Annotated in this window: 50 protein-coding genes and 1 tRNA gene (2 of these 51 cut by a window edge); 28 read left to right on the top strand and 23 right to left on the bottom strand. The window is 66.3% G+C overall.

Annotated features, from left to right (window positions below; genetic code table 11):
- Positions 1 to 389 carry the end of a PAS domain-containing protein gene (locus AC1ME3_RS07580; RefSeq protein WP_480955486.1) on the top strand. Its footprint begins 778 nt before the window's first position, so only the last 389 of its 1,167 coding nucleotides appear in the window; its start codon lies beyond the left edge, outside the window; the stop codon is at positions 387 to 389.
- A gap of 76 nt (positions 390 to 465) precedes the next feature.
- Positions 466 to 5,082 carry an NAD-glutamate dehydrogenase gene (locus AC1ME3_RS07575; RefSeq protein WP_480955485.1) on the top strand — a complete coding sequence of 1,539 codons (4,617 nt, stop codon included), beginning with the start codon at positions 466 to 468 and terminating at the stop codon, positions 5,080 to 5,082.
- A gap of 162 nt (positions 5,083 to 5,244) precedes the next feature.
- Here AC1ME3_RS07575 and AC1ME3_RS07570 read toward each other — a convergent pair whose 3' ends face one another.
- From AC1ME3_RS07570 to AC1ME3_RS07540, 7 genes are all read right to left on the bottom strand, one after another.
- Positions 5,245 to 6,360 carry a PepSY-associated TM helix domain-containing protein gene (locus AC1ME3_RS07570; protein ID WP_480955484.1) on the bottom strand — a complete coding sequence of 372 codons (1,116 nt, stop codon included), beginning with the start codon at positions 6,358 to 6,360 and terminating at the stop codon, positions 5,245 to 5,247.
- Positions 6,361 to 6,512: 152 nt separating this feature from the next.
- A complete protein-coding gene (locus AC1ME3_RS07565) occupies positions 6,513 to 7,196 on the bottom strand; it encodes a Fe2+-dependent dioxygenase (RefSeq protein ID WP_480955483.1) in 684 nt (227 codons plus the stop codon).
- Between the two features lie 58 nt (positions 7,197 to 7,254).
- Positions 7,255 to 9,741 carry a TonB-dependent receptor gene (locus AC1ME3_RS07560; RefSeq protein ID WP_480955482.1) on the bottom strand — a complete coding sequence of 829 codons (2,487 nt, stop codon included), beginning with the start codon at positions 9,739 to 9,741 and terminating at the stop codon, positions 7,255 to 7,257.
- A gap of 71 nt (positions 9,742 to 9,812) precedes the next feature.
- Positions 9,813 to 10,070 carry a ribbon-helix-helix domain-containing protein gene (locus tag AC1ME3_RS07555; RefSeq protein WP_480955481.1) on the bottom strand — a complete coding sequence of 86 codons (258 nt, stop codon included), beginning with the start codon at positions 10,068 to 10,070 and terminating at the stop codon, positions 9,813 to 9,815.
- A gap of 7 nt (positions 10,071 to 10,077) precedes the next feature.
- Entirely contained in the window at positions 10,078 to 11,901 is a 1,824-nt protein-coding gene (gene cobT, locus AC1ME3_RS07550) for a cobaltochelatase subunit CobT (RefSeq protein ID WP_480955480.1), read from the bottom strand.
- A gap of 4 nt (positions 11,902 to 11,905) precedes the next feature.
- Complete coding sequence (gene cobS / locus AC1ME3_RS07545; RefSeq protein ID WP_353443936.1) at positions 11,906 to 12,910, bottom strand: cobaltochelatase subunit CobS; 1,005 nt, start codon at positions 12,908 to 12,910, stop codon at positions 11,906 to 11,908.
- A gap of 43 nt (positions 12,911 to 12,953) precedes the next feature.
- Complete coding sequence (locus AC1ME3_RS07540) at positions 12,954 to 13,577, bottom strand: winged helix-turn-helix transcriptional regulator (protein ID WP_480955479.1); 624 nt, start codon at positions 13,575 to 13,577, stop codon at positions 12,954 to 12,956.
- Positions 13,578 to 13,717: 140 nt separating this feature from the next.
- Here AC1ME3_RS07540 and AC1ME3_RS07535 point away from each other — a divergent pair, with 140 nt between their 5' ends.
- Genes AC1ME3_RS07535 through AC1ME3_RS07525 form a run of 3 tightly spaced genes read left to right on the top strand, consistent with a single transcriptional unit; the run spans position 13,718 to position 15,021 of the window.
- The gene (locus AC1ME3_RS07535) at positions 13,718 to 14,146 is read left to right on the top strand and encodes a VOC family protein (protein ID WP_480955478.1); all 429 of its coding nucleotides are present in this window, start codon (positions 13,718 to 13,720) and stop codon (positions 14,144 to 14,146) included.
- Positions 14,147 to 14,188: 42 nt separating this feature from the next.
- Entirely contained in the window at positions 14,189 to 14,548 is a 360-nt protein-coding gene (locus AC1ME3_RS07530) for a thioredoxin domain-containing protein (protein WP_480955477.1), read from the top strand.
- A 23-nt stretch (positions 14,549 to 14,571) separates the two neighbouring features.
- Positions 14,572 to 15,021, top strand: coding sequence for an SRPBCC family protein (locus AC1ME3_RS07525; protein WP_480955476.1), 450 nt, complete (start codon positions 14,572 to 14,574; stop codon positions 15,019 to 15,021).
- Positions 15,022 to 15,085: 64 nt separating this feature from the next.
- Here the strand turns inward: AC1ME3_RS07525 and AC1ME3_RS07520 are convergent, their stop codons facing one another.
- Positions 15,086 to 15,610 carry a J domain-containing protein gene (locus AC1ME3_RS07520; protein ID WP_480955475.1) on the bottom strand — a complete coding sequence of 175 codons (525 nt, stop codon included), beginning with the start codon at positions 15,608 to 15,610 and terminating at the stop codon, positions 15,086 to 15,088.
- 137 nt (positions 15,611 to 15,747) lie between these two features.
- Between AC1ME3_RS07520 and AC1ME3_RS07515 the strand changes: the two genes are divergently transcribed.
- The 6 genes from AC1ME3_RS07515 to AC1ME3_RS07490 all read left to right on the top strand — a co-directional run bounded on the left by AC1ME3_RS07515 (position 15,748) and on the right by AC1ME3_RS07490 (position 20,093).
- Complete coding sequence (locus tag AC1ME3_RS07515) at positions 15,748 to 16,035, top strand: BolA family protein (protein WP_480955474.1); 288 nt, start codon at positions 15,748 to 15,750, stop codon at positions 16,033 to 16,035.
- The gene (locus tag AC1ME3_RS07510) at positions 16,035 to 16,742 is read left to right on the top strand and encodes a glutathione S-transferase (protein ID WP_480955473.1); all 708 of its coding nucleotides are present in this window, start codon (positions 16,035 to 16,037) and stop codon (positions 16,740 to 16,742) included. Before AC1ME3_RS07515 ends, AC1ME3_RS07510 begins: the two co-directional genes overlap by 1 nt.
- 133 nt (positions 16,743 to 16,875) lie before the next feature.
- Entirely contained in the window at positions 16,876 to 17,322 is a 447-nt protein-coding gene (locus AC1ME3_RS07505) for an NUDIX hydrolase (protein ID WP_480955472.1), read from the top strand.
- 4 nt (positions 17,323 to 17,326) lie between these two features.
- Positions 17,327 to 18,226, top strand: coding sequence for a pirin family protein (locus AC1ME3_RS07500; protein WP_480955471.1), 900 nt, complete (start codon positions 17,327 to 17,329; stop codon positions 18,224 to 18,226).
- Positions 18,227 to 18,462: 236 nt separating this feature from the next.
- On the top strand, positions 18,463 to 19,335 hold the full coding sequence (locus AC1ME3_RS07495; protein WP_480955470.1) for an alpha/beta fold hydrolase: 873 nt from the start codon (positions 18,463 to 18,465) through the stop codon (positions 19,333 to 19,335).
- Positions 19,336 to 19,613: 278 nt separating this feature from the next.
- Positions 19,614 to 20,093: an RcnB family protein gene (locus tag AC1ME3_RS07490; protein ID WP_107955433.1), complete on the top strand. Its 480-nt coding sequence runs from the start codon at positions 19,614 to 19,616 to the stop codon at positions 20,091 to 20,093.
- A 61-nt stretch (positions 20,094 to 20,154) separates the two neighbouring features.
- On the opposite strand, the gene AC1ME3_RS07485 is transcribed toward AC1ME3_RS07490, so the two are convergent.
- Positions 20,155 to 21,255 (bottom strand): DUF2332 domain-containing protein, encoded by a 1,101-nt coding sequence (locus AC1ME3_RS07485; RefSeq protein ID WP_480955469.1) that lies wholly within the window; start codon positions 21,253 to 21,255, stop codon positions 20,155 to 20,157.
- Between the two features lie 46 nt (positions 21,256 to 21,301).
- On the opposite strand from AC1ME3_RS07485, the gene hisG reads away from it, so the two are divergent.
- The 12 genes from hisG (at position 21,302) to AC1ME3_RS07425 (ending at position 33,371) form a co-directional block, all read left to right on the top strand.
- Positions 21,302 to 21,970, top strand: a complete 669-nt coding sequence (hisG, locus tag AC1ME3_RS07480; protein WP_480955468.1) for an ATP phosphoribosyltransferase — start codon at positions 21,302 to 21,304, stop codon at positions 21,968 to 21,970.
- A 130-nt stretch (positions 21,971 to 22,100) separates the two neighbouring features.
- On the top strand, positions 22,101 to 23,396 hold the full coding sequence (gene hisD, locus AC1ME3_RS07475) for a histidinol dehydrogenase (RefSeq protein WP_480955467.1): 1,296 nt from the start codon (positions 22,101 to 22,103) through the stop codon (positions 23,394 to 23,396).
- A gap of 211 nt (positions 23,397 to 23,607) precedes the next feature.
- Positions 23,608 to 24,063: a transcription antitermination factor NusB gene (gene nusB / locus AC1ME3_RS07470; protein ID WP_056488135.1), complete on the top strand. Its 456-nt coding sequence runs from the start codon at positions 23,608 to 23,610 to the stop codon at positions 24,061 to 24,063.
- A 114-nt stretch (positions 24,064 to 24,177) separates the two neighbouring features.
- Entirely contained in the window at positions 24,178 to 25,071 is an 894-nt protein-coding gene (gene thiL / locus AC1ME3_RS07465) for a thiamine-phosphate kinase (RefSeq protein ID WP_480955466.1), read from the top strand.
- 91 nt (positions 25,072 to 25,162) lie between these two features.
- On the top strand, positions 25,163 to 27,319 hold the full coding sequence (locus tag AC1ME3_RS07460) for a sodium-translocating pyrophosphatase (RefSeq protein ID WP_480955465.1): 2,157 nt from the start codon (positions 25,163 to 25,165) through the stop codon (positions 27,317 to 27,319).
- A 243-nt stretch (positions 27,320 to 27,562) separates the two neighbouring features.
- The gene (locus tag AC1ME3_RS07455; protein WP_480955464.1) at positions 27,563 to 29,518 is read left to right on the top strand and encodes an alpha/beta hydrolase family protein; all 1,956 of its coding nucleotides are present in this window, start codon (positions 27,563 to 27,565) and stop codon (positions 29,516 to 29,518) included.
- Between the two features lie 102 nt (positions 29,519 to 29,620).
- A complete protein-coding gene (locus AC1ME3_RS07450; protein ID WP_480955463.1) occupies positions 29,621 to 31,105 on the top strand; it encodes a DNA methyltransferase in 1,485 nt (494 codons plus the stop codon).
- A 169-nt stretch (positions 31,106 to 31,274) separates the two neighbouring features.
- A complete protein-coding gene (gene infA / locus AC1ME3_RS07445) occupies positions 31,275 to 31,493 on the top strand; it encodes a translation initiation factor IF-1 (protein ID WP_031441079.1) in 219 nt (72 codons plus the stop codon).
- Positions 31,494 to 31,541: 48 nt separating this feature from the next.
- On the top strand, positions 31,542 to 32,108 hold the full coding sequence (locus tag AC1ME3_RS07440; protein WP_480955462.1) for a Maf family protein: 567 nt from the start codon (positions 31,542 to 31,544) through the stop codon (positions 32,106 to 32,108).
- Entirely contained in the window at positions 32,101 to 33,060 is a 960-nt protein-coding gene (locus AC1ME3_RS07435) for a ribonuclease (protein WP_480955461.1), read from the top strand. Before AC1ME3_RS07440 ends, AC1ME3_RS07435 begins: the two co-directional genes overlap by 8 nt.
- Positions 33,057 to 33,242: a DNA gyrase inhibitor YacG gene (locus tag AC1ME3_RS07430; protein ID WP_480955460.1), complete on the top strand. Its 186-nt coding sequence runs from the start codon at positions 33,057 to 33,059 to the stop codon at positions 33,240 to 33,242. The genes AC1ME3_RS07435 and AC1ME3_RS07430 overlap by 4 nt, the downstream gene beginning before the upstream one ends.
- Before the next feature lie 53 nt (positions 33,243 to 33,295).
- Positions 33,296 to 33,371, top strand: a tRNA-Phe gene (locus tag AC1ME3_RS07425).
- A gap of 180 nt (positions 33,372 to 33,551) precedes the next feature.
- Here AC1ME3_RS07425 and AC1ME3_RS07420 read toward each other — a convergent pair.
- The 5 genes from AC1ME3_RS07420 to AC1ME3_RS07400 all read right to left on the bottom strand — a co-directional run bounded on the left by AC1ME3_RS07420 (position 33,552) and on the right by AC1ME3_RS07400 (position 37,852).
- Complete coding sequence (locus AC1ME3_RS07420) at positions 33,552 to 34,619, bottom strand: 5-(carboxyamino)imidazole ribonucleotide synthase (protein WP_480955459.1); 1,068 nt, start codon at positions 34,617 to 34,619, stop codon at positions 33,552 to 33,554.
- A 25-nt stretch (positions 34,620 to 34,644) separates the two neighbouring features.
- Positions 34,645 to 35,100, bottom strand: coding sequence for a 5-(carboxyamino)imidazole ribonucleotide mutase (gene purE, locus AC1ME3_RS07415; protein WP_120300935.1), 456 nt, complete (start codon positions 35,098 to 35,100; stop codon positions 34,645 to 34,647).
- A 185-nt stretch (positions 35,101 to 35,285) separates the two neighbouring features.
- Positions 35,286 to 35,972, bottom strand: coding sequence for a 2,3-diphosphoglycerate-dependent phosphoglycerate mutase (gene gpmA, locus AC1ME3_RS07410; RefSeq protein ID WP_480955458.1), 687 nt, complete (start codon positions 35,970 to 35,972; stop codon positions 35,286 to 35,288).
- A 123-nt stretch (positions 35,973 to 36,095) separates the two neighbouring features.
- Positions 36,096 to 37,214 (bottom strand): M14 family metallopeptidase, encoded by a 1,119-nt coding sequence (locus tag AC1ME3_RS07405; protein ID WP_480955457.1) that lies wholly within the window; start codon positions 37,212 to 37,214, stop codon positions 36,096 to 36,098.
- Positions 37,215 to 37,225: 11 nt separating this feature from the next.
- A complete protein-coding gene (locus AC1ME3_RS07400) occupies positions 37,226 to 37,852 on the bottom strand; it encodes a DUF4136 domain-containing protein (protein ID WP_480955456.1) in 627 nt (208 codons plus the stop codon).
- Between the two features lie 158 nt (positions 37,853 to 38,010).
- Between AC1ME3_RS07400 and ykgO the strand changes: the two genes are divergently transcribed.
- Positions 38,011 to 38,136 (top strand): type B 50S ribosomal protein L36, encoded by a 126-nt coding sequence (gene ykgO / locus AC1ME3_RS07395; protein ID WP_003046794.1) that lies wholly within the window; start codon positions 38,011 to 38,013, stop codon positions 38,134 to 38,136.
- A gap of 4 nt (positions 38,137 to 38,140) precedes the next feature.
- On the top strand, positions 38,141 to 38,767 hold the full coding sequence (locus AC1ME3_RS07390) for an HAD family hydrolase (RefSeq protein ID WP_480955788.1): 627 nt from the start codon (positions 38,141 to 38,143) through the stop codon (positions 38,765 to 38,767).
- Positions 38,768 to 38,850: 83 nt separating this feature from the next.
- On the opposite strand, the gene AC1ME3_RS07385 is transcribed toward AC1ME3_RS07390, so the two are convergent.
- A complete protein-coding gene (locus AC1ME3_RS07385; RefSeq protein WP_480955455.1) occupies positions 38,851 to 39,465 on the bottom strand; it encodes a L,D-transpeptidase family protein in 615 nt (204 codons plus the stop codon).
- Positions 39,466 to 39,669: 204 nt separating this feature from the next.
- Between AC1ME3_RS07385 and AC1ME3_RS07380 the strand changes: the two genes are divergently transcribed.
- Complete coding sequence (locus AC1ME3_RS07380) at positions 39,670 to 40,374, top strand: murein L,D-transpeptidase catalytic domain family protein (RefSeq protein ID WP_056063892.1); 705 nt, start codon at positions 39,670 to 39,672, stop codon at positions 40,372 to 40,374.
- Positions 40,375 to 40,393: 19 nt separating this feature from the next.
- Here the strand turns inward: AC1ME3_RS07380 and AC1ME3_RS07375 are convergent, their stop codons facing one another.
- From AC1ME3_RS07375 to AC1ME3_RS07350, 6 genes are all read right to left on the bottom strand, one after another.
- Positions 40,394 to 41,482 (bottom strand): glycosyltransferase family 2 protein, encoded by a 1,089-nt coding sequence (locus AC1ME3_RS07375; RefSeq protein WP_480955454.1) that lies wholly within the window; start codon positions 41,480 to 41,482, stop codon positions 40,394 to 40,396.
- Positions 41,483 to 41,511: 29 nt separating this feature from the next.
- Positions 41,512 to 44,022: a DegT/DnrJ/EryC1/StrS family aminotransferase gene (locus AC1ME3_RS07370; RefSeq protein ID WP_480955453.1), complete on the bottom strand. Its 2,511-nt coding sequence runs from the start codon at positions 44,020 to 44,022 to the stop codon at positions 41,512 to 41,514.
- A 138-nt stretch (positions 44,023 to 44,160) separates the two neighbouring features.
- Positions 44,161 to 46,074 carry a CocE/NonD family hydrolase gene (locus AC1ME3_RS07365; RefSeq protein WP_480955452.1) on the bottom strand — a complete coding sequence of 638 codons (1,914 nt, stop codon included), beginning with the start codon at positions 46,072 to 46,074 and terminating at the stop codon, positions 44,161 to 44,163.
- Positions 46,075 to 46,163: 89 nt separating this feature from the next.
- Positions 46,164 to 46,463 carry a hypothetical protein gene (locus tag AC1ME3_RS07360; protein WP_056063904.1) on the bottom strand — a complete coding sequence of 100 codons (300 nt, stop codon included), beginning with the start codon at positions 46,461 to 46,463 and terminating at the stop codon, positions 46,164 to 46,166.
- A gap of 17 nt (positions 46,464 to 46,480) precedes the next feature.
- Complete coding sequence (locus AC1ME3_RS07355; RefSeq protein ID WP_480955451.1) at positions 46,481 to 49,312, bottom strand: M16 family metallopeptidase; 2,832 nt, start codon at positions 49,310 to 49,312, stop codon at positions 46,481 to 46,483.
- Positions 49,313 to 49,430: 118 nt separating this feature from the next.
- Positions 49,431 to 50,672 carry an acetyltransferase domain-containing protein gene (locus tag AC1ME3_RS07350; protein ID WP_480955450.1) on the bottom strand — a complete coding sequence of 414 codons (1,242 nt, stop codon included), beginning with the start codon at positions 50,670 to 50,672 and terminating at the stop codon, positions 49,431 to 49,433.
- Positions 50,673 to 50,729: 57 nt separating this feature from the next.
- Here AC1ME3_RS07350 and AC1ME3_RS07345 point away from each other — a divergent pair, with 57 nt between their 5' ends.
- Positions 50,730 to 52,829, top strand: a complete 2,100-nt coding sequence (locus tag AC1ME3_RS07345; RefSeq protein WP_480955449.1) for a TonB-dependent siderophore receptor — start codon at positions 50,730 to 50,732, stop codon at positions 52,827 to 52,829.
- A gap of 21 nt (positions 52,830 to 52,850) precedes the next feature.
- On the opposite strand, the gene AC1ME3_RS07340 is transcribed toward AC1ME3_RS07345, so the two are convergent.
- Positions 52,851 to 55,439 carry a TonB-dependent receptor gene (locus tag AC1ME3_RS07340; protein ID WP_480955787.1) on the bottom strand — a complete coding sequence of 863 codons (2,589 nt, stop codon included), beginning with the start codon at positions 55,437 to 55,439 and terminating at the stop codon, positions 52,851 to 52,853.
- Between the two features lie 125 nt (positions 55,440 to 55,564).
- Complete coding sequence (locus tag AC1ME3_RS07335; protein WP_480955448.1) at positions 55,565 to 56,872, bottom strand: sugar porter family MFS transporter; 1,308 nt, start codon at positions 56,870 to 56,872, stop codon at positions 55,565 to 55,567.
- A 175-nt stretch (positions 56,873 to 57,047) separates the two neighbouring features.
- Here AC1ME3_RS07335 and AC1ME3_RS07330 point away from each other — a divergent pair, with 175 nt between their 5' ends.
- Positions 57,048 to 57,671 carry the 5' portion of a spore coat protein U domain-containing protein gene (locus AC1ME3_RS07330; RefSeq protein WP_480955447.1) on the top strand. 414 nt of this gene lie beyond the right edge of the window, so the window shows 624 of its 1,038 coding nt (coding positions 1–624); it begins with the start codon at positions 57,048 to 57,050; its stop codon lies off the right edge, out of view.

Genomic DNA, 57,671 nt, shown 5'->3' with positions numbered 1-57,671 from the left:
ACTATGTGCTTGTCGGGCGGTTTGGCGAGCAATTGGCAATCGCGCGGGAGAGCGCGGCGCAGGTCCGCGCGGCCGAAGCGCGCAGTCGTGCGGCGCTACACCGGACGCTGGGTCGGGCGCATGATCTTGCAGTGTCATCCGTACAGGACGGCGATGATTTCAGCGCGATACTGTCTGCTACCTGCATGCCGGGTGGGACGGACGCGATAACGCAGATCGTCGCGCTCGTGTTTGGCGCGAATTTCGAGGCAGCGCGGTTGGAGACATTCGCGACGGTGCTGCGACACGCCCATCGGCATCAGGTGCCGGCAGGCGGTTTCGCGAGCTTTCTCGGCGGGTTCGACGGCGATCTTGCCGCGATCGCTGCGGCCGAACGGGCTGAATTCTAGGTGCGCCGCAGCATATTTCTTCGCACCTGCCACAAGGGTTGAGATAGGCGAATAGCGGGCGCATAGGCCCTGACCTATGGCGAACCAATCGTTGAACACGCTCACCGAGACCCTTGCGGGCCGGTTGACCGAAAGGGCCCTTCCGGGCGAACTGAGGGACTTCGGGGCGAGCGAGGTCGCGCAGGCCGCGGCGTTCGTCGCCGCGACTGCCGCGCACCGCGACGACGGTGCGCCGGCGATCGCGATCGAACCGATCAGCGGCGACGATACGCGGCGGCGGATGCGGCTCGCGATCGTCAACGACGACATGCCGTTCCTGGTCGATTCGATCGCGGCCGCGATCGGCGCGCAGGACATCGCGGTCGATCGGATCATCCACCCCGTCGTCCGCACGACGCGCGCGCCCGATGGCACGCTGCACGCGATCGACGCGGACGGCCAAGGCGCGGGTCGGCCCGAATCGATGATCTATCTGGAGATGGAGCGGGCCGATGCGCGTGACCGTCGCGGGCTGATCGAGGACCTCACGGCTGTTTTGGCCGATGTCCGGGCGGCGGTGACCGACTGGCGCGCGATGCAGGCGGCGCTCGACGACGATATCGCGAAGTTGCCCGAAGGCGAAGGCGCCGCTCTGTTGCAGTGGTTCCTGGGCGGCCATCTGACGCTGCTCGGGCATCAGATCTGGCATCGTGACGGGAGCGGTCACGCCGCGCTCGGTATTGCGCGCAACGAACACCGCGTGCCGATCCTTGCCGAAGCCTCGCGCGGGCTGGCGATCAAGTGGTTCGAGGCGGGCAACGACGCGCCGTTGTTGCTGAAGTCGAACCTGATCTCGACCGTGCACCGTGCGGTGCCGCTCGACCTGGTCGTGGTGCCGGTGATGGAGGGTGCGACGGTCGCCGGGCTCTCGATCTACAGCGGCCTGTGGACCAGCGCTGCGCTCGCGGCGATGCCGCGCGACGTACCGGTATTGCGCACGCGGCTTGCAGCGATGAAGGCGAAGTTCGGGTTCGATCCGCGCGGTCATGCCGGCAAGGCGTTGACCCACGCCTTCACCGCACTCCCGCACGATCTGGTGATCGCGTTCGCACCCGATGCGCTGGAGGATCTGGCGCTGACCGCGATGAGCATCGCGGATCGGCCGCGGCCTGCGCTCGTGCTCGTCGAATCGGCGCTCGGGCGTCACCTGTTCGGGTTCGTCTGGCTGCCGCGTGACGACGTCACCACCAGCCGCCGGGTCGCGATTGGCGACATGCTGGCGGAGGCGGCGAATGCGAGCGTGCTCAACTGGTCGATCGCGCTGGAGGACGGCGAGGTCGCGATGATTCGCTACACGCTCGACCTGCGCGGCGATGGCCGGATGCCCGACGTCGCGCCGCTCGCGCTGCGGTTGCAGCGGATGGTGCGCGGCTGGGTTTCGGACGTCGAGGCCGCCTTGGTCGAGACGTTGCCGCCGCCGCGTGCCGCACGGCTTGCGCTGAAATGGGCGGCCGCGTTCCCGCAGAATTACCGCAACCTCAGCACGCCTGCCGAGGCCGCAGAGGATATCCAGCGCATCGCCGCGCTTGCTGACGCGGATGCACGTGGCGTGCGCCTCGTTCCGGGCGAAGCCGGCACCGATCCACAGCTGAAGATCTACAAGCTGGGTGGTGCCCTCCCCCTGTCGGACGCAGTCCCGGTGCTAGAGAATTTCGGCTTCCGCGTGATCGGCGAATTGCCGACGCGGTTGCGCGACGACAGCGTGCCGTTCGTGCATGATTTCGTGCTGGAGGCAAATGACGCGGCGCAGCAGAGCGACGCGCCCGTGCTCGAAGGCGCGATCGCGGCGGTACTGGAAGGCGCAGCCGAGAACGATGCGTTCAACCGGTTGATCGTCGAACTCGGGATGCGTCCCGAGGCGATCGTGCTGTTCCGTGCGTGGTTCCGGTATCTGCGTCAGGCGGGGCTTCCTTATGGCCTGACCACCGTGGTTGATGCGTTGCGGCGTGCGCCGAAGGTCGCGGCCGCCCTGATCGCGCGGTTCACCGCGGTCCACCATCCGGATCATCCCGGCAATGCGATCGAGGCGGACCAGGCGATCGAAGCCGGGCTCGACGCGGTCACCGCGATCGACGACGACCGCATCCTGCGCGCCTATCGCAACCTGATCGCGGCGACGCTGCGGACCAACGCGTTCACGCCTGCATCGTCCGAGGCGCTCGCGTTCAAGCTCGACAGCCATCTGATTCCCGGCCTGCCCGCCCCCGTGCCGTGGCGCGAGGTGTGGGTCTATTCGCCTCGCGTCGAAGGCATCCATCTGCGTGCCGGCCCGGTGGCGCGTGGCGGCCTGCGCTGGTCCGATCGTCGCGACGATTTCCGCACCGAGATCCTCGGGCTGATGAAGGCGCAGCGCGTCAAGAATGCGGTGATCGTGCCGACCGGCGCGAAGGGCGGCTTCTATCCGAAGCAACTCCCTGCCCCGTCGAATCGCGACGCGTGGCTGGCCGAGGGGACGGAGAGCTACCGGATCTTCATCCGCACCTTGTTGTCGATCACCGACAACATCGTCGAGGGCAAGGTCGTGCATCCGGACGGCGTGACGATCCTCGACGGCGAGGACCCGTATTTTGTCGTCGCCGCCGACAAGGGCACCGCGACGTTCAGCGACGTCGCGAACGCGCTCGCGCTCGAACGCGGCTACTGGCTGGGCGACGCGTTCGCCTCCGGTGGCTCGGTCGGGTACGACCACAAGGCGATGGGGATCACCGCCAAGGGCGCTTGGCTCAGCGTCCAGCGGCACTTCGCCGAACGTGGCCTCGACGTGCAGAGCGAGAGCATCACCGTCGTCGGCTGCGGCGATATGTCGGGCGACGTGTTCGGCAACGGCATGTTGTTGTCGAAGACGCTGAAGGTCATCGCGGCGTTCGATCATCGCCACATCTTCCTCGATCCCGATCCCGATCCGGCGACCAGCTGGGACGAGCGCAACCGGATGTTCGCGCTGCCGCGGTCGAGCTGGGCGGATTACGACACCGCGCTCATCTCGAAGGGCGGCGGCGTATTCGCGCGCACCGCTAAGGTCGTGAAGCTGTCGCCGCAGGTGCAGGCCGCGCTCGGCATAACGGCAAGCGAGATGGAGCCGGGCGCGCTGATCTCGGCGATCCTCAAGGCGCCGGCCGACCTGCTCTGGTTCGGCGGCATCGGCACCTATGTGAAGGCCGCGTCCGAAGCGAACGTCGCGGTCGGCGATCCGGCCAACGACCGGTTGCGCGTCAACGCCGAGGATCTCCGCGTGATCGCAATCGGCGAAGGCGCGAACCTGGGCGTCACGCAGGCGGCGCGCATCGCGTTCTCGGCGCGGGGCGGGCGGATCAATACCGACTTCATCGACAATTCGGCGGGCGTCGACTGCTCGGATAACGAGGTCAACATCAAGATCGCGCTCAACCGCGAGATGATCGAGGGGCGGCTCGACTATGACGACCGCAACACGTTGCTCGCCAGCATGACCGACGACGTCGCGCACCTGGTGCTGGAGGACAACCGGCTCCAGACGCTGGCGCTGTCGATCGCCGAGGCGGATGGCGCGGTCGCGGTGCCGAGCTATGTGCGCGTGATCGAGATCTTCGAGGGTGGCGGACGGCTTGATCGCGCCGTCGAGGGGCTGGCGTCGAACGATATCCTGCTGCGTCGCGGCCAGGATGGCCTGGGGCTCACGCGGCCTGAGCTGGCCGTGCTACTGGCGACCGCCAAGCTCGGGTTGCAGGATGCGATCGAGCATAGTGATGTCGCCAAGGACGACGCTTTGAAGCCGGATTTGCATGCCGCGTTCCCGGCGGCGATGCGCGAGCGCTTCGCGACGGCGATCGACGAACATCGGCTGCGGCCCGAAATCGTCGCAACCAAGCTCGCCAACCGGATCGTCAACCGACTGGGCATCCTCTACCCGTTCGAGCTGGCGGAAGAGGAAGGCGCGGCGATGGGCGACATCGCGGCGATGTTCGTCGTCGCCGAGCGCCTGTTCGACCTGCCCGCATTGTGGGCGGAGATCGAAACGGCGGTGATGCCCGAGGCGGCGCGGATCGCGCTGTTCGACGAGGTGGCGGTCGCGACCCGCTCGCAGATCGCAGACCTGTTGCGCGTGTCTGCGCCGGGCGCCGTGCCGGGCGACGTACTCGCACGGTTGGCGAAGGGCATCACGCAGCTCGACAGCCAGACCGCGGCGTTGCTGCTTGAGGAAGCAAGTGCGCAGAGCAGCCGCATCGCGGGGCAGCTCGAAGCGGTCGGTGCGCCGGGCGATCTGGTGCGCAAGGTCGTTCGCCTGTTCGAAATGGACGGCGCGGTCGGGCTGGCGGATCTCGGCGAGCGGATGGCGCTCGACGAGGCGGTGGTGACGCGGGCCTTCACGCATCTCGGGCAGGCGCTGGGGCTCGACTGGGCGCAGGCGAATGCGGCGCGAATCAGCCCAACCGATCCCTGGGAGCGGTTGCTGGTCGCCGGGCTGGCACGCGATTTCCAGCAGTTGCGGCTGGAGTTCCTGGCGCGGTGCGGTGCGCAGGATCCGCAGGGTGCGGTCGAGAAGTGGCTGCTGACGAATTCGGCACGGGTGGCGCAGTTCAAGGCGGTGATCGACCGCGCGCGCCATGCGGCGGTGCCGAACGCGGCGATGCTGGCGCAGATCGCCGGGCAGGCGCGGGTGCTGCTGGGGCGGTAACTTCGAAACCCCTCTCCCCTACGGGGAGAGGGAGGGGCCCGCGTGCTCTTGCGCGTGGGAGGGTGAGGGGAATGAGGCTCGGGACGCGAGTCCCAACCGCCCCTCACCCTCCCGTCGCCAAGAGGCTCCTCCTTCCCTCTCCCCGGAGGGGCGAGGGACAGGTTAGGCCCGCCGCGCTGCCAACTCAGCCTTCCACTTCCGCGCGCGCCACCACATGATCACGCCGGTCACCGCCAGCACGGCCGGCAATATCCCGCCCAGGAAGATGATCACCTGCCACAGCGCACCCATGTCGGTGCCGTCGTGGATCCGTCGCATCCACCGCGCCATGCCGCCCTGAGTCCGCGCGGGGGCCGCGGTCGCGCCGCCGGTGTCGTCCGCCACCTTCACCCCGATCGGCGCGCCGCCGTTCTGGCCCCTGCCCTGAAACGTCACCGTCCAGTCCGCGCTGAGGTCGGTCGGCCACGTGACGCTCCGTAACGGTGCATTATCGACGATACCGCGCGCCTTGCCGATCGCCACCGCGAGTGGCTGCGCGGGCGACGCCAGCGGTCTTGCGCGCATCATCGCGCCGCGATCGGGACCACCTCTCGGCCGCGACGTCTCGCCGGTGAGCTTTCCGAAGATCTGCGGGAACGAGATCCAGGCACCCGTCAGCGACAGCACGAACAGCGGCAACGCGATCCAGAACCCGAACAGGTGATGCAGGTTCGTCTCGACGTCGCGGTTCCGTCGGAACCGCAATCCGCGCGTCCACTTCCCGACTGTCGGCCACCACAGCCACAGCCCGGTAAAGCACGACACCATCATCGCTACGCCGATCCAGCCGACGATCGTGCGCCCGACGCCGGGCAGTTGCAGACTTCCATGCAGCACGTGCAGGAACCGTACGAGCCCGCCGTTTGACGGCGACACCTCCAGCACGCGCGCGGTCGGCGGATCGAGATACACCATCGTCCGCTGGGGTGGCCCTGGCCGGGTCGGCGCGCTGGCTGAACTGGCCGCGACGACCACCGGGCCGCCGTCGTCGGGCATCGTCAACGTCGCGATCCGCTCGCCATGCTTCAACGCGGCGCGCGCCGAGGCGACATAGCCGTCCGGCTCAACCACGGTCTTGCCCGAGACCGCATAGCGCGCCGGATCGACGATCCGGTCGAGCGCATCATGCCACACCAGCGCCGCGCCGCTCAGCGACAGCGGGATGATGAGGATCGCCAGTGCCAGCCCGATCCACTTGTGGACCTGGAACCACGCGCGTCGCATCGCCAGCTTGTTCATTATCTACTCCCTGTGTGGGGAGCGTGGCATGGCGAGTGCGCGCAAGTCCATCCACACACACCCGTCAGCCTGACGAAAGTCAGGACCCAGGGTCACGCGCGGTGCGCTGCTTTGCTCTGGGTCCTGACTTTCGTCAGAATGACGGAGCGGGATTACGCGTCGGCCCAGCGGCGTAGGAGATTATGGTACACACCCGTCAGCCGCACGGTCGCCGGATCGCCCTGCCCTTGCGCCGCCGCGACCGCCTGCACGCCCTGGTCGAGATCGAACAGGATCCGGCGCGCGCCGTCGTCGCGCACCATCGACTGGAGCCAGAAGAACGACGCGGTGCGTACCCCGCGCGTGACCGGCGTCACCCGGTGCAGGCTCGATGCCGGGTAGAGGACCATGTGCCCGGCGGGCAGCTTGACCGACTGTGGGCCGAACTGGTCCTCGATCACCAGCTCGCCGCCATCGTACGTCGCCGGGTCGTCTAGGAAGAGCGTTGCCGACAGGTCGCTGCGGATGCGGAAGTCGGTGCCGCGCTTCATCCGGATCGCGTTGTCGACGTGCAGCCCGAAATCCTGTCCGCCGGCGTAGCGGTTGAACAGCGGCGGGAACACTTTCAGCGGCAGCGCCGCCGCCACGAACAAGGCCGATCGCCCGAGCGCGTCGAGCACGATCCCGCCCGCCTCGCGCGCGGCGGCCGAGTCCTCCGGCAGTTGCTCGTTGCGCTTGGCGAGCGCGCTCTGTGGCCCCGACGTGGCATTGCCGTCGATCCACTCGGCGTGGTCGATCAGCGCGCGGACACGGGCGACGCCGGCAGCATCGAGGACATCGGGGATCGCGATCAACATGGCATCACCCTAGAATGCGGCGGCGATACCGGCAAACTGCCCGCGTCGCCGCCGAGCCTCACAGGCTGTAGAACAGCGTCAGCCGCACCGAGCGCGCCTCGCCCGGCGTCGCCCAGCCATTGTTACGGATGCCGGTGTAGTATTTCTCGTTGGTGAAGTTCTGTACGTTCAGCTGCGCGGTCAGCCCGTTGCCGACGGTGTACGACAGGAACGCGCGGTGCGTCAGGTAATCAGCCGAGTGGAATACCGGCGTTACCACGGTCGTCGGTGCAAGCGGGGTGGCCAGCGCGCTGTTGTTGAGCGCGAACGCCCCCTGATAGGTTAGGCCGTAGCCGAGCTGGAGGCCGAACGGCAGCGTGTAGGTAGTGAACAGGCTGCCCGAATGCTTCGGCGTGTTGGTGAGCTCCTGCCCCGCCTGCGTATCTAGGATCGCAGCCGAGTTGCCGCACGGATTGGTCGTCGTCGTGGTCGTGCCGACGGTCGTACGGACCGGGCCCGGATTGGCGAGACAGAAGTTCGAGACGCTCTGGATGACCTTCGCCTTCAGGTACGTGTAGTTGGCGAAGATCGAGAAGGCGTGCGAGATGCTGCCGCTGGCGCCCAGCGCGATGCCGTCGACGCGCGAACGGCCGTCGTTGACGCCGAGCGTGGTGACGATCGGGTCGTTCGTGGCGACACGGTAGTTGGTACGCTCGTTGCGGAACACCGCCGCCGTCAGCTGCAGCTTGCGCGAGAACAGGTCCGCCTTCGCGCCGAGTTCGTAGTTCACCGCTTTTTCCGGCTTCACGTCGCATGGGTCGAGCTGGCCCGCGGGTGCGTTGATCAACGTACCACAGCCGAGCCGGACGGTCGCAGAGGTCGGCGTGGTCGCGTTGCCATACGACGCGTACAGGCTGACGGTCTCGATCGGCTTGAAGTTAATGCCGCCGCGGTACGAGAACAGCGTTTCGTCGCTCGTCTGGTTCAGGCCGCGCGTATAGGTGCCGAGCGTCGCGTCGGGCACGACCGAAAAGGTATCGGCGCGGAAACGGCCCTTGGCATGCTCGTAGCGCAGGCCGAAATTCACCTCGATCTGCGGGATCACCTTGATCGTATCGAAGGCGTAGACTGCCGCATTGCTGGTGGTGCCCTGCGACCGGCCGGCCTGGATGAAGTTGAACGGGCCGGTGTAGTCGGTGTTAGGGTTGGCGAGGTTGATCGGTGGCTGGGCGACCGTCGCACCGGTCGCGGTACGCAGCGTGTTACCCGTGACGATGGTATAATCCTCCTGCGCGAAGGACGCGCCGAGGACCAGCGTATGCTCCAGCCCGGCAGTATCGAAGACCGAGCGGAGATCGGTCTGGTTATAGAGGATCTGGTTTTCCTGGTTTCGGACGAAACCGCGCGGGCCGCTGGGATAATAGGAACCGGGTATGTTCTGACCCGGAGCGGTTGCCGTCGGAGCGATACAAACCGCTGGCGTCGTCGCGACATTGGTCAGCGGCTGCGGCTGGAACCCGGTCGACAGGCAGAACACGCCCTGCGGCGCGCTGGTCAGCGAATCCTGCTGGACGCGCTGCCACCGGCTCAGGTTGCGGATCGAGACCTTGTCGGAGAAGCTGTGGCTGACCGTGGCGGTGGCCTGGTCGACGGTGATGTCCTGCTTGTCGAGATTCCGGATGCCGTAATAGGCCGAGTTGTCGGCACCCGGCAGCGGCCCGTTGTTTACCGCATTGCGGAAGTACGGCACGCCATAGACGGGGACGTTCTCGTCCTCCTGATGCAGATATTGCAGCGTCAGGCTGGTCGGGCCCTCGACGCCGACGATCAGCGACGGCGCAACCGCCCAACGCTTGTTGTTCTCGACGTCGCGGCCGGGAATGTCGTTCTTGTGTGCGACTGCATTCAGGCGGACCGCGACGAGGTCACTGACCCGGATGTTCGAATCGAGCGTGGTGCGGTAGTAATCGTCGGTGCCGACGCCGCCGGACACAACCGTCAGCGTCTCCGCCTGCGGGCGCTTGGTGACGAGGTTGATCGTGCCACCGACCGATCCGCCACCGCCGAACACGCTGTTCGCGCCGTTATAGACCTCGACCTGTTGCAGGTTGAACGTCTCGCTGCGGCTATACTGCGCGCTGTCGCGGACGCCGTCGATCGTGATGTCGTTGTTGGCGGAATAGCCGCGCAGGTTGATGCTGTCGCCGTAGCCGCCGCCGCCTTCGCCCGCGCCGAAGGTGATGCCGGGGATCGTCTGCAACACGTCGCGCAGGGTGAGCAGGTTCTGCTTGCGGATCGTCTGGTCGCCGATGATCGTGACCGTCTGCGTCGTGTCGAGCAGGCTGCGCGTCGCCTTCGGGCTCTCCAGCGTGGTCGCGGGGACGGTCTTGCCGTTGACGACGATTTCGTCGCGGTTGAGCTGTTTTTCCTGGTCGTCGGCCGCGTGGACCTTTGCCGATTCAGCTGGGCGATCGGCGGCGTAGGCTGGTGCGCTGGCAATGAACCCTACGCACGAAAGCGCAAGAAATGCAGGCGCGGCGGACGAACGCGACGTGAGACCAGACATGCGAAACCCCTTATTGTTGCGGGTTCGCTATTGAGAGTCGTTCTCACTGTCAACGCTATTGCGACTAATTCTCATGCGGCGGTTAAGAACAGCCATGATCTCAAGGCGCTAGCGAGATTGGGGGGATCGTCGGCCAAGATGCGTATCGCGTCGATCTCTGCGACCAGCGCAGACAAGGGCAACGCAAGACGCGCCGCAGCGGCCTCCAGCGCCTGCCAGAAGATGGGTTCGAGGCTGATCGAGGTCTGGTGGCCGGCGATCGTGATCGAGCGTTTGACGGGTCCGTGGAACCCGCCTGCGGGCGCCGCAATGCCGCCGCCCGCGGTCACCCGCGGATCATTCGGTATCGAACAGCGAGGCCAGCTGTTCGATGATCGTCCCGCCGAGCTGCTCGACGTCCATGATCGTCACGGCGCGCGCGTAATAGCGGGTGACGTCGTGGCCGATGCCGATCGCGACCAGCTCGACCGGCGACTTGCTCTCGATCCAGCCGATCACTTGGCGCAGATGCCGCTCCAGATACGAGCCGGAGTTCACGCTGAGCGTGGAATCGTCGACCGGCGCGCCGTCGCTGATCACCATAAGGATGCGGCGTTCCTCGGGCCGTGCGACCAGCCGGGCATGCGCCCACATCAGCGCCTCGCCGTCGATATTCTCTTTCAGCAAGCCCTCGCGCATCATCAGGCCGAGCGAGTTGCGCGCGCGGCGCCACGGCTCGTCGGCGCGCTTGTAGACGATGTGGCGGATGTCGTTGAGCCGACCCGGCTGCGGCGGACGTCCCGCAGCCAGCCACGTCTCACGGCTCTGCCCGCCCTTCCAGGCGCGCGTCGTGAAGCCGAGGATCTCGGTCTTCACCCCGCAGCGTTCCAGCGTGCGCGCGAGAATGTCCGCGCTGATCGCCGCGATTGAGATCGGACGACCGCGCATCGAGCCGGAATTGTCGATCAGCAACGTCACCACGGTGTCGCGGAAGTCGGTCTCGCGCTCGGCCTTGTAGCTCAGCGACAGAGTCGGGTTGACGATCACGCGTGCGAGCCGCGCCGCGTCGAGGATACCCTCCTCCTGGTCGAAATCCCATGACCGCGACTGTTGCGCCATCAAACGCCGCTGGAGCCGGTTGGCGAGCTTAGACACGGTCGATTGCAGGTGCACGAGCTGCTGGTCGAGATAGCCGCGCAGGCGGGCGAGTTCGTCGGCGTCGCACAGCTCGGTAGCGGCGATCACCTCGTCGAACTGCGTCGTCCACGGCTTGTAGTCGAACGCGACGCCCATGTCCGCGAAGGGACGGTTAGGGCGGACCGGCTGCATGCCTTCCTCGCCATCGTCGCCGGGCTCGCCGTCGATGTCGTCCATCGACTCGTCACTCTGCTCATGGCCGTCGCTTTCCTCGTTCTGCTGCTCGGACTGTTCGCCCCGCGCCTCGACTTCGCCCTGGCCGTCCTCGCCCTGGTCGTCGCCTTCGTCGCCCTCGTCCTGCTGCTGCTCGTCGGTGCCCTCGTCCTCGGAGCCGCCTTCGTCGCTCTCCTCGGGGACCTGATCGCCTTCGACCAGTTCGAGTTCCTGCAGCATCTTTCGCGCAAGACCCTGGAACGCCTTTTGGTCGTCGAGCGCGTAGGCCAGCGCGTCGAGATCGGTCTTGCTCTCGATCCACTCACGCACTAGCGCTAGGCCAGGAGCGGCGATCGCGGGGGATTCCTGCCCGGTCAGCCGCTCGCGTACCATGAGGCCGAGCGCGGTCGACAGCGGCACCTCGTCACGATTGCGCGCACGCGTAATCGGATCGGCGCGAAGGCGAACGTCGAGCGCCCGTTCAAGGTTCTCGGTAATCCCCGCATAACCGCGCGACCCAAGCGCCTCGACCCGTGCGGTTTCGACCGAATCAAACACGGCGCGCGCCACCGCGTCGACCGGCGCCGCACGGTTATGCAGCGCGATGTCGTGATGCTTCAATCGCAGCGCGAACCCGTCGGCAAAACCACGCGCCTCAGCGACCTGCTCGAGCGGAAGAGCACGAGCCGGCATCGGCACCTTGATGTGCTTGCCGCTCTGCGTCGGTGCATCGGCGGTGAAGGCGAGTTCAACCTCCGGCTCCTCCGAAATCGCACGCGCGGTGCCGGCAAGAACCGCCTTGAAGCGATCGAGAGGAGTTTCGTTGGCCAAAGGTTTAGGCCTTGCCCACCACGCTCTCGGGAAGGTCCTTGCCGAACACGCGCTGGTAATATTCGGCAACCAGCGGCCGTTCCGCCTCGTCGCACTTGTTGAGGAACGACAGGCGGAACGCGAAGCCGACATCGCCGAAGATCAGCGCGTTCTGTGCCCAGGTGATCACCGTGCGCGGGCTCATCACGGTCGAGATGTCGCCGTTGACGAAGCCCTTGCGCGTCATGTCGGCAACCCGGACCATGTTCTCGACGGTCTTCTTGCCCTCGGGCTTGTCGTATTCACCGGACTTGGCGAGCACGATCTGCGCCTCGACCTTGGCGGGCAGATAGTTGAGCGTGACGACGATGTTCCAGCGGTCCATCTGGCCCTGGTTGATCTGCTGCGTGCCGTGATACAGCCCGCTCGTATCGCCGAGGCCGACCGTGTTGGCGGTCGCGAACAGGCGGAACCACGGGTTAGGGCGGATCACGCGGTTCTGGTCGAGCAGCGTCAGCTTGCCCTCGGTCTCCAGCACGCGCTGAATCACGAACATAACGTCAGGGCGACCTGCATCATATTCGTCGAACACCAACGCGGTCGGCGTCTGCAAGGCCCAGGGCAGCAGGCCTTCGCGGAACTCGGTGATCTGCTGGCCGTCCTTGAGGACGATCGCATCGCGGCCGATCAGATCGATACGGCTGATGTGCGCGTCGAGGTTGATGCGGATGCAAGGCCATTTCAGGCGCGCCGCGACCTGCTCGATATGCGTCGACTTGCCGGTGCCGTGATAGCCTTGGACCATCACGCGACGATTATGAGCGAAGCCCGCCAGCACGGCGAGCGTGGTGTCGGCATCGAAGACGTAGGCCGGATCGAGATCGGGTACACGCTCGTCGGCTTCGGAGAAGGCCGGCACTTCCATGTCGGAATCGATTCCGAACATCTCGCGCACCTTCACCATCTTGTCTGGTGCATCGAGGATCGTGGTCTCGCGGCTGTCTGGCTGGGTATTCGGGATATCGGTCATGTTGGCCTCGTGTTCCCCACCGCTCTAGGACAAGCGAGGGGCGTTACTCAACCGCGACCTTTTCCGGAAGCGGGAAGAGTGTGACGAACCGCTCGGCAAGCGCACGGTTCCCGGTGATCTGCAATGTGCCTTCGGCTTCTGCATCGCGAAAGGGCCTTGCGCCATAGATCAGCGATGCGATCGTCATCGGATCGCCGTCGAACGTGACGTCCGCGACCGAGGGGTCGGTGCGCACGACATGGATCCACTCGCCATCGACCCGCCCGACGAACCCTTCGGTGCCCAGCCGAAAGCCGACAACCGCGGTCCAGCCATCGGCACGCTGCCGCGAGAACATCGTCCGGAACGACAGCATCAGCGAGGCTGCGCTAAGCGGCAGGGTCGGATCATGCGCAGGCGACCGCGCCGCCCATCGACCGAGTTCGCGGATCGCGGTCTCGCTCTCATAGCCCCAGGGCGTCAGTTCATAGACCTGCACGCTGGACGGCGAGGGCAACGTGCGCCGGATCAGGATGCCGGCGCGCGCCAGTCCCTCCAGCCGCTGCGTCAGGACGTTCGCACTGATCCCGCCTAGGTTGGCCTTCAATTCGCCGAACCGCCGCGGACCGAACATCAGTTCGCGCACGACCAGCAACGACCATCGCTCTCCGACCAATTCAAGTGCCATCGCCGTGCCGCACGCATCGTCATACCACCGTGCCGAGGAGCCTTTAGTTACATTTTCTAACTTCATAGTTGCTTTAAGTAACCACCGCAGGCATGCAATGCAAATACGGTGTGAAACCGAGTCGAATCAGGAGAGCAGCCATGAGCAAAGCCATCTTCGTGAACCTGCCAGTCGCCGATGTCGTGGCCGCGACGGCGTTCTACGCAGCAATCGGGTTCGAGCGGAACGCGATGTTCTCGAACGATCAGGGATCGGCAATGGCATGGTCCGACACGATCATGGTGATGCTGCTCGACCGCGCCTTTTATGCGACCTTCACGGCCAAGGCTATCATCGACGCGAAGACGTCCAGCGGTGTGCTGCTGGCGTTGTCGTTCGACGCCCCGGCCGACGTCGATGCGATCACGGACGCGGCATTGGCGGCGGGCGGGCGCGAGTTGCACGATCCCGAAGACCTGGGCTTCATGTACAGCCGCGCCTTCGAGGACCTCGACGGGCATGGCTGGGGACCATTCTCGATGGACATGGCGGCGGCGGCGCAGGCGATGGGCGAGACGCGGCCGGCCTGATTCCGCCCTCGCGATATCTACAAAGGCGAAACGATGCGACCGATGATCACGGCTTATGACTGGGTTCCCGATTTCGCCAAGAGCCAGGTGCGGGACCTGCGCGTTCGCTGCGCGCTCGAGGAGGTCGGCCAGCCCTATGACATGCTGTATCTTCAGCAGGGCGAACAGAAACGGCCGCCGCAGCGCGATCGCCAACCCTGCGGGCAGGTGCCAACGTACGAGGCAGGCGACCTGACGATGGTGGCGGTGTTTTGCAGCCTTGGCGGCACGCCGTTGCTCGATGTGCATCCGACAGTGACCGAGTATGTCGCGCGAGGCGAAGTGCGTCCGGCCTTTGCGAGAGCACTCGCCGACCAGTCGGCAGGGTTCACCGGCGCACCGGCGCCGACGTTCGCCGCATAGGTGGCGGCACAGGGAGAGACTGAATGACCGACGCGTACGACTTGTCGATCACCCGCCTGATCGATGCCCCCGTCGAGACGGTGTGGCGTGCCTGGACCGAGCATCTCGTCGACTGGTTCTGCCCGCGCCCTTGGACAACCGAAATCGTCGAACTCGACCTGCGCACCGGCGGCCGTTGCGCGCTGATCCTCCGCGGGCCGAACGCCGAGGAAAACGCCATCGAAGGCGTCTATCTCGAGGTGAAGCGATGCTGCCGCATCGTCTCCACCGACGCGTTCACATCGGGCTGGGTGCCGCAAACCCCGTTCATGACGCGCCTCGACGAGTTCTTCGAGGAGGGCGGCAAGACCCGCTACACCGCCACCGCCCGCCACTGGACCGCCGAGGCGCGCGACGGCCACGCGGCGATGGGGTTCGAAACAGGCTGGAACGCGGCTGCCGATCAACTCGAAGAGGTCGTCCGGCGAATATAGGGATGTAGCGACGTCAATTGCCGGCGGGGGGCCTAGTGCGGGTGGCGAACGCAGCGTCGGCGTATCATGCGAAGGCGGCAGCACCCTTCAGGTGCTGATACGCTGCGATCACCTTCTGCAACTCCGACTCATGTGCGCGGTCGCCGCCGTTGCGATCGGGGTGATAGCGGCGGACGAGCTCGCTGTAGCGTTTGCGCAGCGCGGTCCGATCGGTGTCCGTGCCGAGCCCGAGGACGCGTAACGATCCGCGTTCGCCGTCGGACAGCACGCGGCCATCCTTGCGCGCCGCCGCCATCCGCTCGCCGAACCTTGCACCGATCGCATCGATCGGGTCGGCGAAGTCCGCCCATTTCGGCGGGGTGTCGCCGCCGCCATGCGCGAACGCGCGCGTCTCGCGCTCCCAGCCCGCCATCGGCCGCTGCGCATAGTGGATCTCGTCCGCGGTCATGCCGTCGAAGAAATTATAGCCGGAGTTGAACGCGCGAACGTGCTCCAGGCAGAACCAGCGGAACTGCGGCGGGCCGCCGTCGCTCGGTCCTTCAAGCGGTGGCGCGCGGAATTCGCCGGGCTCCTCGCAGTCGCGCCACATGCAGACGCGCCCCGTCCCTTCCACGCGGCCGTGAAACCGTGGACTGGGGCGCTCTTTCCGCTCTTTTCGCCCATCGTTTGTGTATCCGTCGTCCGCCACCGGCTCCCCGCGTGTCCAAAACGGGCTATATAGGGAGCATGACAGACCTCGCCACCGGCTCCGTACAGGACCAGATCACCGCCCGCCTCACCGCGACACTCGCCCCGACGCAGCTGACCGTCGTCAACGAGAGCGGGCTTCACACCGGCCATATGGGCGACGACGGCACCGGCGAGACGCATTTCCGCGTCGAGGTGGAAACGCCGCAGTTCGAAGGGCTTAATCGCGTCGCCCGCCAGCGGCTCGTGAACCAGGCGCTTGCCGAACTGTTGAGCACGAAGATTCACGCGCTCGCCATCAAGGCCCGCGCGCCTGGGGAAATCTGATGGCGTACAAGCTCTGGTACTGGCCCTCACTTCAAGGTCGCGGCGAGTTCGTCCGGCTCGCGCTCGAAGGCGCCGAGATCGCGTATGAGGATTGCGCGCGTGGCGTAGGCGAAGAGGGTTTGCTCGCCGATCTGAACGACCGCACCGGACGGACACCGTTCGCGCCGCCGTATCTGGAACTCGACGGCCTGGTGATCGCGCAGGTCGCCAACATCCTGATGTATCTCGGCGAGCGCCACGGCCTCGCACCGTCGAACATGGCGGACCGGCTGTGGCTCAACCAACTCCAGCTGACGATCGCCGACCTCGTCGCGGAGGTCCACAACGTCCATCATCCGGTCGCGATGATGGACTATTACGACGACCAGAAGCCCGAAGCGGCGCGGGCGGCGAAACAGTTCCGCGAGGCGCGGATGCCGAAGTATCTCGGTCATTTCGAGGATGCGGCGCAGGCCAATACCGGCGACTGGCTGATCGATCACAAGTGGAGCTATGCCGATACGTCGCTGTTCCAGGTGATCGAGGGGCTTCGGTACATGTTCCCGAAGCGGATGAAGACGCTCGAACCCGACTATCCGAATTTGGTCCGGAATCATGATCAGGTCGCGGAACTGCCGGGCATTAAGGCCTATCTGAAAAGCGACCGTCGCCTCGCCTTCAACACCGACGGCATCTTCCGCGCCTATCCGGAACTCGACGCGGTATGATGGTTCTTCGATCCTCCCCCGTCAGGGGGAGGTGGATCGCGCAGCGAGACGGAGGGGGCGGTAAGCGATGACCGGCGTTCCGTGCCCTCCCCCTCCGTCGCCTACGGCGCCACCTCCCCCTGGCGGGGGAGGATTGAAGCGCATCCCGCGCCCGGCCGCGCGCATTCTGCTCGTCGACGCGCAAGACCGCGTGCTGATGTTCCGCTTCACACCCTCCGACCGCCCGCCACTCTGGTGCACGCCCGGAGGCGCGGTCGATCCCGGCGAGAGCTATGCCGCCGCCGCGCGCCGCGAACTGTGGGAAGAAGTCGGCCTCGACATCGACTGCGGCCCCGAAATCGCGCGCCGCGTCGTCGATTTCCGCACCTTCGAAGGCGTCGAGGTCACTGCCGACGAACGCTATTTCCGGATCGACGTCGATACCTGCGAGGTGAAGGCAGGCAATCTCACCGAACAGGAGAAGCAACTGCTCGTCGGTCACCGCTGGTTTTCCCGAAACGACATCGTCGCGCATGACGAAACGCTCTATCCAGCAGACCTGGTCGAACTCCTCGACGCCACGGAACCTGCCAAGGGATAACGCCATGCTCGATAATTTCGTCCTCCAGACCATCCTGCCGTCGACGCATGATCTTGGCGGGTTCAAGGTCCACCGCACGCTGCCGAACAAGGCGCGGACGATGGTCGGTCCGTTCCTGTTCTTCGACCAGATGGGCCCGGCGCATCTGGAAGTGGGCCAGGGCATCGACGTGCGCCCGCATCCGCATATCAACCTGTCGACCGTCACCTATTTGTTCGACGGCGCGATCGACCACCGCGATTCGCTCGGCACGCAGGCGCGGATCGAGCCGGGCGCGGTGAACCTGATGACCGCGGGCCACGGCATCGTCCATTCCGAACGCTCGCCCGGCGACGAGCGTTCTCAGGGGCCGAACCTGTCGGGCATCCAGACCTGGCTAGCGATGCCCGAGGCGGTCGAGGAGATCGACCCGGCATTCGAGCACGTTACCAAGGCGCAACTGCCGACGATCGAGGCGCACGGCGCACGCTCGCGAATCATCATGGGGAGCCTGTGGGGCCAGACCGCGCCGACGACGACCTATTCGGGGACGATCTACGCCGACATCGCGCTCGATCCGGGCGCGAGCGTGCCGATCGATGCCGCGGCCGAGGAGCGCGCGATCTACTTGGCGATGGGCGAGGCGACGCTGGAGGGCGTGAGCCTCGAGCCGCAGGTGCTGTACGTACTGCGGCCCGGTATCTCGGCGACGCTGCGGTCCGCGCATGGTGGCCGCGCGATGCTGTGCGGTGGCGATGCGTTCACGACGCCGCGCCACGTCTGGTGGAACTTCGTCAGCTCGAACCGGGATCGTATCGAACAGGCGAAGCGCGACTGGAATGCGGGGAATTTTCCGAAAGTCCCCGGCGACGAAAAGGAATGGATCGAGATACCGGCGGTGCCGAAGACGGTCAGCTATCCTTGATCTTTCCCCTCCCGCGTGCGGGAGGGGGTAGGGGGTGGGCGCGCGCTGTCGCCGCCCACGTTGTTTGAAACTGGCCGCGAACCCACCCCCGGCCCCTCCCGCGTGCGGGAGGGGAGAACTATCGTCGGCTCTCTTGGCTTAGTCCGCTTGCGGGAGGGGTCGGGGGAGGGCATGTTCCAAGGGCAGCGCGACGGGCAGGCCCTCCCCTGACCTCTCCCGCAAGCGGGAGGGGAATCATGACACTGCAACGCATCGCGTTATCCACGGGCGTCGAACTCGACGTGGCGATCAGCGGAGACCCCGCGAACCCGCCCGTCATCCTGCTGCACGGCTTCCCCGAATCGCATCGGACCTGGCGCGACATCGCCCCTGACCTTGCCCGCGACCATTACGTGATCGCCCCCGACCAACGCGGCTTCGCACGCTCGTCCAAGCTGGAGGGCGTCGACAGCTACACCCCCGACAAGATCGTCGCCGACCTGATCGCGCTTGCCGACCACCTCAAGATCGACCGCTTCACGCTGGTCGGCCACGACTGGGGCGGGGCGGTCGCGTGGATGGCCGCGTTGCGCCACCCCGAGCGCATCGCGAAGCTCGTCATCATCAACGCCCCCCACCCGCTCGTCTTCCAGCGGACGATGTTCGACGACCTCGAACAGCGCGCCGCCAGCCAGTATATCCGCGCCTTCCGCAACCCCGATCTCGAAAAGCATATCGCCGCGATCGATCTGGAAACCTTCTTCGACACCAGTTTTTCGAAACACGCCGATCTTGCCGCGATGGCCGACGACAAGGCCGCCTATCTCGACGAATGGGGCCAGCCCGGCGCGATCACCGGCATGCTCAACTGGTACCGCGCGAGCGCCATCGTCGTGCCCGAAATGGAGGAGACCCCGCCCCGACCCGCGTTCCTCGACGCGCCGTTCCCGCCAACCAGGATGCCGGTGCTGGTGATCTGGGGGATGCAGGACAGCGCGCTGCTGCCGAGCCAGCTCGACCTCGCCGAGTATGTGCCCGACCTCACGATCGAGAAGATCGACGCGGGGCATTTCGTGCCGTGGCAAAAGCCCGACTCGGTGATCGTCGCGATGCGCCGCTGGGGCATCTGAGCACTCTTCCAATCCTCCCCCGCAAGGGGGAGGTGGCGCCGAAGGCGTCGGAGGGGGAGGACGCGGAACAGAGGTTCCCCTAACCGCCCCCTCCGTCTGGCAAGCGCCAGCCACCTCCCCCTGGCGGGGGAGGATCAAGACATTGCCGCTGATGCGTACTCGTTCCGAACCTTCGCCACCTGTCTGTTTCCTGACCACCGCATTCTGCGATCGTTCAGCGGCCGGGGAGCAAAACCCTTTCCATGCCGTTGATCCGGCGTCGAAACAGGAGAGCAATCATGCGTAAGATGATCCTCGCGGCCGTAGCCGCCGCCACCCTCGTCCCCACCTTCGCGACCGCGCAGAGCTATGGCGAAGTCCGTCGCGACCAGCGCGAAATCCGCGAGAGCCGTCGCGACCTCGATCGTGCACGCCGCTACGGCGACCGCGGCGATGTCCGCGAAGCCCGCCAGGAGCTGCGCGAAGACCGCCGCGAGGCGCGCGAGGATTGGCGCGATTATCGGCGCACGCATGGCAACCTCTATCGTCGTCCGGCCTATGCCGGCCCGCGCGGCTATCGCTATCGCCCTGTCAGCGTCGGATACCGGTTCGCGCCGGAATATTATGGCCGCAACTACTGGGTGAACGACTACCAGACCTACCGCCTGTCGCGCCCGGCCTACGGCTATCAGCGCTGGGTCCGCTACGGCCGCGACGTCGTCCTGGTCGACACGCGCTCCGGCCGCGTCGTGCAGGTCAACAACGGCTTCTTCTACTAAGACCTTCTACCAAGTTTGGGCGGCCCGGGAGCGATCCCGGGCCGCACTCGTATCCGGCGCCTCAGTCCTTCTCGTACGCTCCACGTCGCATGACATAATCGCGCGTCTCGTACGGCGGCGACAATCCCTCGACCCAGGCGCCATGCGCGTGCGTCAGCGCGACCAGCTCCATCGCCCGATCGCCCGGCCAACCGCGGACACGAACTTCGTGCCGGTGAAGGTCGCGGTTCGGCTCCATCATCACCCAGCCGAGTGGCCTTTCAACCGTCGCCCGCGCGCCTGCCGCCTCCATCGCGATCCGGATCCGCTCGCGTGAGGTCGCCGGCAGATACTGCCACACCACCGAATGCATCAGCACGCGCGTGACGCCTTCGGGCTGCGGCTCGGCCAATTGCGCTTCGACCCAGTCGGCTGCATCGCCTTCGACCAGATCGACGCCGCCCTCGCGCACCATCGCGATCGCCGCCGCCAGCCGCGCCTGTCGCTCAACCGCATCGACCCAGACATACGCCTCGAGCCGCACCGCCGCGACCGGATCGGCGACGTCCACCGGGTGGATATCGACGCCGCGTGTCGACTCGATCTCGACGGGCGCGCTTGGCGGCGGCGCGCCCCGCCATTCGGGCCGGATCGTCACTGGCGATGTATCCGGCCCGACGGTGACGGCGCCAAGGTCGAACCGATAGCGATCGATCAGCAGGTTCAGTCCCGCGCTCGATCCGATCTCCAGCACCTCGAACCGCGGCCCGTACCGTTCGGCCAGATGCAATATGCCGGTCATCATGCCTGCCGACCGCGCCGCCTCGTTGGTCTGCGGCGGTCCGTCGAGCCACGGCAGCAATGCGGCATCGCGCGCGACGAGCGTTCCCTTCAACGTTGCCGACACACGCGATGGATCGGTCTCCGCACCGGAGAATACGGCAGAAAGCGCCGGATCGAGGTCCGCGCGGTGGAGCGCATGCAACCCGCCGACCAGCCGCAACGCCAGCGCATCCGCGACCGGTTCGCCCGGCCAGTCGAGCACCCGCCGCCCCGTCTGGCTGTCACGATCGAGCGCCTCCGCCAGCGCGGTACAGACACGAGCCGTGATGGGCGCGTCCATCGCGGTGCAATAGCCCGCCTGGATGTCGAACGCCGCACGGTTAGCCGGTTCATTTGCCATGCACAGGTTGTTGCACCCGCCAAGCCCCCCCCGTAAAGCCCGGCGCGTGCCAGACTCCCAGATCATTATCGCCGTCCCCAAGGGACGTATCCTCGCCGAGGCCCTGCCGCTGCTCGCGCGCGCCGGGGTGCATCCCGAAGCGTCCTTCTCCGACGAGAATTCACGTGCGTTGCGGTTCGCGACCAACGATCCGGCGATTTCGCTGATCCGGGTGCGCGCGTTCGACGTTGCCACTTTCGTTGCGCACGGTGCGGCGCAGTTGGGGATCGTCGGGTCGGACGTAATTGCGGAGTTCGGCTATTCGGAGCTTTACGCGCCGGTCGACCTCGGCATCGGGCATTGCCGGTTGTCGGTCGCCGAGCCCGCCGAGATGGCGGCGCAGGATGATCCGCGCGGCTGGAGCCACGTTCGCGTCGCGACCAAATACCCGCATGTGACGGCGGCGCATTTCGCAGGCCGAGGCGTGCAGGCGGAGTGCGTGAAGCTCAATGGCGCGATGGAGTTGGCGCCGACCTTGGGATTGGCGCCGCGGATCGTCGATCTCGTATCGTCCGGCCGCACGCTGCTGGAAAACGGCCTGGTCGAGGTCGAGACGATAATGGAGGTCACTAGCCGCCTCGTGGTCAACCGCGCCGCGATGAAGACGCGTGCTCGGGTGGTGCCGCTGGTCGAGGCCTTCCGTCGTGCTGTCGAAGCGCAGGAAATCGCGGCATGAGCGCGCTATTCTGCTCCCCTTCCCGTATGCGGGAAGGGGCCGGGCGTTGGGCTGGCGCTATCCTCCACTGTGATGACCGCGGTGAGCGCGTGCCCACCCCCAGCCCCTCCCGCATGCGGGAGGGGGGCAAGTGATCCGCCTTTCTACCACCGACGCGGACTTCGCGACCCGCTTCACCGCGCTTGTCGAGGACCGTCGAGAGTCCGACGCAGGCGTTACGCAGGACGTCGCCGCGATCATCACTGCAGTCCGCCGCAACGGTGAGACCGCGCTCCGCGACCTCACGCAGAAGCACGACCGCCACGATCTCGAGACCACCGGCTGGCAGATCAACGCCGCCGACTGCAAGGCCGCGTTCGACGCGCTCGATCCCGAGCTGCGCACCGCGCTCGAACTCGCCGCGACCCGCATCCGCGCGTATCACGAGAAGCAGCGACCGCTCGACAGCGACTCGGTCGACTCCGCGGGCGTGAGGCTCGGCGCACGTTGGCTGCCCGTCGACGCCGCCGGCATCTACGTCCCCGGTGGACGCGCCGCCTACCCCTCGTCGCTGCTCATGAACGCAATCCCCGCCAAGGTTGCGGGCGTCGACCGTCTCGCAATGGTCACGCCGACACCGGATGGCCAGATCAACCCGCTGGTCCTCGCCGCCGCGCACCTTGCGGGTGTCGATGAAGTCTGGCGAGTCGGCGGCGCGCAGGCGGTCGCGGCGCTAGCCTATGGCGCGGGCCGGATCGAGCCGGTCGACGTCATCACCGGCCCCGGCAACGCCTGGGTCGCCGAGGCCAAGCGCCAGGTCTACGGCGTCGTCGGCATCGACATGGTCGCGGGGCCCTCCGAAATCGTCGTCGTCGCGGACGCGCTCAACGACCCCGAATGGACCGCCGCCGACCTGCTCAGTCAGGCCGAGCACGACGTCACTACTCAGTCGATCCTGTTCACCGACGATGCGGCGTTCGCCGACAAGGTGGCAGAGGCCGTGGATCGCCAGTTGCGCGACCTCGCCACCGAAGCCGTTGCGCGCGTCGCGTGGGACACCAACGGCGCGATCGTCGTCGTCGACACGCTGGCGGACGCGATCCCGCTGGTCGACCGCCTCGCTGCCGAGCATCTCCAGCTGGCGATCCCCGACCCGCAAGGTTTCTTCGACCGGATCCGTCACGCCGGCTCGGTGTTCCTCGGCCGCTACACGCCGGAAGCGATCGGCGATTACGTCGCGGGTCCCAACCACGTCCTCCCTACCGGCCGCCGAGCGCGGTTTGCGAGTGGACTGTCGGTGCTCGACTTCATGAAGCGTACCAGCTTCCTCGCGTTGGACGAAGCTGCGCTGCGCGAACTCGGCCCAGCCACGGTCGCGCTGGCCAATGCCGAGGGACTGCCTGCACATGCGAAATCGGTCGCGTTGAGGCTGCGGCTGAACAGCTAGAGTTGTTCACGCGAAGGCGCAAAGGCGCGAAGATTGTGCGCTTTCCGTGTGGCGGCTGTTTCACGACGCCAAATACCATTGTGCAGCGGCTGCGCCGCAGGGCGACATCTTCGCGCCTTTGCGCCTTCGCGTGAACAAACTCTTCTCTGCCAACGCGCCCGAAACGCAAAGGGCTGACACACACGCCCCCCGCGCCTACAGGCAACCGCTTATGACTCGAACCGCCCCCCGCACCAAGGCGCGTGCCGCCGCTCGCCTCGCCGCCGTCCAGGCGACTTACCAGCACGAGATGGAGGGCACCGCGATGCCCGTCCTGCTCAATGAATTCCACCAGCACCGCCTCGGCGCGACGATCGAAGACGTCGAATATGCCGAGGCGGACGTCGACTTCTTCGACGACCTGGTGACCGGCGCCAACGCGCGTGCCGGGGAGATCGACGTGCTGATCGAGGGCAAGCTGGCCAAGGGCTGGACGCTCGCGCGGCTCGACAAGCCGATGAAGGCGATCATCCGTGTCGGCACGTATGAACTGCTTGCGCGCAAGGACGTGCCGGTCGCCGCGGTGATCAGCGAATATGTCGATGTCGCGCATGCATTCTACGACAAGCGGGAGTCGGGGTTCGTGAACGGGTTGCTTGACGGTATCGCCAAGGAAGTGCGGGCCTGACGAACTCCCTCTCCCCTCCGGGGAGAGGGTCGGGGTGAGGGGCTGCCAAGCAGTGCAGCGCCTGGGACAGCCCCTCACCCCAGCCCTCTCCCCGGAGGGGAGAGGGAGCGGAGAATGACCGAAGCCGAGTTTATTGCCGCTCTCCGCCGGCTCCCGCTGCACGCAGCGGCGCGTGGTCTCGACGACGATACCGCGTTGCTTGACGCAGGTCCGCTCGTAGTCACTACGGACACGATGGTCGAAGGCGTACACTTCCTCCCGACCGACCCCGCGAAGGACGTCGCATGGAAGCTGGTCGCCACCAACCTCTCCGATCTCGCGGCGAAGGGTGCGAAGCCTGAAGGCATCCTTCTCAACTACCCGCTTGGCGACGATGCGTGGGACCGCGCGTTTCTCGAAGGGCTCGCACAAGTCCTGACCGACTTCGACACGCCGATCATCGGTGGCGACACCGTGACGCTGCCCCCGAACGCCCCCCGCGTCCTGACCGTCACCGCGTTCGGCAGCGATGCCGCTGCCCCTGCCCGAGACGGTGCACGGGTAGGCGACGCGCTCTACGTGACCGGCACGATCGGCGACGCGGGCGCGGGGCTAGCCATCGCACTCGGTGCACAAGGCCCCGCGGAACTGCTCGCCGCATACCGGCGCCCGCAGCCACGGCTCGGCGACGGCCGCATCCTCGGTCCTCAGGTCCATGCGATGATGGACGTATCCGACGGGCTGCTCATCGACGCGTCCCGCATGGCGCTCGCCAGTGGCCTCGCCGTCAGCATCGACCTCGCGCGCATTCCCCTCTCCAACGCCTATCGCGCGTTCTCCGGCGACCGGCTTGCCGCAGCCACCGCGGGCGACGACTACCAACTGCTTTTTGCTGCACCGCAAGGTTTCGTTACCGACGCCGCGCGGATCGGCGCATTCTCGGCCGGCTCGGGACTTACCCTCCACGACTCCGGAAAACCCGTCCTGCTCCCGCCAAGTCTAGGCTACGAACACAACCCGATCGGATAACTTGCGCAATGCCCCTGCACTGATAAGTTCCTTACATCGGGACTCGGCAAAGCCGGGACCGGAGAGGACCTGACAAGAGGGATAGCGCCGTATGACGACCGTCTATTTGGCCATGATCTGCGGCGTCATCGCCGTCCTATATGGTTTCGTCACCAGTCGACAGGTGCTCGCGGCCTCCCCCGGCAACGAGAAGATGCAGGATATCGCCGCCGCGATCCAGGAAGGCGCGAAGGCGTATCTCGGGCGGCAATATACCACGATCGCGATCGTCGGTGTCATCGTCGTGGCGATCCTGCTGCTCACGCTCGGCTATATCTCCACCATCGGCTTCGTCATCGGCGCGGTCCTGTCGGGCGTCGCCGGCTATGTCGGCATGAACATCTCGGTCCGCGCCAACGTCCGCACCGCAGAGGCCGCACGCACATCGCTGCAGGCGGGGCTGACGATGGCGTTCCGATCGGGCGCCGTGACCGGCATGCTCGTGGCGGGTCTCGGCCTGCTGGCGATCAGCGCGTTCTTCTGGTACCTCACCGGACCTGCGGGTCATGCGCCCAACGACCGGATCATCGTCGAGGCACTCACCGCGCTCGCGTTCGGCGCCTCGCTGATTTCGATCTTCGCGCGATTGGGCGGCGGCATCTTCACCAAGGCGGCGGACGTCGGCGCGGATCTGGTCGGCAAGGTCGAGGCCGGCATTCCCGAGGACGACCCCCGCAATCCCGCGGTGATCGCGGACAATGTCGGCGACAACGTCGGCGACTGCGCGGGCATGGCGGCCGATCTGTTCGAGACCTACGTCGTCACGCTGGGTGTCACGATGATCTCGATCGCGCTGCTGATCCAGGCGAGCGGCGCCGAACTGATGCGGCTGATGACTCTCCCGCTGCTCGTCGGCGGGGTGTGCATCGTCACCTCGATCATCGGCACCTACATGGTGCGACTTGGCAAGGGCTCGATCATGGGGGCCCTCTACAAGGGCTTTTTCACCTCGACGATCCTGTCGATCCCGGCGATCTATCTCGCCACGCAGTACGTGCTCGGCGACCTCCACCGCGTGATCGGCGGCGCAGGCTTCCTCGATCCCGCGACCGACGATCTCACGACGCAGGCCGCACCGTCGCTGACGCAGAGCTTCACCGGCATGGACCTGTTCTGGTCGATGATGATCGGCCTCGTCGTGACCGGACTGATCGTCTGGATCACCGAATATTACACGGGCACCAACCACCGGCCGGTCCAGTCGATCGCCAAGGCCTCCGAGACCGGCCACGGCACCAACGTCATCCAGGGCCTGGCGATCAGCCTCGAATCCACCGCGCTGCCGACGCTGGTCATCGTCGTCGCGGTCATTGTCGCGTACCAGCTGGCCGGGATCATCGGCATCGCGTTTGCGGCAACGGCGATGCTCGCGCAGGCCGGCATGGTCGTTGCGCTCGATGCCTATGGCCCCGTCACCGACAACGCAGGCGGGATCGCCGAGATGGCCGGCCTCCCCGACGATGTTCGCCAGCGCACCGATGCGCTCGACGCTGTCGGTAACACCACCAAGGCGGTCACCAAGGGATATGCGATCGGCTCGGCCGGACTCGCCGCGCTGGTGCTGTTCGGCGCCTACACTACCGATCTCGCGACGTATTTCCCCGACGTCACGGTCGATTTCAGCCTCTCCAACCCGTACGTCATCGTCGGCCTGTTGCTGGGTGCGCTGCTCCCGTATCTGTTCGGGGCCTTCGGCATGACCGCCGTCGGTCGCGCAGCCGGCGCCGTCGTCGAGGAAGTCCGCGAGCAGTTCCGCAACAACCCGGGCATCATGCTCGGCACCAGCCGTCCCGACTATGCGCGGACGGTCGACCTCGTGACCAAAGCGGCGATCCGCGAGATGATCGTGCCCTCGCTGCTGCCGGTGCTGTCACCACTTGCCGTATATTTCATCATCACCGCGGTTGCTGGCCAAGCCGCCGGCTTCGCGTCGCTCGGCGCGATGTTGCTGGGCGTGATCGTCTCCGGGCTGTTCGTCGCGATCTCGATGACGAGCGGGGGCGGCGCCTGGGACAACGCCAAGAAGTACATCGAGGACGGTAACCACGGCGGCAAGGGCTCAGAGGCGCACAAGGCCGCGATCACCGGCGACACCGTCGGCGACCCTTACAAGGACACGGCAGGCCCCGCGGTGAACCCAATGATCAAGATCACGAACATCGTCGCACTGCTGCTGCTCGCGGCTCTGGCCGGCGGCGGAGTGGGGTAAAGCTGAACAGGATCGCCGATCGGCCAGTTACGCTGGCCGCTCTGCGATCCATTCCCTGCCCGGTGCCTCAATATTTGCCATCCATTCCCGCGCGATAACAAGGCAGTGCGCCGCGTGCGGAATTTCCGCTCAGTCCGATCGATCTCGGCGGTGCACTGATCCGCTGCAGCCTCCTCTTGTGCCGGCTACCGAACGCGATACTCTGCGCAAACGGTCGTTGGGGAATGGCCGGGGGGACTGATAATGACGTGGCGTATGAGCCTGCTGGCCGGTGCAATGATACCGACGATCGCGGTCGCGCAGACCGCGCCGCCGCCCGCCTTCGCGCCGAAGGCGATCGCCACGCTCTCGGACCGGGTGCCGGTCGAAACCTTTGCCAAACTGCCCGGCATCGCCAATCCGAAGCTCTCTCCTGATGGCAGGCGTATCGCCGCAAAGATGGCGATCGACGGCGTCCAGGTGCTGGTCGTCGCGCCGCTGTTCCCCGGTGGCAAGCTTGCCGCGATCAAGGTCGGGGCGACGGTCGACATCAACTGGTGGCGCTGGGTCGGTGACGACTGGCTCGCGGTCGGCATCGGATCGCAGGACATGCTGTACGGCGAGGAGATCTACGTCACGCGCACACTGGGCGTCAAAGCCGACATGACCAAGATCAACCGGATCGACTGGAAGAATTCGGGCGTCCGCGCGGACGAAATCCTGTGGGCGGCGCGCGACGGCACGCCGCGTGTCCTGCTGTCGCGCCAGACCGGGATCGAAAGCGAAAGCCAATGGTATCCCTCAGTCTCCGAGGTGGATCTCTCGACCGGCAAGACCAAGACCGTCGCCGGCAGCCAGACGAACGTCTTCGACTGGTATGCGGATGGCGCGGGCGTCGTCCGGATGGGCTATCGGTACGAGGACGACACCCGCAAGGGCTCGCTTCTGTATCGCAGCGCCAATCGCGATCCGTTCAAGGTGATCGCATCGGCCCGCGGCAAGCAGGATATCGTCATCCCGGTGACGTTTCGCGCCGACGGCACGGCCATCGCGACGGACGATTCCGGCGGTCGCGATGAGGTGTTCGAGGTGTCGCTGCCCGACCTGAAGCTGGGCAAGAAGCTGTACGGCACGGATAGCTACGACGTCGATGGCGTGGTCGAGAACGCGACCGGCGACGACATCGACGGCATCACCGTCACCGATCGCTTCGGCCATACCATCTGGCTGAACCCCAAGCTGAAGGAAATCCAGGACGCGGTCGACAAGGCGGTCGGCGAGCGTCGCGCGCGCATCGTCTCGTGGGATCGCACCCGGTCGAAGTTCCTGGTGCAGGTCGGCTCGCCATCGCAGGCGGGCGCGCTGTATTTCTACGACCCCGCGAACGGATCGATGCAGCGCTATTCGTGGCAGAACAGCGACCTCAAGGCGCGGACATTGTCGCCGGTGTCGACGATCCGGTACAAGGCACGCGACGGCGTCGAGATCGAGGCGTTGCTAACGCTGCCGCGCGGACATAGCGCGAAGAACCTGCCGCTGATCGTGTTGCCGCACGGCGGTCCGTTCGCACGCGATTCGGAAGATTGGGACTGGTGGACTCAGTATCTGGCGGAAAGCGGCTATGCCGTCGTCCAGCCCAATTACCGCGGGTCGTCGGGGTATGGCACCAGTTTCGCCAAGCTCGGCGAGGGGCAATGGGGCCTGAAGATGCAGGACGATCTCGACGATGCGATCACGCATCTGGCCAAGCAGGGCATCGCCGATCCGAAGCGCGTCTGCATGGCCGGCGCATCCTATGGTGGCTATGCAGCGATGCGCGCGGCGCAGCGGAACGGCACCGGCGATACGGCGCCCTATCGGTGCGCGATCTCCTATGCCGGCGTGTCCGATCTGCAGGCGATGCAGCGCTATGACGGCAAGTTCCTGTACGGCAAGACGCGTGGTGACTGGCTGAAGAAGCAGGCGCCCGATTATCGCAGCGTCTCGCCGCGCTTCGGTGCGCAGACCTTCTCGATCCCGATCCTGATGCTGCACGGCAAGGAGGACAAGCGCGTGCCCGTGAAGCAATCGCGAATGATGGCAGCGGCACTGAAGGAGGCGGGCAAGCCGTTTGAGTATATCGAACAACCGCTCAGCGATCATCATTTCACGCGCGGTGAGGACAGACTCGAGTTCCTGAAGGCAATGGGCGCATTCCTGACCAAGTATAATCCAGCATAACGCACGGATACTGTCCGCCAAAACTCCATAACGGAGCATATACGCCGACTGTGGATGCAACTTGTTTGGACGAACGCAGTTTTGTCTCCGCATCATCACCGAATGCGGAACCGTCCTGAGAATCACCTCTTCTACGGCGACAACCTCGCCGTGCTGCGCAAGGAGATCGCCGACGAGAGCGTCGACCTGATCTACCTCGACCCGCCGTTCAATTCGAACGCGAACTACGGCATCCTGTTCAAGGAACCCGACGGCAAATCGTCGAACGCGCAGATCGAGGCGTTCGAAGACACCTGGCACTGGAACGAGACCGCGGAGGATGCCTTCGACCAGGTTGCGCGGAGCGGTAGCACCAAGGCGTTCGACCTACTGAACGCGATGCGAGGCTTCCTCGGCGACAACGACATGATGGCCTATCTGGCGATGATGGCCGTGCGGCTGCTCGAGTTGCACCGCGTGCTGAAGCCGACCGGCAGTCTGTATCTCCACTGCGATCCGACCGCGAGCCATTACCTGAAGCTCCTGCTCGACGCGATCTTCGGCAAGCGCCAGATCGCGAACGAGATCGTCTGGTGTTACCGGCGCTACACCGCGGCCAGCAACCGGTTCCAGCGGCTCCACGACACATTGCTGTTCTACGGCAAGACCGACCAGCGGCGCTTCAACGACATCCGCATTCCGTATGGCGAGACCTCTGGCAAGAAGGACTCGCACTATCGCCAGGACGGCGACGGCCGCTGGTTCAGATGGCAGAAGCGCAAGGACGCCGAACCCTATCGTATCTATCTCGCGGACGGAGTCAGGCTGGGCGACTGGTGGGACATTCCGATCATCAATGCGTCGTCGAAGGAACGTCTGGGGTATCCGACGCAGAAGCCGTCCGCGTTGCTCGAACGGATCATCGCCGCGTCGTCGAACGAAGGCGACGTCGTGCTTGATCCGTTCTGCGGCTGCGGCACCGCGGTGCATGCGGCCGAAAAGCTCAAGCGGCAATGGATCGGGATCGACGTCACGCATCTCGCCATTTCGCTGATCGAGAAGCGCATGAAGGACGCGTTTCCCGCCGTCACCTTTACCGTCGAGGGTACGCCGAAGGATCTCGCCTCCGCCTATGATCTTGCGCTGCGTGACAAATACCAGTTCCAGTGGTGGGCCGTCTCGATGGTTGACGCGCTGCCATACGGCGGCCGGAAGAAGGGCGCGGATGGCGGGATCGACGGGCTGATCTACTTCAACGATCACGACCAGGCGTCGGGCAAGATGGTGACGCACCGCGCGATCGTGTCGGTGAAGGGCGGCCTCAATCCCGACACTGCGATGGTCGAGACGCTCGCCGCGACGATCGCGCGCGAGAAGGCGCCGATCGGCATCCTCATCATGAACGCCAAGCCGACGCGCGAGATGGAGCGCCGCGCCGCTGCGGTCGGCATCTACCGCGCGGGCGTCGACGAGGCGTTTCCGAAGCTTCAGATCCTGACGCTCGCGGATCTGTTTCAGGGCAAGCGACCGCGCATCCCCAACGTCGACCGCGCTGCCTTCCGGCGTGCCGCGCGCGAGGCGACCGCGCTTCAACCGAGCCTGTTGTGATAGCGCCCCAGTCTGTCGCTCTTGTTCAATGGCTGTCGAAGGCCGATATACCGAACACGCAAGCGGGTGCGGGCATAACGTCCGTGTCCGCCTTCGGCCGTGCTTTCCTTTTTCGCGAACTTGCGGTAAGGGCGCTCGTCCCGAAATTCCCCCAATTCAGAGATTATATTTGGCCAAGGAAGAACTGCTCGAGATGCGCGGCCGCGTGGTGGAACTCCTCCCCAACGCGATGTTCCGGGTTCAGCTCGAAAACGACCACGAGATTCTCGGTCACACCGCCGGCAAGATGCGCAAGAACCGCATCCGCGTGCTGGTCGGCGACGAGGTGCTTTGCGAACTCACGCCGTACGATCTAACCAAGGGTCGCATCACCTACCGCTTCAAATAAGCGCCACGCGCCGTTCGTACGGTGCGTAGCCCAAGCATCGAGGCACCAATGCTGGTCCTGGCCTCCTCCTCGCCCCGCCGCCGCGACCTGCTCGCGCGGCTCGGCGTCGTGCCGTCGCGCGTGGAATCCCCCGACATCGACGAGAGCCCGCGCAAGGCTGAGCCGCCCCGCGCCTATGCACTGCGCCTCGCGGTGGAAAAGGCGAGCGCCGTTGCTCGCGCGGAGGGCGAGATCGTCCTCGCTGGCGATACGACGATTGCGCTCGGCAGCCGCATCCTGCCCCCTGCCGACACGATCGAGATTCAGCGCGACCTGCTCGGCAAGCTGTCGGGCCGCCGCCACCATTGCCTGTCCGCGGTCTGCGTGATCGACGCGGCCGGCAAGGTCCGGACGCGCATCGCCGACACGATCGTCGCGTTCAAGCCGCTCTCGCCTGCCGAGATCGACGATTATCTCGCGTGCGGGGAAGGGCTGGGCAAGGCTGGCGGCTACGCGATCCAGGGCCGCGCCGAGGCGTTCGTCCGTTTCCTGTCGGGGAGCCATTCGGGCGTCGTCGGCCTGCCGCTGTTCGAAACACGCGCGCTGTTGAAGACCGCAGGCGTCGCACTTGCCTGATACGGGGCCTGCATGGCTCTACGAGGCCGGTATCGGCGAGGCACGCGCCGCGCTGGTGGAGAATGACGAGATTGTCGAAGCTGCGATCGAACTCGACACCGACGCACTGAAGGTCGGCCTCATTGCCCAGGCGCGGCTCGTCGAACTGCTGCCGGGCCGCCGCGGTCGCGTTACGCTCGACGGCGGCGAGGCGCTGATCAACCACCTCCCCCCCGGCATCACGCAGGGCGCCAGCCTCACCGTCGAGATCGTCCGCGAAGTCCTCCCCGAAGCGGGCCGTGCGAAGCTCGCCAAGGCCGTCCCCAGCGACCTGCCGCCCTGCCCCGCCCCGACGTTGTACGAGCGCCTCGTGGCGACCGGCCTGCCCGTCCTCAGTCCGTTCGCGCACGAACCCGACGCACTGGAAGCGGCGGGCTGGTCCGAACTGCTCGACGAGGCTCTGAGCGGCGAGATCGTGTTCCCGCTCGGCGCGCTCCGCCTGTCGCCGACGCCGGCGATGACGCTGTTCGATGTCGACGGCGCGCCGCCACTGGATACGCTCGCAGTCGCCGCCGCGCATGCCGTGGCGCGCGCGATCTGCCGACACGGCATCGGCGGCTCGATCGGGATCGATTTCCCGACGATCGCCGGCAAGGCGCAGCGCAACGCCGTCGCCGCGGCGATCGACGAATCCCTGCAGCAGCCGTTCGAGCGCACCGCGATGAACGGGTTTGGTTTCCTCCAGATCGTTCGGCCAAGGCCCCGCGCGTCGATCCCCGAGATCCTCCGCGCCGATCCGGTCGGTGCCGCGACCCGCGCGGCGCTCCGTACGCTCGAACGCACGCCGCCGACCGCCTCGCACCGCCACACCCTGCCCGCAGCCGTCCATGCACGCCTGGTGACGCGCCCCGATTGGCTCGCGGAACTCGCACGCCGCACGGGCGTCGTCCACGAACTGGAGAGCGCCCGATGACACCCACCGCCCCCACCGTCAAATGCCCCATCTGCGACCAGCCTGCCGCGCCTGAATACAAGCCCTTCTGCTCGAGCCGCCACCGCGACCGCGACCTGTTGCAGTGGCTCAGCGAGGGCTATCGCATTCCCGGCCGATCAATTGCGCAAACGGGGCTGGACAGCGCCGAAGACCCCGACTAAACGCGCCCTTCCGATCGCAAGGTCGGACGCTTCTCCGGTCCCAGACCGGACGTGCCCGGATAGCTCAGTTGGTAGAGCATGCGACTGAAAATCGCAGTGTCGGCGGTTCGACCCCGTCTCCGGGCACCATTTTCTCACCTTGTGATTTAAGCTGCCGGTTCACTTGCAAGGCCGCGAGCTTGGACCTCAAATTCCGTTCGTGCTGAGCGTAGTCGAAGCACTTTCGCTTGGGGCACACCCTTCGACTTCGCTCAGGGCGAACGGAGGGGGTCCGAACGGAATCGCGAGGTATCCCCAGATGGGAAGCCTCTAGCGGACGATCCGCGTGACGTGGCCCATCTTGCGCCCCGGCCGCGCGGTGCCCTTGCCGTACAGGTGCAGGTGTGCGCCGGGCTCGGCAAGCAACTCCGCCCAGCGGTCCGCGTCGTCGCCGATCAGGTTCTCCATCGTCGCTTCGCGCCCGGTCAGCGTCGTCGCGCCCAGCGGCAGGCCGCAGATCGCGCGGATGTGGTTTTCGAATTGCGAGCATTCGGCGCCTTCGATCGTCCAGTGGCCGGAATTGTGCACGCGCGGCGCCATCTCGTTGAACACCGGACCGTCGGCGCCGACGAAGAACTCGCACGCCAGCATGCCGACATAGTCGAGTTCGGCGGCGATCCGCTGCGCCAGCGCCGCGGCCTCGTCGGCTTGGGCCAATACCGCGGCGGGTGCGGGGACTGTCGAATGCCGCAGAATCGCGTCGCGGTGGACGTTGAGTGGCGGATCGTAGCGCGCGATGCTGCCGTCGAGGCCGCGGGCGATCAGGATCGAGAACTCGTGGTCGAACGGGACGAAGGCCTCGAGCACCGCGGGACCGCCGATCGTGTCCCAGGCGGCTTGCGCGCCATCCGGAGTATCGATCTTGACCTGCCCCTTGCCGTCATAGCCGAAGCGCGCGGTCTTGAGGATGGCGGGGGTGCCGATCGCTTTCAGGCCCGCCTGCAGGCTTTCGAGGCTGTCGACCGCAGCCCACGGTGCCGGACGGCCGCCGACGCTCTCCACGAAGCGTTTTTCGCCGATCCGCTCCTGTGCCACGCGGAGCGCGCGGGGGCTGGGGTGGACGGGGACGCGGTCTGCGAGCCATTCCACGGGCTCGACTGCGATGTTCTCGAACTCGTAGGTGATCACGTCGCAGGCGTCGGCGAAGTCGGCGAGCACGATGCGGTTGTGGTAATCGGCGCGCGTCATGGTCGAGGCGGACTGCGCGGCGACGCTCTCCTGGTCGGGCGCGAGGACATGCGTGTGATAGCCGAGCTGGGCCGCGGCGGTGGCGAGCATGCGACCCAGCTGGCCTCCGCCGAGGATGCCGATGGTCGATCCGGGGGGAAGCGGCGTCATGTCAGCGTCTTTCAGGCTATCGTCTTCAGGCGGGGTCAGTGGCGACGGCGTCGGTCTGTGCGGCGCGCCAAGCTTTGAGGCGTTCGGCGAGTGCATCGTCGGACGTTGCGAGGATCGCGGCGGCGAGCAGGCCTGCGTTGATCGCGCCGGGCTTGCCGATCGCGAGCGTGCCGACCGGGATGCCGCCGGGCATCTGGACGATCGAAAGCAGGCTATCCATGCCCTTCAGTGCCTTCGATTCGACGGGGACGCCGAGTACCGGGAGATGCGTCATCGAGGCGGCCATGCCGGGGAGGTGCGCCGCGCCGCCTGCACCGGCGATCACGACCTTGAGGCCGCGATCGGCGGCGGTGGTCGCATAGTCGTAGAGGCGTTGCGGGGTGCGGTGCGCGGAGACGACCTTGGTCTCGTAGGCGACGTCGAGCGCGTCGAGCGTCTCGGCGGCGTGGCGCATCGTCTCCCAATCGGAGGTGCTGCCCATGATGATGCCGACTAGAGCCACGATTGCCCCCTGATTCAAGGAGCGCCGTGCCTAGCGACGTGGGGGGGATTGGGCAACCGTCGCCCGACTCCGTCATCCTGGGCTCGACCCAGGATCCAGAGCTACGAACCTCGACGTCTTTGGCTCTGGATCCTGACTTTCGTCAGGATGACGGCGCGCGGAGCTCAGCGCTCGCTGAGGTAGTAGCGGTCGGTGGCGTTCAGGTCCGCGTCGAGTTCGTAGACGATCGGTTGGCCGGTCGGGATCTCGAGGCTGGTGATCTCGTCGTCGGGGATGTTGGAGAGGTGCTTCACCAGCGCGCGGAGCGAGTTGCCGTGCGCGGAGATCAGGATGCGCTGGCCATCCTTGAGCGCGGGGGCGATCCGCTCGTCCCAGTAGGGGAGGACGCGGGCGATAGTGTCCTTGAGGCTCTCGGTCCTGGGGATGGCGATGCCGTCGTAACGCCGGTCCTTCGAGAGGTCGAACTCGCTGTCGTCCTCCAAGACCGGCGGCGGGACGTCGAAGCTGCGGCGCCAGATATGGACCTGCGCGTCGCCGTGCTTGGCGGCGGTCTCGGCCTTGTCGAGGCCGGTGAGGCCGCCATAGTGACGCTCATTGAGACGCCAGTCCTTCTCGACCGGAAGCCAGAGGCGGCCCATCGCCTCCAGCGCGATGTTGAGCGTCTTGATCGCACGGGTCTGGAGGCTGACGAAGGTCTGGTCGAAGTCGAGGCCCTTGGCAGCCATCAGCTCGCCTGCCGCCTTGGCCTCTGCCTCACCCTTGGCGGTCATGTCGACGTCCCACCAGCCGGTGAAGCGGTTCTCAAGGTTCCAGGTGGACTGGCCGTGGCGGATCAGGACTAGGGTCGGCATTCGGGCTCCTGCGATGGCGGGACTGAACGGAAGCGTTCAAAGGTTAGGATAAGGTTAGGCCAACGCACGGTCCGCAGCGCTTGAACCCAAGCCTCCAAACCGTGCCAAGCCGTTGTTATCGGGTCAGATTTCATCGATCATGCCGGCAAGCGTCTCGAGCATCGCATGCGCGAGCTGTTTCGACCGCTCGGGCGACCAGCCGAACTCGGGATCGGCATTGGCGTCGTGATCCTTGAACGGCATCTCCAGCGTCATCGACACCGCACCGAAGCGCTCGGCGAGCTGGTTGGTCGACATCGACAGGTTCGCGGTCCCCGGTGCGGACTTGGGATAGCCCTTCTCGGTCTGGAAATCCGGCGTGTGCGCCGCGAGCCGCCGGCCGTATTCGTAGAATTTATCGCCGTGGGCGTCGGTCCAGGACGGGATGCCTTCGAAGCCGGCGATGAAGTTCGCGGGGATCGCCTCGTCGCCGTGGATGTCCATCGCGACGTCGACGCCGGTCAGGTCCATCGCGTTGCGCACGCAGAGGACTTCGGGGCTCTTCTCCGGCGTCGGCGTGTGCCATTCGCGGTTGAGGTTCACCCCCACGGCATTGGTGCGCAGATGACCGCGGCGCGTGCCGTCCGGGTTCATGTTGGGAACGACGTTGAAGGTCGCCTTCGCCAACAGGTCCGCAGTGATCGGGTCGGCCGAATCGGTCAGCCGCTCCAGCGCGCCTTCCATCCACCACTCGGTCATCGATTCGCCTGGGTGCTGGCGACCGTAGATCCAGACCTGCTTCGGGCCCGACCCGATCGTGAAGCAATCGATCGCCTGACCGTCGAGCGACTGGCCGAGTTCGCGGTGCGCGACGCCCGGCAGGAGCGCGGTGCGCGCCACCAGCGCCTCGTGCATTTCCATCGTGTAGGGCGCGAAATACGCGAACCAGGCGAGATCGGTATCGGCGGTAAAGTCAAATTCGAGCACGCCGTTTTCATAGCGTGTCTCGATCATCCGCCACGCCTGCCGATCGGTGCTGGCGCGCGTCTTGTAGCCCGGCCAGCCAAACGGATAGGCCGACTTGCCCGCATTGAGGATGCGGTAGGTCAGCGTGCGGCCGGCCGCGCCCGCCACGCGGAAGTAGAACCACTGGAAAAAATCGGACTGGAAATCGGTGACGATCTCCAGGTCGATTCGGTCTCCCTCGACGGCGACAACATGGATGTTGCCGCCATCGAAGGCTGCGTTGATGGTCGGGCTCATGGTTTGCGCGTTCATTTCACCTGGATAGTGCGACCGGACTCGCCGGGGAACCCCATGAACAGCGCGCGCGCGAGCTTGTCGGCCTGGATATCGGTCCGTGCGTCCTCCTTGCGGGCGTCGGCGAACGACTGGGCGCGACCTTCCCAGACGGGCGACTGGTCGGCGCTGCGCTTGATCGTCACCGACAGCTCGGAGACGAGAATCGCGGTGCTGCCGCCGCCGCCGATCGGGAAGCCGACGCCACCACCGAGCCCGACGCCTCCGCCGCCACCACGACGACCACCGCCGCCGCTGAAGCCGCCGCCACCGATGCCGATGCTGATCGGCGACTGCTTGGGTGGCCCTGCCTGCGTGGTGCGGGTGAAGCCGACGGTCGCGACCAGCAACGGCTTGGCGCCGGGTGCGGGGACGCTGTAGCCGGCCTGGAGCAGCTGGCCCTGTACGGCGGCGGCGTAGGTCTTGAACTCGATGCTGGCGGGGCCGCCGGCGGTCAGCGGCTGGACGGCGATGGTACCGCGGTCGATCGGCTCGCCGAGATGATAGCGCAGCACTTCGGTAGGCGGCAGCGACGGGCCGGTCGCGCACGCGGTGAGGGATGCGCTTGCCAGCGCCAGGACCAGGATCGAACGAACCGCCATCGGGGACTTCCTTAGAATGTTGCGCTATAGTAACGCTCCGACCAGCCGAGTGGGTTCCCGGATGGTAGGAGCGTGTCCGTTGCTTGACTTGGACACACCCCGCCATTAGGCGATCCCGTCTTTCCGCACACCTAGATTTGAAAAGAAGCGAATCGATCATGAAGATCCGCAATTCCCTGAAGTCGCTCAAGGATCGTCACCGCGATAACCGCGTGATCCGTCGTCGTGGCCGTACCTACGTCATCAACAAGACCAACCGTCGCTTCAAGGCACGCCAGGGCTAAAGCCCTGATAACGGCCGTCATCTTCGACGTCGGTCGTGTCCTTTACGACTGGGATCCCCGGATCCTGTACGAGCGCCTGATCGACGACGATCGGGCGCTCGACGCGTTCCTGCGCGACGTCGTGACGATCGACTGGCATTTCCAGCACGATGCTGGCCGCGACTTCGCCGACACCTCGGCGGAGCTGACCGCGTTGCATCCGCAGCATGCCGACTTGATCGCCGCCTGGAGGCCGCGATTCAACGAGAGCATCGGTGCGCGAATCGCCGGGATGCAGGAGATCGTCGAGGAACTGGACGCGGCCGGCGTACCGCTGTTCGCGATCACGAACTTCAGCCACGAGTTCTGGCCACCCTTTCGCGCGCGTGAAGCGCATCTGTTCGATCGGTTCCGCGACGTGGTCGTGTCGGGCGAGGAGAAGATGGTGAAGCCGGATGCGGCGATCTATCGGCTGGCGCTGGCGCGATTCGGGCTGGCGGCGGAGGAGGCTGTATTCGTCGACGATAACGCGGCGAACGTTGCAGGTGCGCAGGCGCTGGGGATCGAATCGGTGCTGTTTACCGATGCGGCGGATTTTCGCGCGCGGTTGGTTGAGTTGGGTCTCCCGATCGCCCAGCATCTGTCATCCTGACGAAAGTCAGGATCCAGAGCCACTAGCGCCAGGGTCGGTTACTCTGGATCCTGACTTTCGTCAGGATGACGGGGTGGCGTCGCTCACTGCTCGAGTGAAATCGACTGGCGCAGGTTCGCCACCGCCGTCTCCTGATCCGCGACCGGTGCCTCCGGGATCACGCCGCCCTCGAAATCGTCCGTCACCGTCACGGTCGTCCCCAGCGTCGTCACCCCGAACAGTTGCTTAGCAAAACCCAGCGGCACGCGGATGCAGCCGTGCGAGGCGGGGAAACCCGGGTTGCGGCCTGCGTGGATCGCGATGCCGTCCCAGGTCAGGCGCTGCATGAACGGCATCGACGCATCGTCGTACAGGCTCGACTTGTGGACCGCATTCTTTTGCAGGATCGGATAGGTCCCGACCGGCGTGTCCTTGCCGTCCTTGCCACTGGAGATCGTCGTCGCCGCAATCATTACCGACCCGCGATAGACGAACGCGCGCTGCTCCATAAGGCTGACGACGACGCTGACGGGCTCGCTGGAGCCATTGTCCTTCCAGACGAATTGGTTGGGCGAGAGTTCGGTCGCGGCCTGTTCGATCGGCATCGCGGCGATGGCGGCGGCCGATGCGGCCTGCGCGGGGTTTGCGCCCACGAGGATCGCAAAGGTCAGCCCCATTGCCATGAAAGACCGCGCCGTCCCGTTCGCCATCTTGCCCATCGTCGCGTCCGTCCTCGAATCCCGATATTTTCGCCCAACGCGCGATTCTCGAAAACGTGCCGTCGAAGGATTGAGTCGACGAACCGACCCCAAGCCGGGGTAGTTCGAGGGAACGGACCCACAACCAGTGGAAATGGTTGCAGAATATTCACGGAAAATCGGCTATACGGGTTCCCAAGAAACGGGGCAATTTCGGGAAAATCGATGCACGACGAGCAAGGTCTTGTGCGCGAACGACGCGCGCTTCTGAAGAATGGTTTGGTATTGGCGGGGGCTTTGGTGGTGCCGGGGGCGGTGTCGGCGACGACGCGTCTCGGACGTCCGCTCACCGCACGTGATTTGAAGCCAATGACGCAGCCACCGCTGCCGCGCACGACGGTCGCACTGACGTCGCCGAAGGTGGTCCGTCCCGACCTGCTGCGTCAGGCGATGGCGTCGCTGAGCCGCCACGGCAGCCGCATCCAGCATCATGACCGGATCGCGATCGCCGATTTCGCGGCACCGTCGGGCAAGCCGCGCTTCCACTTCATCGATCTCGCCAGCGGGCGCAGCACGTCGTTGCTGGTCGCGCACGGCAGCGGTTCGGATCCGGCGCATACCGGGTATCTGGAGCGCTTCTCGAACCGCTTCGGCTCGAACGCCTCGTCGGAAGGCGCGTTCGTTACCGACGATTATTATGTCGGCAAGCATGGCCGCTCGCAGCGCCTGATCGGGCTCGATCCGACCAACGACAACGCGCTGGACCGTGCGATCGTGGTGCATTCGGCATGGTACGCGAACAAGGACATGATCGAGAGCCACGGCATGCTCGGTCGCAGCCAGGGGTGCTTCGCCGTCGGCGAGCGCGATCTGGACCAGGTGTTCGCTCGGCTCGGTGCCGGCCGGATGATCTACGCCGCCAAGGTCTGAAATACCGGCCCGGACCGCGCTACTCCGCGGTCTGGGCCATGCGGCTCTGCTGCATCCTCCGGCGGGCGCGCCTGACGCCGCCGATGAGCCCCGACCATAACAGCGCTTCGACGCCGGCATAGCCGAGCCCGAGATGATCGGGGCGCACCGCCAGCACGTCTTGCAGGCTGACCGTCCCGGCGCGTAGCCCTGCCCGGCCGATATCGCCCCAGCGTCGCGCGGTCTCCCAGCGGATCAGGCGGATGTCATGCGCGGAACAGTCGTGCGTCGCCAGAAAGTCCGCCTGGATGACGCTCAGCGCACTGCCCAGCGTCGCCAGCGCGGCGCGATCGGGAACTGGGCGCTTGGCCATGTTGTGCAGCATGATCAGGCGCGCGATCCGCTCCGCGCGATCGTCGAACAGCCGGGCGTAGCGTTCGGTCAGGACGCGGACCGAGGCGGCCTCCATCGTATCGACGAAGCGCTTCGAGACGCCGCCGGGGTGGACGCGGTACAGGACCAGCGCCTCGTCCAGCCGCGCGATCGCGCCGAAATGCTGGATCCGCTGATACAGGTCAAAATCCTCGGCATACAGGAGCTCCGGCCGTGTCACCGGGTCGAGCTGTCGTGCCACCTCCGTCCGCATCATCGTCGACGACCAGACCAGGGGGTTCTCGATACAGGTGAGCCATGCGACCAGCGCGGGCGTGGTGGTCGGCGCGTAGCTCGACGGACCGACCACCCCGGCGGTCAGCAGTTCGGCGGCGGTGCCCAACAAGATGGTCTTTGGATGCGCGTCGAGATACGCCACTTGCCGCTCGAAGCGATCGGGGCGGCAGATATCGTCATGATCGAGCGCGGCGATGTAGCGGCCACGTGCTTCCGCGAAGCCGCGGTTGCGCGCGAGTACCGGGCCGCCGTTCTTTGCCATCTGGACCAGTCGGACGCGGGGATCTGGCCACGCGCGCACCACCTCGCGCGTGTCGTCGGTCGAGCAGTCGTCGACGACGATCACCTCGAAATCCGTGAAGGTCTGTGCCTCTAGGCTGGCGAGCGTCTCCTCGATCAACCCGGCGCCATTATACGCGGCCATGACCACGCTGACGACGGGGCTAACGGCGGGGCTCACGACGGGATCAGCCGTTCGATCGTCCGACGTCACGCTGCTGCCAGTGCCTTCGATGCCATCACCTGATCGATTATCATCAACCCCACGTCGTTCTGCCAGAGCCATAAGCCATTGGCCTGCCCGGAGAAACTGGATTCGCCACCGAGAGCACCCCAGGGCACGAAGCCGGCGGCCAGACCAAGACCGTACAAGCCTGGGATCGGTGCGCCCTGATCGTCGACGATCCGGCAGTGGCGGTCGACCATCGGCTTTCCGTCATGGGCTGCGAGCGGTATCTGTGCGCCGTCGCGGTCGGCGATCGGCATCGCGATCGGTCGATAGCCCAGCGCCGCGATGACCAGATCCGCTTCGGCGATTGCCGCCTGTGCGACCGCGTCGTCGTCGCCCGTGATCCGGTGCAACGCCACGCGGGGATCGGGCACGCGGCCGTCGATACCGAGCATCCGCAGCACGAGGTCGCGCGCTTCGAGGCGGAAACCGGCGAGGCGGTAGACGAACCCCGACACCGGGCAGATGTCGTCGGGGCCGAAATCGGTGAACCCTTCCGCATGCGCGGCCTCGACCGAATGATAGAAGGGGCGGAGCGGCTTGCGGTGCAGGAGCGTGATGGCCCCTGCCCCCAATGGCAGCGGCGGCTGGCTCTTCAGCAAAAGCGCGATCGTGGTCAGCGCGCTGGTCGAACCGCCGATCACTGCGATCTTCGGCGCGCGCTTGCCGGTCAGGATATCGGCGACCTTCTCGAACCCGCCGGTCGTCAGCACGTCGTCGGACTGGAGCAGGCGTCCGCTCGCCATCTCCATCAGGCCGGCCCCCGCGACCCGCTGCGTGGCGAGCCGGTCGAGCGGCTGGTGACCGCCGGTCGCGACGACGATGTTGCGCGCGAGTTGCTCGAAGACATGGCCATCGGCGAGGCGGCGGACCTGGACGCTCCACAGCCCCTCGCCGACGCGTTTTGCGCCTAGTGCCTCATGCCCGGTCAGCACCACGCCGCGATTGGCGCGGACGATATCGGTCAGCCGGTCGCCGGTCGCGCGCAGCAGCGGCCCGACCTCGGTCAGCGGCACGCCCAACGCGCCTTCATGTGCCGCGACCGCGCGTCCGGCGGGATGATCGACCAGCCGCGCGAGTGCGGGATGCACGTTGCCTCGGACCGCGGTCAGGAAGGTCTGCGCGGTCGAATCCGACGTGATCGCATAGCGACCGAGCCGCCCGCCGCCGATCGCATTGCCGCGCTCGATCACCATCAGCCCTGACGCGGCGAGGTCAGGAAGCAGGCCGCGCTTGGTCGCCGAGGTCAGCATCGCCGTCCCCGCGGGGCCGCCGCCGATCACGATGACCGAGGCGATCTTGCCATGGGCACCACGCACCGACGCACGCCGGTCGAGCGGCCGGACGATCGCCGCGCAGGCGTTCGCGAGCGCTTCGGCAGCGCGTCGCGCGTCTGCGACCGACATCGCATCGGTGATCGGCAGCGACAGCATCCGCCCGGCGATCTTGTCGGCGACCGGGGTGGGCTCGATCATCGCGGTCGCCTGGAACCAGGGCTGTTCGCCGAGGTGCGGGCTGAAATAGCGACCGCAGCCGACGCCGTCCGCCTCGATCGCCTCGACGATCGCGTCGCGGTGGTGCGCGATGTGTTCGGGGAGCAGCACCGGCATAAACTGCATCGAGCGACGCTGGCCCGACACCGCCTGGAACTGGAGATCGGGGAGCGTCGCGCGGTAGGTTTCCTCCAACACGGCGCGGTGGTCGGCGATTCCGTCGATCTCGGCCAGCTTGGTCTGCGCCATGATGGCGGTGATCTCGGGCAGCTTGGCGTTGATACCCGGCAGCGTGGCGTTGCGGCTGCCTTCGAACCCGAAATTGCCCATCGAGCGCAGCGTCGCGATCAGGTCGACGTCACCGCTATGGATCAAGCCGCCCTCGCCCACCGCGAACGTCTTGGTGGCATGCATCGAATGCACCACGGCGAACGGCGCGCGTGCACCGAAGCCGAGCCCCGAATCGTCGAGCGTGCCGAGCGACGAGGCCGCGTCGATCACGATTCCGACACCGTAGCGCCGCTGGAAATGCACGTAGCGGTCGAGGTCGATCGCGTTGCCGAACGTCGCATATGGTACGACCACACCGATCCGCTCGCCGTGGCGCTGGAGCAGCCGCTCCTCCTCCAGCGCGCACGCACCCCAGTCGTTTGCGTCGATGTCGCACACCAGCGGCGTCAGCCCCGCCCATGCCGCCGCCTGCGCGGTCGCGGCGAAGGTGAGTGCGGGCATCAGCGCGAGCGTGCCCTGCTTGGGGTTCAGACCACCGGTACGCATCCCCGATGCGTGGCGGATCGCGAGCATCAGCCCGAGCGTGGCATTGCCGACCGCGAGGCTGGCGCCGTGGCCGCCGAAGAGCTTCTCGGTGACGCCGGCCTCGAACGCGCGAACCTCGGGACCGTTGTTGCTGAACACGCCCGACGCCTCGACGCGGCGCAGCGCATCGAGGTGCTCGCTCAGCCGCGGCGGGTTTGGCGCGATCAGGGGGAGGCGTTTCATCGGCGATCCGGTCTGTTGTGCCGCAGACCTATGATCCACGGCCTCCTAAGAACCAGTAAAGCTGCCACATTTCGACGGATGCCGGGCGATGTTTTCCTTACATCATCCCGGCACGTGTCCGGGATGATGTAAGACTAATCAACGTATTAGCGGAAGGCTGATGTAGCTTTCGTCGGGTCCGGCGACCGTCACCTTCTGCGTCGCCTTCACGTAATCCTTCGGCTGCGCGAAGAAGATGTTCGGGACGAAGGTCTGCGGATTGCGATCGTAGAGCGGGAACCAGCTCGACTGGACCTGCACCATGATCTTGTGGCCGGGCAGGAAGACGTGGTTGGTGGTCGGCAGCGCGAACTTGTATTTCAAGGGCACGTTCGCCGCAATCGGCTTGGCCACGGCGAGGTCCTCGCGGTAGCGGCCGCGGAAGATGTCCATCGCCACCGACAGCTGATAGCCCGCCATCGCCTTGTCGCCGGGATAGACGTCCGGATACACGTCGATGAGCTTCACCACCCAGTCGCTGTCGGTGCCGCTGGTCGAGGCGGTCAGGTTCACCTCCGGAACACCCGCGATCGTGGTCGGCGTGGTCAGTGCCTCCGTGGTGAAGGTCAGTACGTCGGGACGGCCGGACACCGCGCGCTGATCGTCGACCAGCCACTGTTTCCACGTCGATCCGCTCGCATAGGTCGGCAGCGTCGGGCGCACGCGGTAGCTGACCGGCGTGGCTGGATCGGAGATATAGTCCGCGGTAGTCGCCGCGCCGCCGGCCGCCTGGAACCCGAGCGTGCCACCGGGCTTGAGGTACAATGGCGTGCCCGCGGCCTGCGCGGTCGGCCATTTGTCGAGCCTCTGCCATTCGTTGCGACCCGACTGGAACATCGTCACCGGGGCGACGTCCATCGCCGGCTGGTCGCTCTTCAAATAATGCGCGAGGAACGGCGCGAGGACGTGCCAGCGCCACCATTTGGCGGTGTCGGCATCCCATTTGATCGCGCCCAGCGCGCTGCCGTCGCGCACCTCCTGCCCGTGATACCAAGGGCCCATCGACAGATAGACCATGTCGTTGGCGGTGTCCTTGGGCTCCAGCGCGCGGTAGACCGCGGGCGCACCGTAGATGTCCTCCTGATCCCACAACCCGCCGACGATCAGCGTCGGCACCTTGAGCGGCTGGCCGGCGAGCACGGTGTCCATCGCCTGGGTCGACCAGAACGAGTCGTACGCAGGATGCTGCGTGATCTTGCGCCAAAAGCCGAGCTGTTCGAGCCCCTGCGCCTTGCCGATCGCGCCGGCCGAGCCGCCCTTGAGATAATAGTCGTAATCGTCCGCGGTGTCGGTGATCCACGGCGTGCCGGCATCCTTGGTCGCTTCCTGGCCGAGGACGTAGGGCATCATGCCCTCGCGGAAGGCGCCGTTGTGGAACCAGTCGTCGCCGCGCCAGCCATCGACCATCGGGTTCATCGGCACCGAGACCTTGAGCGCGGGATGCGGATTGATCAGCGCCATCAGCGGCAGGAAGCCGTCATAGCTGATCCCGCTGATCCCGACGCGCCCGTTCGATTCGGGGACGTGCTTCACCAGCCAGTCGATCGTGTCGTAGGTGTCGGTGGAGTCGTCGGTCTTGGTCGGGTTCTGCGGCGTGCCAGCGCGCGCGGGGTTCATCATGTAGATGCCCTCCGAGCCGTGCATGCCGCGGACGTCCTGGATCACGCGGATATAGCCCGCCGCCGCGATCACGTCGCCCGCGCCGTCGCCATGTTCGAGGATGCCGGCATAGGTGCCGCTATCGACCTTCGTCTGGCCGTCGGCGTCGTAGGGCGTACGCGTCATGAGGATGCCGGCATCCTTCGCGCCCTTCGGCACGATGATGACGGTGTGCAGCTTCACCCCGTCGCGCATCGGGATCTCGACCACCTTGCGCACATAATCGTAGCCGACATCGCGCGGCGCCATCTTGGCGGGGCGTTCGTCGTAATTCTGCGCGGTCGCGGGGGTGGTTGTCGTGGCAGCCAGCACGGCGATCGCGCAGGCGGCAAACAGATGGGTCGTGGATGTCATTTTCTTCTTCCTTCCCTCCCGGACTGAAAAAGAAAAAGGCCCGCCTTTCCGTGTGGAAAGACGAGCCCCTCTCATAGCAATTCAGGCGATCAGGCCGTCCGCGTGCCGGTCAGCGGGAAGCTGCCGAAGGCACCTGCCGCGACGCTGCCCTTGAGGACGTCGTCCTCGACGGTCGCCTTGCAGTCGAGCGTCATCGGCATCGGCACGGTCATGCTCTGCTTCCAGGTGATCGTGTCGCCATCGACGTCACCGGTGACGTCCATGCCGCCCATCGCACCCGACACCGCACCGGTGAAGGTGTTGCCAGCGCTGTTGACGGTCAACGTCATCTTCTGGTCGCCCAGCGGCGACTTGACCACGCAATCCCAGCTGCCATCGACGTTTGCCATTGCTCTCTCTCCTGAAATTATTTGGCGCCGGCAACCGACGCCGCGGGAATGACCTCGACCGGGAGGCCGATGCTGTCAAGCTGCGGCCGCACCGTCTTCGCATCGCCGACCACGACCCAGATCGTCTTCTTCGGGTCGAGCGCCTGCTGGATCGCGGTGTTGAGTTGTGGCAGGTTAAGGCCCTGGTATCGCTGCGTGATCGTCGCATAGTAATTGTCGGGTCGCTTGAGCAGATCGTTCTGCTGCATCGCGCCCAGCACCGCGTCCGACGTCTCGAAATTACCCGAAAGCGAGCGGATCGCGCCATTGATCGCCCGGTCGAACTCCGCCTGGGTCATCGGCTCCTTGCCAAGGAACGCGCCGACATCGTTTCGCAGCGCCGTGATCGACGGACCGGTCTGGTCCGCCTGCACCGGTGCCGACAGGATGTACGGCGCGGCGTTTTCCGACTGCTGGAAGCGACCCGAGACGCCGTAGGACCAGTGCTTGCTCTCGCGCAGGTCCATGTTGACGCGGCCGAGGAAGCTGCCGCCGAGCGCATCGTTCGCGGTCGCGATCGGCAGGAGGTCCTGCGTGCCCTTGAGCCCGGTCGGCACGCCCGCGATGATCAGCGACTGCGGGCTGTCCGGCCGGTCGATCAGCACGATCTTCGGCGCGGACGGCGTCACGGTCGCCGGGAACGCCTTCACGCCCGCCGCGCCGGTCGGCCGCCATGTTCCGAAGCGCGCATCGAGCGCCGCCTTCACCTCGGCGAGCGGACGATCGCTGACGACGAAGATCTTCGCCTTATCCGGCCGCAGCCACGCCTGCTGGAACGCGACCAGATCGGCACGGGTCAGTGCCGCGACCGCCTTCGGATCGCCACTGCCCTGCGCCTTGGCATAGGGCGAGGTCGGCCCGAGCAGCTTCGGCAGGACGCGCGTCGCCAGCCCTTGCGGGCTAGTCAGTTCCTGCGCGATCTGCGCGAGCTGCTGGTTCTTCACGCGCGCGACCTCGGCATCGGCGAACGCCGGGTTCTGCGCGATGTCGGCGAACAGGTCGACCGCGGGCGTGAGATTGGCGCTTGGCACCTGCAACGACAGGAAGGTCCGATCGTTCGACGCGCCCGTGCCGATCTCCGCGCCGAGACGCTCCTTGGCTTCGGCCAGCGCGACCGAATCGCGCGTGGCCGTGCCCTCGTCCATCATCGACAGCGTCAGTTGCTGCGTGCCGAGCTTGCCGGGGACGTCGGCCGCGACGCCCGCGTCGAAGCTGAGCACCGCCTGTGTGACGGGAACGGCGGTGCGCTGTGCGTAGACCAGCTCGATACCGTTCGCGAGGCGGGTACGCTGGACCGCCGGGAAGCTGAGGCCGGCAACCGTGCCAACGCCGGGCAGCGGCCCGCGCGTACCCTTGAACGGCACGTCTGCGGCGGGCGGCACGTCGACCTTGGGCGGCACGACCGCATTGGCATAGGCGTCGCGCGGTCCGGGCACGACGGTCAGCGAATAGGCCGGGCGCGACAGCCACTTCGCCGCGGCGGCCTTCACGCTCGCGGGCGTTTCGGCGGCGAGCTGCAACAGCTGTTTCTTGTAGAAGCCCGGATCGTTCGAATACAGCGCGCCCTCGGCCAGCGTCACCGCCTTGCCGCCGAACCCGCCGACGGACTCGAGGCCTTCCATCGTGCTGGCCGCGGTCGTCGTCGCGACGCGGCTGACCTCGTCGGCGGTCGGCCCGTTCTTAATGAAGTCCGCCATGATCTCGTCGATCCGCTTCGACACGAGCGCGGGGTCGACGCCCTGCCGGACGATCGCACGGATGCCGAACATGCCGAGCTGGCTGAAGCTGCGATTATAGGCGGAGATGCTGACGACGAGCTTCTCCTTCTTGACCAGCGCGGTATCGAACCGGCTGCTGGCGAGGCCGCCGAGCACGCCGGCCGCGACGTCGAGCGCCGTGCCGTCCTTGTCGTTCAGGCCCGGCACCACCCAGTTGCGGCTAACCATGACGGCGGCGACGCGGTCCTTGATCGTCTCGCTGACCGGAGCCGGCAGGGTTGGGATCGGCGCGGGCGGGACAATGCTTTCGGGGCCCTTCGGGATGCCCCCGAAATACTTCTCGGCGAGCCGCTTGGCGGTCGCCGTATCGACGTCGCCGGCGAGTACGAGCACCGCGTTGTTCGGGCCGTAATGATCCTTGAACCAGTCCTTCACCGTCTGCAGCGAGGCGGCGTCGAGATCCGCCATCGAGCCGATCGTGGTGTGGCCGTACGGGTGATCCGCGGGGAACAGCCCCTCGGTGATCTTGTACTGGGTCAGGCCGTAGGGCTGGTTGTCGCCCTGGCGCTTTTCGTTCTGGACGACGCCCCGCTGTTCGTCGAGCACGCCCTGCGTGATCGCGCCGGTGAGATAGCCCATCCGGTCGGATTCGAGGAACAGCGCGCGGTCGAGCGCCGCGGTCGGCACCGTCTCGAAATAATTGGTGCGGTCGAAATAGGTGGTGCCGTTGAAGTCGGTCGCGCCGACCTGCTTCAGCGGCTCGAAGAAATCGCCGGGTGCGTTCTCGGAGCCGTTGAACATCAGATGCTCGAACAGATGCGCGAAGCCGGTCTTGCCCTTGGGTTCGAACTTCGAGCCCACATTATACCAGACGGACACGGCCACCACCGGCGCCTTGCGATCGGTGTGCACGACGACGCGCAGGCCGTTCTTCAGCGTGAACTGCTGGTAGGGAATGTCGACCGACTTGACCAAGTCGGCGACCGGCGCGGGCTTTGCCGCTGGGGTTACCGTACGCTGGCCCTGACCGGATGCAGGCGCGACGAGGGCAATTGCGGCGACGCCGGCAAGCGCGGTCATTTTCAAAGCCATATGCGAACATTACCCCGTGTTTCAGAATGATATCGTCGCAGCATAGCCACGCTTTGTCGCCGGGCAACAGATAGATATATCGAATTTCGAGGCGGTTCTCGACGGTACATCGTACGTCTTACAGGTACCGCCACCACCAGCCGGTATGGGTCCGTTTGAACCGTCCGAACCATCGGCACGCGAACCAGCAGGGCACGGCGGCGGCGGCGGCAACGAGCCAGATCGACGCGACGTTCGGGACGCTGACCAGCCCCTTGGTCGCGCCGCCCGTCACCGCACCGATCAGGCTGTTCACGCCGTGGAGCAGATAGAGGTGCAGGATATAGAAGAACAACGGCGCCGATCCGAACACCACCAGCACGGCGCTCCAACGCGCCGATGTGCGCTCGAACGCCGCCAAAAGCAGCAGGCCGATGCCGAGCGTCAACAGGATGAAGTCCGCGGACGGCGGATATTTGGTAAGGTTGAGAACGCTCATGACCGTTGCGAGCGGCGTCGTGCCGACCTGCCACGGCAGCGGTTCGCCGTAGCCGTTGAGCGCGCGCAGTACCGCGAACAACGCGAGCGCAGCAGCGCCGGTCACCATCAGGCGGCGGCGGCGAACGTCTTGGTCGACTTGTCGCGCGAACCACGGCCCGATCGACCAGCCGAGCGCGATCACGCCGATCCAGGGCAGCAACGGATAGGACGTCCGCGCCCGCGCGCCGAACGGCAGGTCGATGAACCCGCGATCGTGCAGCATGCTCCAGGCGACATAGCCCGGCTGGTCGGGCGTGAAGGTGATCGGATCGAGGAGATTGTGGCCCAGCACGATCGCCAGCCCGAGGACGAGCACGGCGATGCGCGGAAGATGGACCAGCGCCGCCAGGGCGATCATCGCCAGCCCGATCACCCAGATCACCTGGAGATAGACGATCGCGGGGGTGGGATCGAACGACCAGGCGAAATTGACGACCGTCACTTCGAGCGCGACGAGGAACAGTCCGCGCTTCAACAGGAACGACGAGGCCGCTGCCCTGCCGCCGCCAGCTTCGCCGCTGCGCGAGTCCGCGTATAACGACGCCGCGAGCCCGGTCAGCAATACGAAGACGGGCGCACACAGATGCGCCGTGAGCCGCGTGAAGAACAGGGTCGGCGGCGTCGCGGGCAACGCCATCGGGTCGCTCACCTGCATAGGGTAATAGAAGAGTTCGCGGGTGTGATCGACGAGCATCAGCAGCATGACGAACCCGCGCAGCGCATCGACCGAGACGATCCGCGACCGCTTGGCCTGCGCGCCCGTCGGAGCTTGCACATGGGTATCGGACGCTGCGGCCGGCGTTCCGGCGACGTTGGGCATCGGGCTGAAAACGGTTGACAAGATCGAAGCACCTCCGCCAATCGCGATGTTACATCATCACAGAGAAGGCAACATTTTTTGTCGACGCGTCCACGATCGATCGCCTTCGCGAGCACGTTTTTTCTGCTCACCTGCCCCGTTCCTGCCGAGGCGCAGGACAAGACCGACCGCGAGCCGGAGCGCGAGGAACGACGGGTTGAGGGCGAGGCCGACACGATCGTCGTTCTCGGCACGCGCAGCACGCGGGCGGATCGCACCCTGTCGTCCGACCTCGCCACCGAACGCATGTCGCAATCCAGCCGCTCGCTCGAGCGCGACCTGCTCACGGCAGCCGGGACGTACCGGCTCGGCGACGCGCTCGAACTCGTCAGCGGGGTCAGCAACCAGAACAACCGCGGCGGCTTTCTCGACAATTTCGCGATCCGCGGGTTTCTCGGCACGCCCGACGGCGGCGCCGAATATTATGTCGACGGGTTCCTCGCCAATCGGGGCCTTGCGCCACCGCGCGATCCGGCGACGACCGAGCGGATCGAGGTGTTGAAGGGCCCGGCCGGCGCGCTGTTCGGCGACATCGATCCGGGCGGCCGCGTCAACATCGTCAGCAAGACGCCGCGCTTCACGCCGGGCGCGACCGCGACGTTCACCTATGGCTCGTTCGACACGCGCCGCGTCGAGATCGATGCGACCGGTCCGCTGTCCGACACGATCGCCGCGCGGATCGTCGTCGCCACCGAGGACAGCGATGGCTGGCGCGATTTCGTGCCGTTGCGCCGCCGCGTCGTCGCGCCTTCGCTGACCTGGGCACCGCGCGATGGCCTTCGGCTGACCTATGTCGGCGAGATCACGCGGTTCGATGCACCGTTCGACCGCGGCATCCCGGCGATCGGCGGCGACGCCAACGCGTTGCCCCGGTCGCGCTTCTACGGCGAGCCCGGCGACGGGACGACGCGGTTTCGCAACCAGCGTCACCAGTTGACTGGCGAGGCGCGGCTCGACGACCGTATCTCGCTCAATGGCGGCGTAGCTTGGCGGACGGGATCGCTGCGCGGGTTCTCGTCCGACCAGTCGCGGCTCGTCGGCGGCCAGACGCTGTGGCGCCAGCGGCGGGCGCGCGACTATACCGTCGACGATCTGTCCGCGCGGCTGGAACTGACCGGACGGTTCGGCGCACACCGTGCCAGCGTCGGCGTGAAGGGCTATACGCTCGACTATCACGAGGGGCTGTTGCGGCGGAACCCGACTGCGGCCAACCCGTATGCGATCGACGTGTTCGCGCCGGTCTACGGCGGGCAGGCGCTGCCGCTGGCGCCGTTCACGGACAATGACGAGACGCGGCGGTCGGCCACGCTGTATGCGCAGGACATGTGGGACGTGACGAAGCGGTTCACGGTGACCGGCGGCGTCCGCCTCGACGCGTATCGCCAGCAGATCCGCAACAACCGTACGGGCGTGGTCGGGCGCACGGTCGACGAGCCGGTGAACTTCCGGCTGGGTGGCCGATACGCGCTGAACGACGTCTTCGCGGTCCACGCGAACTGGGGCGAGAGCTTCCTGCTCAACTCGGGTACGGGGCGTGACAATCAGGGCTTCTCACCCGAACGCGGCAAGGGATACGAGATCGGCGGCACGGCCGCATTGCCGGGCGTGGACATTGCGGTGACGTATTTCGACATCGCCAAGCGCGACATCCTGACCAACGACCCGGTCGATCCGAACTTCCTCGCGCCGGTCGGCAAGTTGTCGAGCAAGGGGATCGAGTTCGACGCGTCGGTGCGCCTGGCGAAACGCTGGCAGGTCGTCGCCAACTATGCGTGGACGCGCGCGCGAACAGACGACAGCATTTTCACGACCGACCGCGTGTTGAACGTGCCCGAACATGCCGCGACATTGTTCGCGATCGGGCGCTTCCTCGACGACGAGGGGCGTGGAGCTTCGATCAGCGCCGGTGCCAGCTATGTCGGCAAGCGGGCGGGCGCGATCGATACCAGCGGGCTCGTCCTGCCCGACTATGTGAAGGCCAAGGCGGCGGTCGAATACGCAGTCTCGCGGCGCCTGTCGGTGCGCGCCGAGGCCGACAATCTGTTCGACGCCCGGTTCGCGCAGAGTTCGTACAGCCCGGTATGGATCTTCCCCGGGGCGCCGCGGACGGTCCGCCTGTCGGTCCGCCTGAGCCGGTGATCCGCGGCGACCGTTTCCCCGTTAGAAGAATAGTTTGCGGATGCTCAGCCGGACGGTGCGGCCGAGCGGGTCGAGATAGTCGGGCTGGTATGTGTTGGGGACCGTGCCGGTCGCATCGGTGACGCGCTGGCGGGTGTTGAAGACGTTGTCGACCGACAGGCTGATGCGCATGCCGCGCAGCCACGGATGCGCCTTCACCCATTCGAGGCGCTGGCCGAGATCGGCGAACAGCCGCGCGTTGGCGGTGGCGAGGCCGCCGAAGTTGAGCGTCTCGGGTGCGGCGATCGTGCCGCCGTTGACGCGCGTGCCGGTCGCGTAGTTGGCGGAGATCCGCGCGCCGAGGCCGTTGTTGGTGTACCCCGCCTGCGCCTCCAGCTCATGACGCGCCTGCCCGCCGCTGTTGCCGATCGCGTCGCCTCTGAGCAGGTTCAGGCTAGGGCCGCCGTCTGCGACGAGCACCCGGTCGGTGAAGTGCCAGGTGTGGTAGACCGCGAACTGGATGCGGCCACCGGCCTGCCCGCCGCGACCGCCGAAGCCGCGTCCGCCACCACCGGCGCCGCCTGGGCCGCCACCGCCGGGACCGCCACCGGCACGCGCGCCCTCGCCGCGCGGTCCATCGCCGCCTGCGCCACCGGGACGACGGCCACCTGGCGGTTGCAGACCCTCGAACGGGTTGGGACCGGTGCCGGCACGATACGCCTCGAGCTCGCGCTGGATCTTCGACTTAAGCGGCGCGGAGAAGTTGATCCCCCAGCGCAGTTCGGACCGATCGCTGCGCGCGAAATTGATCGGCCGACGATCGACCTGAAGCAGGTTGCCGCCGGCGTCGCGCTGGAAGCGATCGGGGAACGCCGCCTCGATCGCCGCGGTCGCTGCGGGGAAGGCTGCAATCGGGTTGTCGACCCGGCTCTCGACATAGTTGGCGGTGATCGAGAGATCCTTGGCGGACCAGGGCTTCAGCGTCAGCCCGACTTTCTTGACGTGATTGTTGTCCGCGACCAGCCCGGGATTGCCGCCGCTGATCGTCGTGACGGTCGCGGTCTCGCCGCGCACGTAATCGAACACGCGGACGTTGGGCGTGGTGATCGACGGGTTGCCAAGCTGCTGCGCGGTCGGTGCCTCGTCGGTGTCGGTAACGGATGCGATCACGCGCACGCCTTCGATCGGCGACCAGTTCGCGCCGTAGCCGAGCGTTTGCAGCGTGCCGAAGTCCGACAGATGATCCTCGGCAAGGTTGAAGTTCGCCGACAGCGTGCCGAGGAACGGCAACACGTCCTTCGACCGGCTCGTCAGCGGCACGTCGACATTGACCTGCCCGTTGACCGTGTCGCGCGACACCCGGCCTTGCGTATCGACCCCCAGGAGATTGACGGTGCGGTACGAGCGGCTTTTGAAATCGGCGGTTTCGGCACCGAGCTTGATCGTCGTCGAGACCGAACCGGCGGGCAGCGAGAACAGGTTGCCGTTCGCGACCGCGTCAAGTTCGCCGGTGCTCTGCGTCGCATAGGCGCGGTTGCCGGGCAGTGCGCCGAAGTCGCTCGCGCTCAGGCGGCCGAACGGGTTGGCGGTCGGATCGCCTGCGCGGATTCGGGCAGCGAAGGCGCTCGCGTCGACGCCGGTCTCGGTGAAGGTCTGCGTGTCGCTGCGATCGTAATTGCCCGTCACGTTCCACCGCCACGTGCCGATATCGCCGTTGAGCGTGGTGCCGAGATGCGCGGCGATCGACGAGGTCCGCTGGGTCAACGGCAGGACGCCGTCGTCTTCGATCGCGCGATTGACGGACGTGGTGCTGCCGAACGGTGTCAGCGCGACGACGGGCAGGCCGTTGAGGCTGCGGCTGTCGGTCGATTCGAGGCGGCCGTTGATCGTCGCGCCGATGTTGCCGAAGATGTTGCGCGCATAGACGCTGTTCGCGGTGAAGGTGCTGGTCGCGGACTGGAGCGTGCGGAACGGCCGCTGGTCGACGACATTGCCGTCCGCGCCGAGCGCGCTGTTCGCGGTCTGCTGGGGCTGGAGGATGTCGCGCTGCGATTCGGTCAGCGGTTCGCTCGACGTGTATTCGACGTGCAGGTTGAGCCGACGATCGCGCGCGATGTTGAGCATGTCGAGCGAGCCCTTGGGGGTGTTGCCGCCACCCTCGGTCGCCTGCGTGTCGGCGGCCTCTGCGGTCACCGCGCGGAAGCGGCGGCGCAGGACGAAGTTCACGACCTTCTGATCGGCGCGGTAGCCGTATTTGAGCGCGACCTCCTCGGGCAGGATCTCGACGCGCTGGATCGCCTCGGTCGGGATGTCGCGGATCTCGCTGAAGCTGGAGATGCGGCGGCCGTTGAGCAGCACGACCGGCGCGCCGCCGCTGCCGCGACCGCTGGTGGTCTGCGGGCTGAGTTCGTTGAGCAGGTCGGAGACCGTGCTGACGCCGTAGGATCGGATTTCGGCCTGGCCCAGCGTCTGGTCGGGTGGGATGTCGCCGATCACCGCGCCGGGGAGCTTGCGCGAACCCGTGACGACGATCTCCTCGGATTCGGGCGCCTCGTCCTGCTCGGGCGCTTGCGCGGCGGGCGCGGCAGCGGGACGCGAGGGTGCCTGTTGCGCGGCCACCATTGCGGGCATGCTCACTGCCAGAACCAGACCCAAACTGCGCATACCCGTTCCACCCCGATGATCGAGCATGCCGATTAGGCGGCAATTGTCGCAGGATTGTGCCGGTTCGGCGGTGCTTTCGTCACAAGCGCGGCTTATCGCGACATATGCGCTTCCATCTCCTCCAGCGGCACGCCCTTGGTCTCGGGGAAGTATAGGAACACGGTAACGAACTGGACGGCCATCATCGCGGCAAAGAACAGGAACGGGGCGCCTGCCGACCATGCCGCGGCGACGGGGAAGACCTGCGCGATCACCGCGTTCCAGCCCCAATGGCTCGACGACCCGATGCTCGATCCGCGGGCGCGGACGTTCTGCGGGAAAACCTCCGAGATATAGACCCAGATCACCGCGCCCGAGCCTGGCGCGAAGAACATGATGAAGACGATCAGCGACGGCAGCAGCAGCCAGCTGGGCAGGACTCCCAATAGCGCCAACCCGCCGACGGTGAGCGCCGCGGTCATGCCCGCCGAGCCCCAGAGCAGCAGCGTGCGGCGGCCGATCCGATCGATCAGCAGCATCCCGAGCAGCGTGAAGACCATGTTGGCGACTCCGATCATCACCGCCTGCAAGTCGGGCGAGAGGCTGCCGCCGGACGCCTTGAAGATGTCGTTGAGGTAATAGAGGAACGCGTTGATGCCGCTGAACTGGTTGAACATCGCGACCAGGAAGGCGAGCGTGATCGGCTTGCGGTGGCGCGTCCAGGACAGCGACGCATCGCCCTTGGGCGCATCGAGGTCCGCGCGCGCGACGTCGGGGCTCATGCCGACCAGCGCCAGCACGTCCTTCGCTTCGGCATCGCGACCTTTGGCGAGGAGCCAGCGCGGCGAGTTCGGAATGCGAAACAGGAGGCCGAAGAAGACTAGCGACGGTGCCGCGACGATCCCGAGCTTCCAGCGCCACTCGACATCGCCGAGATCGAGCGCGCCGATGACTGCGTTCGAGACATAGGCAAGCAGGATCCCGAGGATGACGGCGAACTGGAACCCGCCGACCATTTTCCCGCGCTGGGCGGGCGGTGCGAGCTCCGCGATATAGGCGGGCGCGAGCACCGACGAGCCGCCGATCGCGATGCCGTTGATGAAGCGGAAGCCGATGAAGCTGTGCCAGTTCCAGGCGAGCGCGCAGCCAAGTGCGGTGACGACGTAGAGGAAGGCGAGCATCCGCAGCACGTTGCGGCTGCCATAGCGATCACCGAGCGTGCCCACGAACAGCGCGCCGATCAACGTCCCCCATAGCGCCGACGAGACGGTGAAGCCGAGCCACGCCTCGCTTAGCGCGAACTTCGCCTTCAGTGCGCCGGTGACGCCGGCGATGACCGCGGTGTCGAAACCGAACAACAGCCCGGCGAGCGCGGCGGTGGCGACGCTCGCGATCAGGATCGTGCGGGGCTGCGCGCTCACAGGGCGCCGTCGATGGAAGGAATGATCGTCATCACCGTGTTGTGAACGTTTTACGCGCCTTCGCAAGACCAACGCCGCCCATTTCGATGCGCGAAAACACCCGTTTCCGGTTCTTCAAAACGCATTAACGAATGCCGGCCTAGCCCCGTCGCGTAACTAGCGGAAGGGCGCGACATTGAGGACCGGGTTCACCAGAGTGCTGATCGCCACAGCGATGTTTGCGATGCCGTCTTCGGCATGGGCAGCCTGCACGGTCGCTGATCCCGCCTCGACTGCACTCGGCACCTATTCACCCAATGCGCTGCTCGGCGGCGCCCCCCCCTATGGACCGGTACCGGCGGGTTTCGATTGCCCCAGCACGACGATCTCCGTGCTGTCCGGCAACTACCTGCGTGCGACCGTGACCAGCGCGGACGGGTTCAAGCTGACCTCGACCAACCCGCTCGATACGGTCACCGCGAAATACGTGATCGCCGCGGATAGCGCGGGCGCGAACCCGTTCACCGCGGGAACGCCGTTCGTCTACATGAACGGTACGTTGGTCAATCTGCTCGGGCTGCTCGGGGGATCGGCGCGCAACGTAAAGGTCTATGTCCGCCCATCGTCGACCGCCGCCGTCGCGCCAGGCACCTACAAGGGCAGCTTCAAGGTCGCCTGGGAGTGGCGGTTCTGCGATCTGCTCGGCGCGTTGGGGATCTGTGTCGGCAACCTCGACGCCAATCCGACAACGATCCCCGTCGCCAACGTCGCGGTGACGATGATCGTCTCGGCCAAGCCGTTCACCGTGTCGATCGTCACC

Source organism: Sphingomonas sp. BL2, assembly GCF_056680015.1.
This window is presented reverse-complemented; position numbering and strand designations above follow the sequence as displayed.

Coding starts and splice junctions, on each gene's coding strand:
- AC1ME3_RS07500 (WP_480955471.1), top strand. CDS start 17,327: ATGCTCGATAATTTCGTCCTCCAGACCATCCTGCCGTCGACGCATGAT.
- AC1ME3_RS07365 (WP_480955452.1), bottom strand. CDS start 46,074: ATGACATCCACGACCCATCTGTTTGCCGCCTGCGCGATCGCCGTGCTG.
- AC1ME3_RS07540 (WP_480955479.1), bottom strand. CDS start 13,577: ATGGCACTTGAATTGGTCGGAGAGCGATGGTCGTTGCTGGTCGTGCGC.
- AC1ME3_RS07575 (WP_480955485.1), top strand. CDS start 466: ATGGCGAACCAATCGTTGAACACGCTCACCGAGACCCTTGCGGGCCGG.
- AC1ME3_RS07510 (WP_480955473.1), top strand. CDS start 16,035: ATGGCGTACAAGCTCTGGTACTGGCCCTCACTTCAAGGTCGCGGCGAG.
- AC1ME3_RS07400 (WP_480955456.1), bottom strand. CDS start 37,852: ATGGCGGTTCGTTCGATCCTGGTCCTGGCGCTGGCAAGCGCATCCCTC.
- AC1ME3_RS07570 (WP_480955484.1), bottom strand. CDS start 6,360: ATGAACAAGCTGGCGATGCGACGCGCGTGGTTCCAGGTCCACAAGTGG.
- AC1ME3_RS07535 (WP_480955478.1), top strand. CDS start 13,718: ATGAGCAAAGCCATCTTCGTGAACCTGCCAGTCGCCGATGTCGTGGCC.
- AC1ME3_RS07355 (WP_480955451.1), bottom strand. CDS start 49,312: ATGGCTTTGAAAATGACCGCGCTTGCCGGCGTCGCCGCAATTGCCCTC.
- AC1ME3_RS07525 (WP_480955476.1), top strand. CDS start 14,572: ATGACCGACGCGTACGACTTGTCGATCACCCGCCTGATCGATGCCCCC.
- AC1ME3_RS07405 (WP_480955457.1), bottom strand. CDS start 37,214: ATGAGCCCGACCATCAACGCAGCCTTCGATGGCGGCAACATCCATGTT.
- AC1ME3_RS07360 (WP_056063904.1), bottom strand. CDS start 46,463: ATGGCAAACGTCGATGGCAGCTGGGATTGCGTGGTCAAGTCGCCGCTG.
- AC1ME3_RS07490 (WP_107955433.1), top strand. CDS start 19,614: ATGCGTAAGATGATCCTCGCGGCCGTAGCCGCCGCCACCCTCGTCCCC.
- AC1ME3_RS07560 (WP_480955482.1), bottom strand. CDS start 9,741: ATGTCTGGTCTCACGTCGCGTTCGTCCGCCGCGCCTGCATTTCTTGCG.
- ykgO (WP_003046794.1), top strand. CDS start 38,011: ATGAAGATCCGCAATTCCCTGAAGTCGCTCAAGGATCGTCACCGCGAT.
- gpmA (WP_480955458.1), bottom strand. CDS start 35,972: ATGCCGACCCTAGTCCTGATCCGCCACGGCCAGTCCACCTGGAACCTT.
- AC1ME3_RS07495 (WP_480955470.1), top strand. CDS start 18,463: ATGACACTGCAACGCATCGCGTTATCCACGGGCGTCGAACTCGACGTG.
- AC1ME3_RS07430 (WP_480955460.1), top strand. CDS start 33,057: ATGACACCCACCGCCCCCACCGTCAAATGCCCCATCTGCGACCAGCCT.
- AC1ME3_RS07530 (WP_480955477.1), top strand. CDS start 14,189: ATGATCACGGCTTATGACTGGGTTCCCGATTTCGCCAAGAGCCAGGTG.
- thiL (WP_480955466.1), top strand. CDS start 24,178: ATGACCGAAGCCGAGTTTATTGCCGCTCTCCGCCGGCTCCCGCTGCAC.
- AC1ME3_RS07520 (WP_480955475.1), bottom strand. CDS start 15,610: ATGTGGCGCGACTGCGAGGAGCCCGGCGAATTCCGCGCGCCACCGCTT.
- AC1ME3_RS07385 (WP_480955455.1), bottom strand. CDS start 39,465: ATGGGCAAGATGGCGAACGGGACGGCGCGGTCTTTCATGGCAATGGGG.
- AC1ME3_RS07440 (WP_480955462.1), top strand. CDS start 31,542: ATGCTGGTCCTGGCCTCCTCCTCGCCCCGCCGCCGCGACCTGCTCGCG.
- AC1ME3_RS07460 (WP_480955465.1), top strand. CDS start 25,163: ATGACGACCGTCTATTTGGCCATGATCTGCGGCGTCATCGCCGTCCTA.
- AC1ME3_RS07380 (WP_056063892.1), top strand. CDS start 39,670: ATGCACGACGAGCAAGGTCTTGTGCGCGAACGACGCGCGCTTCTGAAG.
- nusB (WP_056488135.1), top strand. CDS start 23,608: ATGACTCGAACCGCCCCCCGCACCAAGGCGCGTGCCGCCGCTCGCCTC.
- AC1ME3_RS07450 (WP_480955463.1), top strand. CDS start 29,621: ATGCGGAACCGTCCTGAGAATCACCTCTTCTACGGCGACAACCTCGCC.
- AC1ME3_RS07340 (WP_480955787.1), bottom strand. CDS start 55,439: ATGCCCGCAATGGTGGCCGCGCAACAGGCACCCTCGCGTCCCGCTGCC.
- purE (WP_120300935.1), bottom strand. CDS start 35,100: ATGGGCAGCACCTCCGATTGGGAGACGATGCGCCACGCCGCCGAGACG.
- AC1ME3_RS07565 (WP_480955483.1), bottom strand. CDS start 7,196: ATGTTGATCGCGATCCCCGATGTCCTCGATGCTGCCGGCGTCGCCCGT.
- AC1ME3_RS07420 (WP_480955459.1), bottom strand. CDS start 34,619: ATGACGCCGCTTCCCCCCGGATCGACCATCGGCATCCTCGGCGGAGGC.
- AC1ME3_RS07455 (WP_480955464.1), top strand. CDS start 27,563: ATGACGTGGCGTATGAGCCTGCTGGCCGGTGCAATGATACCGACGATC.
- AC1ME3_RS07485 (WP_480955469.1), bottom strand. CDS start 21,255: ATGGCAAATGAACCGGCTAACCGTGCGGCGTTCGACATCCAGGCGGGC.
- AC1ME3_RS07515 (WP_480955474.1), top strand. CDS start 15,748: ATGACAGACCTCGCCACCGGCTCCGTACAGGACCAGATCACCGCCCGC.
- AC1ME3_RS07370 (WP_480955453.1), bottom strand. CDS start 44,022: ATGAAACGCCTCCCCCTGATCGCGCCAAACCCGCCGCGGCTGAGCGAG.
- cobS (WP_353443936.1), bottom strand. CDS start 12,910: ATGACCGATATCCCGAATACCCAGCCAGACAGCCGCGAGACCACGATC.